This is a genomic window from Leptolyngbya sp. PL-A3 (assembly GCF_039962325.1).
Classification (GTDB): Bacteria; Cyanobacteriota; Cyanobacteriia; order Elainellales; family Elainellaceae; genus Vacuolonema.
Window position 1 is genome coordinate 57,672 of the sequence record NZ_JAMPLB010000018.1, and the last position, 57,671, is coordinate 115,342.

Genomic DNA, 57,671 nt, shown 5'->3' on the forward strand with positions numbered 1-57,671 from the left:
GGGGATCTGGATTCTGGGCAACCTGTGTTTCCCGAGAAGAGGGCTGCTCAAAGGTGATATCGTCATCAGACTCGGCAAGCGCAGGTCCATTGCCCACATCAAACACGATACTGTTATCTGTCTGATTCACTTGACTAACAGGGGTTCCGGTCTCTCCAGTGATGCTCACCCGCACACTATTCGAATCCAACTGGCTGACCATTACCGCCGAGATGCCAGGTGCCGGGTTATTTTGCAGGAAACCATTGCCATCTGACAGGTTCAGCTGGGTGTTGACCAGATCGGCTACCAGCGTGTTGCCTCGGTTCACGGTAAAGACTTGGGGCCGTTCACCGCTGCTGGTTTCCAACACCAGTTCCATACCGCCGTCATTTGTCGAGTTGACCCGTACATCGGTCACTTCTGTTGCAGCGGCATAGGCGGGGAGTGATGCGGTTAGGGCGATCGCGCCTCCCCCCAAAAGTCCAAGCAGTCCAAGATGTTTCACAGTTCACTCCTCCTTAGCAAAACAGGCGAAAAAAGCAATGGCGGACTCATGCATTCAATAACGACGACACCCTGACCCAGGTGATTGAGGCAATATGCCTCAAACTGGGACTACGGCGCGGCTGGGGCCGGAGACGGTGCCGGAGCAGCCGGAGTAGCTCCAGCGGCTGGAGCAGCCGGAGTAGCTCCTGCCGCTGGAGTGGCTCCTGCGGCCGGGGCCCCAGTTGCCGTTTCTTCCGGAGGCAGTAGCGCGATTAACCTGAAAGATGTCTGCAAGCGAGGATCACCTAGAGGCTGAATCTGGCCTCGCTCATTCACGAGAAGTAAGCCATTATTAGCTGGCTGCATTTTCAAATCCCGCACCACTAACAGGGGGCGCAGTCGTTCAATATTGCGAATGATCGATTGGGTTTGGCCAAAGGTACCATTAATTTGAACGTCGTAAACCTGCTGACGTAAGCGTCCATTAACAGCAGAGCCAAAGGAACCGTTGTTAACGACATCGCCACCACCCGCTGCCGCTGCACCTGGTGTGCCGGTATCCGCTGGGGCAACCCGCGAGAACCGTTCCAGAACTGCTGCACCACCTGTTTGAACCTCACCAACTTCAATGGCTGGACTCGCCACCTCAGCCCCTTGAACTCGGGCATTTAGGTCAATCAGCAACGTTTCCAGACTTTCCTCATCAGCAAACAAGGTCAGCACGTCGGCTCGCAGCTTCTCAGCTTCCGCCAAATCCTGTCGTGCCTGCTGGATTTGCTTTTGAATTTCAGCCTGATCAACAAGTTGTTGACGTTTGGTCTGAATCTCCTGCCGAATGGCCTGGTTGGCCTCCCAGGCGGGTTTCACCACATTAAGCAGCAACCAGGTAGCCGCCGCTGCCCCTACCAGGGCTAATAAAATTCCGTTGACGGTAGGAGTCAGCCGAACACCAAAAACGACAGGGTAACTCGGCTGATCGGCATCAAAATCATCAACGGGAATAAAGTCTCCACCAGCGGTCATGGCTGAATCACCCCCAAATCACGAAGTGCATCAATTCTTGCGGGTAGACCAACCGCCAACGCGCTTCGCATGTTTTGCAACAACTCAGACGCAGGACGGTTAGTTAGTTCTGCTTCTATCTGAAAATTCACCACATCTGGCAGTTCCACTTCAACCGTAGGCTGTACCCCTTCCGGAAATTGAACTTGAGCCGGATAGGGCTGCAACGTCGAACTCACCAGGCGAACAGTACCACTGGTTAGAAAAGGTGACTGCTTGAGCAGCAGTACAAAATCATTGACATCATCAAAGGAACGAGCAATGCCCTGAATTTGTAACCGGGCCGGGGGCAGCTCAGGCACAGGTGCTGGGGCCGCCGGAGACGGAGAAGCTTCAGGGTTATTAGGATCCGCCGCTGGAGCTGGAGCCGGAGGCGGAGCCGCTGTCGGTTCTGGTTGTGTTTGGATGATATTAGAGACCTGTACACCACCTGGAGTTCGGGTCCGAACATCTTGAAGTAGTGCAGACCATGGCTGAATCTGATCAAAAACAGTGGCAAGGGCTTGGTTTTCAGCATCAATTTGCTGCACTTGCCCCTGAATGGTTTGCACCTCTTGTAGAGCTGCCTGCACATTGACTAGCTCAGCGTTCAGGGCATCCAGCTCTGCTTGCAAGCTACTACGCTGTGCTTGCAAGAAAAACCATAAGCCCCCAGCCAAAGCTGGCAACAGCAGCCCAACTAACGCTCCTAAATAAAGAGGCCGGGGGCTATCTGAAACCTCCCGCACACGCGGACCCGCTACATCAGCAGCCCGCTCCTCCCGGTCATTTAAGAAGTTGATATCTAAGCTGTACATTACATCCCGCCTCCCGACATATCACCACGCCTCCCGCAAGCTCAATCCCAAAACCACTCCAAGACCTGTACGTTGGGCCAGAGGGACTTCCTGATCCACTTCTAGAGAAAGGGCCGCAATGGGATCAACCTGACTGGCGGGCAAACTCAAACGCTGTGAGAAAAATTCATCCAATTGCCCAATCGACCCACCTGGCCCGGCCAGCAACAATTGAGCCACTTCCATGTTGTCGCCCTGGTTCAAATAGAAGTCGATCGATCGCCGCAACTCATCGGCCAACTCTCCCAACACCCGCAGCATAGCGGCAGTACCAGGGTTAGAGGCAACTCCTGGGGAACTCCCCACACTATCCATCGGCGTCACCGGTACTGTCATCCCTTGCAACAATTCCGTGTTACGGGAGGGGGGGAGGTTCATTGCACGGCTAAGGGCGGTTTGAATTTGATACGTGCCGATGGGTACCGTTCGAGAAAACTGAGGTACCCCATCGACCACGATGGAAATTTCAGTATTCTCAAATTCGATATCGACGATCGCCGCTGCTTCTTGAGGGGTGAACTGGCGCAACTGATCACGGATAGTACGGATTAGCGAAAAGCTACTGATTTCCAGAATATTGACCGTGAGGCCAGCCTGCTCGAAGGTTTCGATATAGGAATCGGTCACTTCTTTGCGGGTTGCTACCAGCAAAACCTGAACTTTCTCAATACCGTCCTCATCCACGAAAAAGCCTAGCTTCTGATAATCAACATCGGCTTCCTCACGGGGGAAGGGAAGATATAGGCCAGCTTCCTGGTTCAAAACCATCTCGCGCAATTCGCGGTCGTCTAGCTCAGCAGGAACGGGAATGATGCGCGTTACGGTATCGCGCCCACCCGGAATCGCCGTGGAAACATTTTTTATTTTGAGCTTACTTTCATCCAATACAGAACGGATGATTTCTGCCATTGTTGGCGAGTCCAAAATCTGGCCTTCCTGATAAATACCCTCCGGCACCTCAGCGGAAGCGAGGGTTGTCAGTTGAAAGCCTTGACCTTTCTTTTTGAGGCGAGCGACATTAACTCGATCTGGGGTCAGTTCGATACCAATGCCCTTAGTTTTTTTCGAGAAGAGACCTTTGAAGTTGCTAACCACAGTTTTGCCGTCGGGTATTCAGAATAGCGGGATGCAAGACAGCGCAGTATAAGGGAAGTGAATATATAGATTCAACGATTGATGCTAGCGCATGGTACCCAATTTAGTTCACTTTTTTTCAGGTTGCGCAGCAATACAAAGCTTACTAGGGAGAGAAATGGGTGGGATGGACTTTGAACCTCTTAGAGAAATTTTAGAGCTCAGGATTCTAGAGGTATAATCTTAGCTTCGATAACCCCGAATGAGACACATTTTGTGAATTCTTATCCTCAGTGCTCTAACCCTTTGGGGTAGGGGATTCAGTAGGGAATTCACTTTTTGATTCGTGGATAAAGATTCTCTATCCGGATGGAGTGCAGCAAAGATTGAAAATCTACTGCCTTCTCCGTGAACATACGGACTCAAGAGTACTGTTGTTTTATTTCGGGATTGGTGGGGTTGTTTGATGGGGTAGAGTGCTCGTATCCCGCCCCATCAAACATAGGCCAACTTAAGCCTCCGAGCACTCATAAGCACAAGGGCGGCTCGGTCAAGGATGTCCTTTTTAGGTTAATCTGGACGATTGATCAAGGTCTGCGGATTCAGCGAGTCCTGATTGCCGCAAAGACTATGGCATCCTGTGGAGGGATCATGAGCCGAATGCGTGCCTGGAAGCGATTTGGGATTTTGGCATTGCTGGGGCTGGCGTTGAGTTGGCTAATCAGTTGCAGCCCTGGCAATAATTCAGGGGCGTCCAATGCATCGGGGGAGGCGGAGGTCGAGTTTTGGACGATGCAGCTCCAACCCCAGTTCACTGACTACTTTAATGAGCGGATTGCAGCCTTTGAACAGGCGAATCCGGGCATTACGGTGAAGTGGGTGGATGTCCCCTGGGGAGATATGCAAAGCAAAATTTTGACGGCGGTTTCGGCGAACACGGCTCCTGATGTCGTCAACCTGAACCCTGACTTTGCTGCTCAGTTGGCAGGACGTAACGCCTGGTTGCCCTTAAACGACAAGATTCCCTCTGAAGTTCAGCAACAATATTTGTCTAAAATTTGGCAGGCCAATTCTCTCGATGGAGAAACTTTTGGGATTCCCTGGTACCTGACTACAAGCCTGGCAATTTACAACACGGACTTGTTGAAACAGGCCGGGTTTGAACAGCCTCCGACCACTTATGCAGAACTGGCAGAAGTAGCCCGAGCGGTACGGGAAAAAACAGGAAAGTACGCCTTCTTCTCCACTTTTGTTCCAACGGATTCTGCTGATGTGCTGCAATCATTTACCCAGATGGGAGCGCAGCTTCTGGACGCAGACGGTAAAGCAGCGTTCGATACGTCGGAAGGTCGGGCTGTATTTGAATACTGGACAACTTTATATCAAGACGGATTGCTTCCCAAAGAAGTCTTGACCCAGGGTCACCGTCGAGCCTTAGAGCTTTACCAGACTGGGGATACCGCTATTTTGAATTCGGGACCCCAATTTTTGAAGACCATTGAAGCTAATGCTCCGGCGATCGCCCAGGTCTCCCAAACCGCTCCCCAAATCACTGGCTCCACGGGCAAAAAGAGCGTTGCCGTGATGAATCTGGTGATTCCCCGCAACACGGATGCCCCGGATGCCGCTGTGAAGTTTGCCTTGTTCATCACCAACGATGAGAACCAGTTGGCTTTTGCGAAGGCAGCCAATGTTCTGCCGTCTACCACGAAGGCTTTAGAAGATCCCTACTTTACAGATGTGGCCGAGTCGGCCCCTAATCTGGATAAAGCCCGCGCTGTGAGCGCTCAGCAGATGCAGGATGCTGAGGTGTTGTTACCCGCCAACAAAGATATTAAGGAACTGCAAAAGATTGTGTATGACAATTTGCAAGCAGCGATGTTGGGCGATAAAACAGTCGATCAAGCGGTAACGGATGCCGCAACAGAATGGAATGATCGGTAAAGGAATTCGCTAAGATCTTCTATTACCAATCCAATGTGGAGATGCGCTTAACGTTCCACGCCTGCTTAGGCAAGATGTAGAACATGAGACGCATCTTCATATTGAAAAGATATAAAAGGCGTGGGAGCAAAGCTTCCACGCTTTTCTTTGGAAGGTTATGATCAGGGGCAAATTCTACATAAGGACGATCGCACCATGCCCCATCGATTTCCCTGGTGGCGTCTTTCTTTGCTCAGTATTGGTGGAAGTCTTCTGTTTGGCGTAGGCCTGCCTGTGGTGCTGGAGGAGGTTTTGGGCGATCGCACCGGATCAACAGTCCAACAAAACTGCCAAGCCGCCTCATCCACTGATTTCCTTGTCGCGGGTGGTGGCGGTGCGCCCAGCTATAACGAAATTGCTCTGGAAAAGAACGTTCTCTACTTTCAGCGAACGCTGCAGGCAATGGGTTTCAATCCAAGTGCGGCAGAGGTTTACTTCGCCAACGGAACGAACGGGCAGGCCACCATCCGCTACATGGATGAGCAGGGGCAGATACAGTTTAAAGTGCCCGACATCCCTAATTTGACCGGCGCTTCCACCTTTAACAATCTACGCAGTTGGGTGGCAGAGAGAGCCGAAGCAGGAAGCACACGTCCCATTTTTTTCTACTTCACTGGGCATGGTCTGCGTAACGAACAGGACCTTAACAACAACGCCATTGCCCTCTGGGGTAATCAGCAGGTTTCTGTTCAACAGTTAGCTCAGGTGTTCGACACCCTCCCACCAGAAACACCCGTCGTTGCGATGATGGCCCAGTGTTATTCGGGTTCCTTCGCCAACTTAATGTACGAAGGTGGCAAACCCTTTAACCGGGTAGCCTCTCAAAACCGCTGTGGCTTCTTCGCCACAATTCGTACCCTCCCCTCAGTCGGTTGTACCCCTGAGGTAAACGAGGCAGACTATGAAGATTACAGCTCCAGCTTCTTCGCAGGCTTGAGCGGCATCAGTCGTACTGGAGAACGGGTGTCCTCTGCTGATTACAACCGCGATGGACATGTCGTGTATGCAGAGGCCCATGCCTTCGCTAAGGTAGACGAAGAGACAACGGATTTACCCATATCCACATCAGAGGTGTGGTTGCAGGAACAGGCAGCGATCGCCACTCAGGACGCAATCCTCAATCAACCCATGCAAGCCACTCTGGAAACAGCCCGTCCTGAACAGCGTTACGTGGTGGAAGCCCTGGCCCAATCCTTTGGTTTTGATCTCAATCGCTCGTTTATAGAAAATCAAACTGATCTTCAGAGCCGAGTGGCAATGGGAGAAGTTCCACTCACGTACTTGGAGCGGATACGAATGGAGTTGATCAATATTGGAATGGAGGCCCAGGTTCGAACGTCAGGGGATGAGGAGGCGATCGCCATCCTGGACCGATTATTGAATTGCGAGAATGGCTACTGGCAATAACGTTTTGAATTGTGGAAAACTGAGCCGATTAATAGATTGACCCCCAACCCAAAGTCTTGATTTTGTCGCTGTAAAGAAGCAGCAAAATCAGGGCTTTGGGTTCGCTTTTTTGACACAGTGCCAGACTTGAATATATAGCTGTAGCCATTTTCGTTAGGGTAAAAAGAGTAGGATGGTGCGTTTTACTCTAAACCAGATATCTCAAGTTTTTTGCTGTTTGTTGAGGGCATTGTAAGCAACAAGTGCAATGATAATCAGCGCAAAAGAGAACAGGGTCGTGAGAGTCCCGAGCGCATACAAAGCGGGGGAAGTCACGTTAGTCGTCATCCCGAAAATCTCTAGCGGCAGGGTACTATTTTGCCCAGAGATTAGAGATGTACGGGTGAACTCGTCATAGGACAGCGTAAACGCCAGGATGCCAATACCCAAAAGACTTGGGGCAATCAGCGGGAAAATTACATCCCAGAATGTGACTACATCTCCAGCTCCCAGGTCACGGGCAGCTTCCTCATAGGAAGGATTGAAGCGGTTGAAAATGCCCAGCACGATAAGAAAAGCAAAGGGAACCGTCCAGGTAAGATGCGCCCCTAGCCCCGAGGAAAACCAGTTGGTTTCCAACTTTAAAATTTGGAAAACAATACCAATACCCAGAGAAATAAGGATGCTTGGCACAATCAGACTGGCAATGGTGAGATAAAACAGCACACCAGAGCCTTTGAAGCGGCTGCGGAATGCCAAACCTGCCATAACACTGACAATCAAGGACAGCAGGGTAACCACTAAACCGAGGGCAAGCGATCGCCAGAACGCCTCCACAAAGTTTCCCACCCGTTGTTCCTGAAACACTTGCAACAACCAGTAGGTGGGGCTAAACCCGCGCATCGGGAAGGTCAAACCGCCCTCTGGCCCCTGAAAGCTGAGGATGAAAATGGAGATCATCGGGCCGTAGAGAAACAGCACAAAGAGCCCAAAGAAGGCGGCTAAAAGATAGAAGGTGAGCGATCGCTTTCTCATATCAGCACCGTTGCGATTACAGTTCTTTTCGAATATTGACAACGCGCAGAATTGCTAGCACCAGTGTCAAAGTAACCAGCAACAAAATGACAGCATTCGCCGCAGCCAGGGGATACTGAATACTGCCAATTTGAGTTTGAATCAGCTTTCCAACCGAGGCTGACTGACCACCTCCCATCAGACGAACGGTGACGAATTCACCCATAATGATGGTGACCAGAAAGATCGACCCGATCGCAATACCGGGAGCCGACAGCGGCAGAATCACCTCTTTGAAAATTTGGAAACCTGATGCCCCCATATCTTCAGCGGCAGTAATCAGGTTTCGATCAATTCGCATCAAGCTATTGAAGATGGGCGCAATCATGAAAAAGTTATAGAGATGCACCATCCCCAAGACAATGGCGAAATCAGAAAATAGCAACCATTCAAGGGGTTGATTGATCAAACCAATATGAATCAAAAAGCTATTGATTAACCCCTCTTTACCTAATAGGGGAATCCAGGAAATCATCCGAATAATGTTGGACGTCCAGAATGGAACTGTACATATCAAGAAAAGGATGATTTGTAGCCGCTTATCTTCCACATAAAATGCCAGGAAGTAAGCAACTAGATAACCAATGACCAAGCAAAAAGACCAAACCAGGAATACATACTTAAATGTATTCAGATAGGTTCTGAGCGTGACATCAGATGTAAAAATGGCGCGGTAATTATCCAGCGTAAACCCTGGCACCATAGCAAACCCGTTGAATTGCCAAAAGCTGACAACCACAATTCCCAGGATTGGAAATACCAGGAATAGCAGGAAAACAAGGGTTTGAGGAATCGCCAGGCCGTAAATTTGAAGTGTTTTAACGGTTCTATCCATGGGCCTTCAGGGAAGATGGCAGGAGATTAATTCTTAAATAAAGGCATGAGAAAAAGTTAGTGGTTCGTGCACAACAGGCACGAACCACTAACTCCTCAAATTAGGATGCGATGAATTCGTTCCACTTCTGCACGAGATAGGTGTTCTCTTGCATAGTGGAGTTCCAGCAGACGATGTTGCCAAAGCGCTCCTTAAAGGAACCACCATCCCGGATAGCACCCTGCTTCTCCAGAGTCTTGCCGAAGGGATCGACCATGTCCTCAGAAGCGGCCTTCCCTTCGTACCAGAAATCCCACTCGGCCTGAGACATGTACTTCTTAGCGGTTTCAGGAGCGGCACTATAGTAACCCTGGCGACCGAGGAATGCACCTACCCAGCCTTCCAACATCCAGTTGATATACTCGTATGCCGCATCCAGCGCAACACCTGAGAGGTTCTTGGAAAGGCCAATGCCACCACCCCAACCACGATAGCCCTCTTTTAGCGGAGCATATACGCATTGAATGTTCTTTGATTTCACCGCTGTTACCGCGGGCGACCACATGGACTGCAACACCACTTCGCCAGAAGACATCAGGTTTACTGACTCATCAAAGGTCTTCCAGAAAGCGCGGAACTGTCCATTGCGCTTCTGTTCTTTGAGAATGTCCGTAATCTTGTCAATTTCCTCGCGGGTCATGTTGCCCTTGTCGCCAAAAGTCATCAGGCCTGAGGCTTCAGCCACCATAGCAGCGTCCATAATGCCAATCTGAGGAATATCCAGGATGGCAGTTTTGCCCTTGAATTCAGAATTGAACAGCTCAGCCCAGGACTCAATCTTGCGACCCACTAGATCAGGACGATAGCCCAGGGTATCCGCGTTGTACTGGAATGGGATCAGCGTTGCAAAGTTCGTGGGGGTGGGGGAAAACTCCGAGGAGGTTGCATCCTTCACGTACATCACCTTAAAAGGAGCTGTACCCTGGGATTTTTCCACAGGCATCCCATCAAACTTACCGCTGGTGAAGAAGGGAACAATTTTATCGAAATTGGTAATCTTGCTCACGTCGATAGGCTGGAGATTACCCGAGGGTACGACCAGCGGCAAGCTGAAATATTCCCCGTCAAAGATGTCGTATTGGCCCGGTTGAGTGATAGCGATCTGGTTGTTTTCCTCGGTACTCAGCGCCCGCATATCCAGCTTAAAGCCGAGGTCTTTCTGGGCTTTGTCGCGGATTTCGTTGATCTGCGATACCCCAGTTCCGATAAAGCGGAGGGTTACGTCTTTGATCTGATTGGTATTGACCTCGGGGCCGGGAGCCGGGTTGTTGGGAGTACCACTGGGAGCTTCACTACGGGCACAGCGAGTCGCTGCGATCGCCGCTCCAGCCGCTAAACCCGTGCGAATCACCTGACGACGAGAAATTTTGGCCATAGTTATCCTGAAGTTTTAGAAAAATGTAAAGTTTGAACGAGGTTAAGAGTTTCAACCTTCCGAAAAATTGGCGATCGCAACTCGGTTCAAGACCGCATGGATGGCCAAGAGATAGTCACCGACAAAGCCACATTCGCCCGGACTAATGGGCCAGGAAGATACAATCTTCTGGGCTCCAGGCTAATGTGACCAACTGCCCTTCTCGGGCTGGATTCGCCATCCAGTCATGGCTGCGAACCTTATAGGTGATTTCTTCTGCTGTTGCTTCAGTGAGCAACGTGACGCGAGTGATATATCCGGTGAACTCCACCGAAATCACGCGCGCGGGGAATTGGTTAAGGGCATCGGGATCTTCGGGAGGGTAGGGAAGGAGGGTGAGGCGATCGCTCCGCACACAGCAGGCAGCCGTCATCCCCTCAGAAGCTCCTTCTCCCTGACACAGGAATGTCCCCAATTGGTCCACTTCCAGTTTCACCGGCCCACTGGGACCAGCGACACCCGCCACTTTGCCGACGAAGATATTGTTATCACCTACAAACCGAGCGACAAAGCGAGACGATGGCTTGGCAAAAATTTCACCTGGAGTCCCTATCTGATCAATTCGTCCGTGATCCATCACAACAATTTGATCTGAGAGGGCAAAGGCTTCATCCTGGCCATGGGTGACCTGAATAAAGGTCATGCCAAATTGTTTCTGAAGCCGACGCAGTTCGCTACGAGTTTTAACCCGAAGGTTTTCGTCTAAAGCGCTCAGGGGTTCATCCAGCATCAACACAGCCGGGCGGGTGACCAACGCACGGGCAAGGGCAACGCGCTGTTGCTGACCACCGCTCAGCATGGCAGGTTTGCGATCGACAAAGCGATTGAGGCCGACAATTTCGACCACTTCACTAACGCGGCGATCGCGCTCCGCCTTAGGAATACCCTTCATCCGCAAGCCAAACTCAATATTCTGCCAAACAGTTTTATGGGGAAACAGGGCATAGTTTTGAAACATCATCGCCGTATTCCGGCGGGTAGGTGGCAGATCATTAATCCGCGTGCTACCAATATAGATGTCTCCGCTGGTAATCGTTTCGTGGCCTGCAATCATCCGTAGCGTCGTGGTTTTACCACATCCGCTTGGCCCCAACAAGCAACAGTAAGAACCAGCCGGAATATCCAGGTCAATATCCTGAACTGCAACAAAGTTGTTGCCATAGGTCTTGCTAACATTTCGCAATGACACCCCGGCAGAATGGGATGCCAATTCTTGCTGCAAACTGTGATCGGACGGTGATTCTGCTGGCACTAGAAGGGGCAAAGTATCGGAGGATTGAGCCATAGCTTTGTCCTGGAGAATAAATCCTAATTAGGCAAAAAAACTTATGAGCTGGCCAGAGTTGCGTTAACCATTGGTTTTGCTTTCGGTTTGCATAAGGCACTTTGCTTAGTGACTACTACAAACGATTACCAGAGAAGAGACTGTATCCCAAATAACTTTTTTGTCGAGAAGAGGGAGAGGGATCAAAGGAACAGGAAAGTGGAGGGACAAGAGGAAAGTGGGAGAAGGTTGGTATTATCCCTATTCGCTTACCAATTACCCATTCCCTTTTTGCCTCAGTACATCTCATCCAACCTTAAGAAGGTTTGTAACAGGACGTTTGCGCCTTGAATACATTGCTCAGGTGGCGTGTATTCTCGACCTGAGTGGCTCAGGCCTTGCTGACTGGGAACAAAAATCATGCCCATGTCAGTGATACGGCCCATTTCCATAGCATCGTGGCCGGCTCGGCTGGGCATGGAAATACTGCTCAGGTGCAAGTCTTCGCAAACGGCTGCGATCGTAGCTTGAATGCGATCGGTGGCAGGAGATGGGGGGACAAACAGAATAAGTTCGGTGGAGATGGTGGTGTCGGTGGCTGTGGCGATCGCCCGCAATTCCGCCTCCAATCGTGCTTGCATGGCATCCATACAGCCCTGGGAGAGGTCGCGAATATCCACCGTCAATTCCACTTGACCCGGCACAATGTTGGCAGCATTGGGGGCGACGGTCAGATAACCAACCGTTGCGACCGGATCACCCGGCATTACCAGAGCAATGTCACGCACGGCCAATACCACCTGAGCGGCAGCAACCAGGGCATCCTGGCGCATATCCATCGGGGTGGTGCCCGCATGATTAGCTTGACCCAAAATGGTAATTTTGCTGCGGCGCATGCCAACAATGCCCTGCACGACACCGATCTCTTTCCCAGCACGCTCTAGCACGGCCCCTTGCTCAACGTGAAGTTCAACAAAGGCGGCGATGCGATCGCGCCCACGCTTTGCCGTTTTAATTGCCTCCCAATTCCCGCCAATTGCCTCCAGGCAGTCAGTGATGTTCAGCCCATCTCGTAACTTGAGATCGGCTGGAGATTCGGGCACCAGCCCCGCCATACTACGGGCACCGACCATACTACTCTCCTCATCGGTGAAGACAATCACCTCAAGAGGGTGCTTCAGCCGCACCTGATTATCCTGCAAGGTCTTGACCACTTCGATGCCAGCCAGTACACCCAGCACGCCATCATAAGCTCCGCCCGACGGCACGGTGTCAATATGAGAACCCGTGGCCAGAGCCGGAACCCCATCCAATAACCCCGCATAGGTTCCAATCAAGTTACCAGCCGCGTCGGTACGAACGGTCAGACCCGCTTCCATCATCCATTGCTGCACGAGATAGCGAGCCTGCAAGTCCTCCTGGGTGAAGGCCAGACGACAAATATCCCCATTGGGTTGTCGCCCTACTTTCGCCAGGCGATTGATCCAGCCCATCAGGCGATCGCCATTCACCCCCAACCGCGAAAGCACAGCCATACAGCACCCCTTATGAGAGTAGAAATTACAATGTGGCTTTCCAAAGCAGTTCAGCAGCAGAAAACCTCACCGAATTGTATACTGTATACAATTTCCCCAAAAGAAATAGGGTAACAAGTAATACCATTCGGGAAATTCTTTGGCCTCTGCACTCAGGAAGGCCGGAAATTACTCTACAGTCTAATTCATTTGATTTTGTCAGGAAGGACTACACCATGACCGAGACTCGCCGTGTTTTTATCTGTGGTTCAGCGCTGCGGGGGCAACCCGACCACCAGAATTTAGGGGAAGCCAAATTCATTGCAGAGGCCAAAACACAACCACTTTATCGGCTGCATTCTGTACAAAATGGTTGGCATCCCGGAATTTATGAAGTTGAAGAAGGCGGCATTTCTATTCCCGGTGAAGTGTATGAAATGACGATTGAACAGTTTGATTACCTGGCTACCAACGAGCCCCCCCACATGTATCCGGTAGAAGTACCTCTGCAAGACGGTGGAGTTGCCACAGCCTTTCTCTACCCTCGTGAGAAAGTGGAAGAATATGGGTGGGAAGATATTTCTAATTACGGTGGTTGGGTTGCTTACAAGCAGTCCGTCACTGCAACCGCTTAATTCAACTTTGGGTTCATTTCTCGTGCATTTAGTGCATGAAAAATCACTCGTTTCAAACGAGTTCTTAAGATATACAGCTGTAGCCATTTTCGTTAGGACAAAAAGAGTGAGGCGGCGCAATGCGCCGCCTCACTCTTTTTGTCCTATGTCTCAGCAGGAATGATAATTGAGAATCTAAATCATTCCTGGCGCATTTTCATTTGAGAGGCAATAAAGGGATGCCGAGGAGCCAGCAAGAAACCTACGACACTGGCAAAAAGAATCGGAGCAAAGGTGCTAAATCCAGTTAACTTAGCAAGTAATAATGTGGTGCTAATGGGTGTTCGAGTTACGGTTGCGTTGAGGGCCGCCATAATGCAAATCATCGCCAAAGATTCGTCTAACCCAGCATTCAGCATAATCATAGCCTTGCCGAGGCAAGCACCAATAAAGAAGAGTGGAATAATAATTCCTCCACGCCATCCTCCCGCTACAGTAATACTGATAGCAAGCATCTTGGCAACAATTAACCCAAACAAAAACGGTAATTGAAAGTTACCATCGATCACCTGTTCTAATTGATGCTCTCCAAAGAAGCGAGTCAGGGGAAATAAATTGGCCAAAATTCCAAGCCCCAAGCCTGCCAGGGTTGTTCGCACATAAATTGCTTTTAAGGATTCAAACTGTCGAGTACAGAAACGAAAAATTAGAATAAATAGCCAGCCAGCGATCGCCCCCACAATACCGAATGCGATCGCTGCCACAAAGTCATTCACGCTATTAATGCTGTATTGGGGAAAGTGCCAGGTTGGCCCAAGCCCCAGTTGAGTAATTGCCACAAAAACGACATAGCTTGCACAGCTTGCGATAATAGCTGGCAAGATAGCTTCGTAATATTCAACAACATGCTGATGGTGAAGAATTTCTAGTGCAAAAAAAGCTCCTCCTAAAGGAGCTCCAAAGAGCACCGTAAACCCTGATGCCATTCCGGCAATACTCAAGGTTCGTAGGGCATCTCCACTAACACGATAGCGATCGGCTAACCAGGTTCCCATCGAACCTGTTACCTGCACCATCGGTGCTTCAGGTCCGGCACTTCCGCCACTTGCAATACTAATCAAAGACGACAAAATCATAGAGGGATTTTCCCTCATAGATAAGCGCCCTTCGTTGAGGTGAATATTGTCAATAATTAAGCCAATTTCCCCAGGATTTCCTAATTTATGAATGACCAGGCCAATCAGTAATCCAGCCAGAGGCATTACAAATAGTAGAGAAATTCCACTAACTTGTTCAAAACCTTGAATAAGATGAGACAAAACAATCCAATAAATTGAGGCAAATAGACCGCAAACAATTCCTAGTGAAGTCCAAAGCAAGACAGTGCGAGTGAACGTAAATGGATTTTGGTTCTGGCTCATTGTTTGTGACTACTCGATAATTCCGTAGGCTTTGAAATGACAAATTACAGGAGATCTCTGCTAAATACTAAGTGCTTGGCAGGTCCAAGAAAGGGTTATCCCTCTATGCATTACATAGAACAAATTAATGCTTCAAAGATTCCTTTACTAAATTCCCAAACAGTATATCTGGAGCAGAGTGATTTACAGCCCTAACCCTTCATAGATTTGTATAACTTGATACGGTTCCTTGCCTATATAACCTTAGGAGGAGGATTAATCAATTCTGCCCCGAAGCACAGGCCCAACGTTAGAACCGCCTGGTATGGTGGGATAGCGACTTGGGCGAGCACATCCAACTGGGTGTGCGATCGCAGAGAGTACAGGGATGAACAACTTCCCGCTGTAATTTTCCTCAGGAAATCTTTTCATGGTTGTTTCTTCCCCTCGCCTTCCCTTGTGGGCAACGGCAGTAACTCGTCCGGCGGGTGAATTTCCATTGACACCCCTGACCCTATTAGAAGGTTCTATCCCAGAAGATTTGCATGGCACCCTCTACCGCAATGGCCCGGCCCGATTGGAACGGGGCAGCCAACGGATGGGTCACTGGTTTGATGGCGACGGAGCGATTCTAGCGGTTCACATTGGCGAAGGACAGGCAACGGCGACTTATCGCTACGTCCAAACGGCAGGGTATCAAGCTGAGGCCAAAGCCGATCGCCTCATTTTTGGCAACTACGGAACGATCCCATCCGGTCCCATCTGGACCAGCTTTGGCAAACCACCCAAAAATGTGGCGAACACTTCCGTCATGGTCGTGGAAGGTGAAACTGAAGCTGGCAACAGCGATCGCCTCCTGGCTCTCTGGGAAGCTGGGGAACCCCATGCCCTGACATTGGATACCCTGATAACCCAGGGAATCAGTCCCTTGGAAGGGCTGAAATCCAAACCCTACTCCGCCCATCCCAAGCGTGATCCCCAGACGGGCGAAATCTACAATTTTGGAGTGAGCTTCGGGAAAGAGGCAACGCTGAATCTGTATCGAAGCGATCGCCACGGTCGCCTCTTGTGCCAAAATACCTTCCTGCTTCAGGGCATTCCTTTAATTCATGATTTTGTGCTGGCAGGCCCCTACCTGGTGTTTGCCATCCCTCCCGTCCGTATCCAAATCCTGCCCCTGCTTCTCAATCTCAAAAGTGCCAGCGATGCTATGTACTGGAAACCAGAACAGGGTACCGAAATTCTCATCTTTGACCGAGAAACCCTACAACTCATCAGTCGGGCTGAGGCAGAACCCTGGTATCAGTGGCACTTTGGCAATGGGCTGATTGATGCTGATGGCTCAATTGGCTTAACCATGGTGAGGTACTCCGATTTCAAGACCAATGCGTATCTGCAGGAAGTAGCTCAGGGCCAGGTCCAGACGCGCGCACAAGGAAGCTTCTGGCAAATACGCATCAATCCCCAGTCAGGCCAGGTTATTGGGGCGGAACCTCTGGTTGAAGCGGACTGCGAGTTTCCTACCATACCTCTACATTACGTTGGGGAAGCGACCCCCTACACTTACCTGTGCGTTCATCGCCCCGGCGATATGGAACGGGGAGAATTGTTTGGAACTATCGCCCGCTACCACCATCCCAGTGAAACCCTTACCATTGCCGATGCTGGCTTAGGGCGTTACCCATCTGAGCCCCTGTTTGCCCCAGGCTCTGACGATCCGGAGTGCGGTTGGGTTTTAACGGTTGTTTACGATGGCAACCTGGATCGCAGTGAGGTTTGGGTCTATGAGAGCGATCGCCTTCAAGAGGGCCCCTGCTGCCGCCTCGCTCTCCCTGGCGTCATTCCCCACAGTTTTCATGGCACCTGGAAAAGCCGATAATTAGATCAGGTGGATTGTACAGTCACTGGTTGCTGTTCCCCTCTCGTTCCTATGCCCGCTGGCAAAGCTTATCTAATTGGTGCTGGTCCTGGCCGGATTGATTACCTCACGCTACGGGGATATCACCTGCTTCAGCAGGCTGATGTCGTGCTCTACGACGCCCTGGTTGATCCGGCAATGCTGGATGTTGTCCCCAAGACCTGCACTTCTATCAGCGTCGGTAAGCGGGGTGGTCAACCCAGCTTGACTCAATCCGAGATTGATGATCTCCTCGTACAGCATTGCCAGCAAGGTCATCAGGTTGTACGCCTGAAAAGCGGCGATCCCTTCGTATTTGGTCGTAGCACATCCGAAATTCAGGCACTTACCCGTGCAGGCATTGCCGTTGAAGTCGTCCCAGGATTGTCATCCGCACTAGCAGGCCCACTACTGGCCGGAATCCCCTTGACCGATCCTGTGATGAGCCGATGCTTTGCCGTGCTCAGCGCTCACGAACCGGAAGCCTTGGATTGGAGTAGCTTGGTTGGGATTGAAACCCTGGTCATGCTTATGGGGGCACGGCATGTGGCAAATATTGTGGAGCGGCTGATCGCAGCAGGGCGATCGCCACACACTCCCATCGCCATCATTCGCTGGGCCGGACATCCAGATCAACAAGTTTGGGCCGGAACTCTACAAACCATTGTTCAGCAGGTAGCCCGCCAATCTCTCTCTCCAGCGGTTTTGGTCATCGGAGAAGTGGTGGGTCTACGTCCATACCTTCAGGGAAATCCCCCCACCCCGTATAATCATCCTGAAACATCTCCTCCTCTGACCGTGTCTGAAACGTCAACCCTCCCCCTTCCCCTAACGGGGCACACGGTGCTGATCACTCGCTCAGCGGGACAGTCCAGCCAGTTTGCCAAGTTGCTACAAGCTCAGGGAGCAACCGTACTAGAAATGCCTGCTATCGAGGTGGGTCCGCCTTCTAGCTGGAATGCTTTGGACGGGGCGATCGCTCAGCTCTCCCAATTCCAATGGCTAATTCTGACATCCACGAACGGTGTTGATTACTTCTTCCAACGGTTAACCGCTCAGGGAAAGGATGCTCGTGCCCTGGCGGAAGTCAAAATTGCCGTTGTTGGGAAGAAAACTGCTCAACAGCTTAAAGGTTATGGCCTTCAGGCTGATTTCATACCACCCGATTTTGTGGCCGATGCCCTGGTAGAACACTTTCCTGAACCTCTCAAGGAGCTTCAGATCCTCTTTCCTCGCGTTGAAACTGGGGGCCGGGATGTGTTGGTGCAGGAATTCACTCAAGCAGGTGCTCGAGTTACAGAAGTAGCCGCTTATCAATCAGGGTGTACGCAGACATTAACAGTGGATATTCAGCAAGCTCTTGAAGCACAGCACATCCAGGCGATTACGTTCGCCAGTTCTAAAACGGTGCAATGCTTCCATCAGTTATTAAAACAGCATGGGCTTGATGTCGATCCATTATTAGCCTCCGTGTGCATTGCCTCCATTGGCCCCCAAACCTCAGATGCCTGCCGCCGATGGCTGGGGCGGGTGGACATAGAAGCCACAGAATACACTCTAGAAGGACTCACAACGACACTGGCGCAATGGGCATCCTCATCAGATCCGATTACGGAATAGGCATCCCCGACAGCATGGCAACGCAGGGTCAGGCCAACCGTCCATCCCAACGAGTTATCGGGCTCACGGGCGGTATCGGCATGGGCAAAACAACAATTTCAAATTACCTGGCCACAGCCTACCAACTGCCCATTTTGGATGCAGACATTTATGCACGAGACGCCGTTGCCCCAGGCTCAGCTTTAGTACAGGAAATTGGAGAGCGCTACGGTTCCAACGTATTGCTGCCAAACGGGGATCTGAACCGGGTGCGACTTGGTGAAATTGTTTTCAGCTGTCAGACAGAACTGCATTGGCTAGAGAAACGAATTCATCCCTATGTGCGCGATCGCATCCAATCCGAACTCAGTGGCCTTGATCCCATTACCTATCCCACCGTCGTTCTGGTTATTCCACTTCTATTCGAGGCCCGCATGACAGATCTGGTAACAGAGATTTGGGTGGTGCAGTGTGAGCGATCGCGCCAAATCAACCGTCTCCAAGAACGCGACACCAGCGGCCTCCTGACCTTAGAACAAATTCACGATCGCATCAACAGCCAAATGCCCATTGAAGAAAAACTCCGACGGGCAGATATTATTATCGACAACAACTCAACTCTAGAAGCTTTGTTCCACAACATTGACCAGGCCATTCACATCGAAATTTCAAGTCATAAGAACCCCTAGAAGGTTGTATTGTCTTTAAGCTGGCACGCAGAAAGAACCACTTCATACCCCTTCCTGCACATACACAGTAATCGTTTGCAATCTGTCCAAATAAAAAGCGCGACCTAATGGGTCGCGCTTTTTTGATTTGAAACTATCGCAGATTGAACAACTTACACCGTCAACGTACGGCGCTTAGTTACCAGGCGGTAAACATTAATAATGTCACCTTCCTTCCAATCTCTGAAGTCATCGGAGCCGATACCGCACTCATATCCAGCTGCCACTTCCTTCACATCATCCCGCATCCGCTTAAGCGAATCGAGATTACCTTCGTGAACAATGGAGCCATTACGAGACACGCGCATCCGGGTGTTCCGAATGATCTTGCCAGACTGTACGTAACATCCAGCCACCGTACCCTTGCCAACGGGGAATACCGCTCGCACTTCTACCTGACCCAGAGGCTCTTCCACCAGTTCGGGATCTAGCAGACCTTCCATGGCCCCCTGCACATCCTCTAACAACTTGTAGATGATGTTGTAATCCCGCACATCCACCCCTGCATCATCGGCTGCCTTACGGGCACCGCTTGCAAAGGTTGTGTTGAACCCGATGATGACTGCGTTACTAGCCGCCGCCAGATCCACGTCAGTTTCAGTGATTTCGCCCGGTGCTGCCAGTAGTACACGAATCTGCACTTCCTTCTGAGGCAGCTGCTGCAAGGAAGCCAGAATCGCTTCCACCGAACCTTGCACATCGCCCTTCAGCACCAAGTTGAGTTCCTTCAGTTCCCCTTCCTGCGCTTGAGCAGATAGGGTGCTGAGGCTCACACGGCGAGAGGCCATAGCCTGTTGCAGACGAGACTGACGTTGCTGATCTGTGCGCTGATCGGCGAGTGACCGGGCTTCTTTCTCATCCCGATACACATCGAACTCGTCACCAGCGGCAGGTACATCGCTCAGACCCAACACTTCCACCGCAAAGGATGGGAGAGCTTCCTTCACGCGCTTGCCCCGGTCATCGACCATGGCTCGCACACGGCCCAAGACAGAACCTGCAACCAGCACGTCACCGACCCGCAGCGTACCGTTTTGTACGAGCAGTGTTGCAACAGGACCTTTCGCCTTATCAAGGTTGGCTTCAATCACCGTACCCTTGGCTGGGCGATCGGGGTTAGCTTGGAGGTCTTCTACCTCAGTTACCAGTAGTAACATCTCCAGGAGGGTGTCCAGGTTATCGCCTGTGAGTGCACTGACCGGCACCATAATGGTGTCGCCGCCCCACTCTTCAGGCACAAGGCCGTACTCCATCAGCTCTTGCTTCACCCGATCGGGGTTGGCCTGTTCCTTATCAACCTTGTTGATAGCAACGACGATAGGAACTTCTGCTGCCTTGGCGTGACTGATAGCCTCAATTGTTTGAGGACGTACCCCGTCATCAGCCGCTACAACCAGCACCGCTACGTCGGTCACTCGGGCACCCCGAGCACGCATGGCGGTAAAGGCTTCGTGACCCGGCGTATCCAGGAAGACAACCTGCTCTTCCCGGCCATTGTGCTCCACATCAACGTGGTAGGCGCCAATGTGCTGGGTAATACCGCCAGCCTCGCCTTGAGCCACTTTGGTCTTCCGGATGGAATCCAGCAGGGTGGTTTTCCCGTGGTCTACGTGGCCCATGATGGTTACCACTGGGGGACGACGATGGAGGTTTTCCATGTCGGCTGCATCCAGCATTTCGGTAACTTTCTTCGCCTCTGCCTCACCCACAGCTGCGTCCACAAGAACGCTAAATTCTTCAGCAACTGCAGTGGCTGTAGGCACGTCCAGCATCTGATTAACGGTGGTCATGATGCCTTTCATGAACAGGGCTTTGATGATTTCGGTTTCCGGAACCACCAATTGTTCTGCCAGTTCTGCCACCGTTACACCACCTGTAAGCGTGATGACTTCCGGACGTTCTTGAACATCTTGCTCACGGCGATCGCGACGATGACTCCGCCCATCCGAAGAGGAGGATTTCTTCTTCGGAGCAGCAATCGCAGCAGGCTTAGCCGCAGGTTTACTGCTCTTAGGCTTGGGTGGGCGGGCCAAGGACATCCGTACCATTGCGGCATTAGCGTCCTCTTCACTCTGGCCGTCCAGAGTATCATCCAACTCAATGTCTTCGTCAATTTCAACTTGCGATCGCCGCTTCCCTTTGGCAGCAGGTTTCGCAACCCGAGCGGCTTCCCGCTCTTCTTCATCCTCATCCCGACGACGGCCGCCACGCTTGATGGATTTTGAAGGCGTGGGACGATCAGGGCGTTTCAGCTCTAAATCTGCAACATCAGCAACTGGGACCGTACCTGCTGTAGCAGATCCATCAGCGGCAACCCGATCAGCGGGACGCACAGGCTTATTCCGCAGTTCGATGACGGGCTTATCACGACGAACTGGAGGAGTGGCCTCAGGCCGACCACCATTATTGCCATTCTCATCGGATTGCCCCCGCTTCACAACCACCATAGGTCGCTTCGGCGGCGCAGACGTATCATCATCCATAGCAGGTTGCTGTCGCAACTGGCTAGGCTTCTTCAACACAGGCCGACCAACCCCTGATGTAGCGACAGGAGGTGCTGCAGGTGTAGGGGCAGGGGAAGGTTCCGGAGCCCGAACAGAAGGCTTAACAGGCGGCCCAATTAGCGAAGGAGCCTTAGGCTCAGGAACAGGGGCCGATGGCACTGGGGCCACGGGTTCTTGAAGTGCCGCAACCTCCTCTTGAGGAGGAGCCTCTAAAACTGGCGCCTCTTCTGGCTCGATAGCCACTTCTTCTTCGTTAGGCCGTGCGGGACGCTTCGTCAACACAGGCCGCGGAACGGGTTGCGTAGGAGTTGCCGCAACAGGTGCAGGTGCAAATGCAGGCTCGGGGCTCACACTTGCAACCGGCTCAGGAGATGATGGCGGCACCGGAACAGCCGGGCGCTTAGGCGGCTCGGCGGATGGAGGTTGACGACGGATCTCTAGAATTTGTTGTTTCTTCTTAATTGGTGGTTGAGGCTTATCCTTACGTGGCAAAGGCGTAGAAGAAGGGGTGCTAGAGCGGGTCGCAACGGAGTGCTGAACCCCCTTCTCGGCAGCCGAACGGATACGAGCAGCCTCCGCTTCGGAGATAGTGCTGCTATGGCTTTTAACTGGAATGTTCAATTGTTCGCAGACGTCCAAAATTTCTCGGTTATCTAGATTCAATTCTTTGGAAAGTTCGTAAATTCTCACTTTGCCGTTGTTCATCCACTCTCCCCTCGTTGCACCGACCCATTGTTACATAGCCCCTACTCCCTGGAATAGGATTACATCTTCATCATTCCACACCTGGGTGACGCCCTTGAGTCATCTATCGAATGTTTTTCGATTCGTTTCTAATCCAATGACGTGGTGGTGTGATTCGTTTTACATCCTAACGAAGAAACGCTTAGTCGGGAAACAAAAGGTTGAAATATCTACCCTGTAGCGATCGCTTAACTATCAATCGACAGGTTTTGTCCGACCAAGGCTTCGAATTCATGAAGCGCAGGTTAGCGGTTTAAGTCGTTCATCAGTGTCACAGCGCCTCCCTGCGAAAGCTTGGTCTGGTCGTGCTCTGCCTCAGAGAGGCGTTGCCAAAGCATTTGATAGGTTTCTGGCGATACTGGAACTTTTAGCGATCGCCCTAAAGCGTTCTTCTTTTGCGCGACTCGCAGACAGGCCTCATTTGGGCAGAGATAGGCTGAACGCCCAGTCCCTTCGCCTAGCTGCACAGAGCGTGATGGAAAAACACGCACCACACGCCAGAGGTAGCGTTTATGAGCTACTTGGCGACAGCCAACACACCGTCTATAATCCCGTTCCATAGTACCTACCTACACCAGCTTAACGTGAAAGCCGGAGGTTGTGGAGGATTTCCGTATTTTTTTCGGTTTTTGTAATTTTCCCAACTTCCAATTTCTCCCACTTCAGATAGGAAAATTTTAGCCTTTAGATTTTAGAAGCCTAGTACGCTGAGGCGGAAATCCATCACCTATGTTTTTGTGTGGGGTGCTTCGCACCCCACACAAAAACATAGGTTGCAAACTTAAGCCGCAGCCTACTAGTGTAAAGGTACGGGGCTAAATTACAGCTCAGGCTCTTCCAGCATTATTGATCAACAAACAGGATGGCCTGAATTACTAGAGCCTGCTTTGATCGTTGTTTTCGTGCGCGAAGCGCACGAAAACAACGCCTTCAGCAAGCTTAAAACGCGCCCTAACCGTGATTAAGCGTTGGCGTCGGGTCGTTGTAGAGCACTGGCACTAGCAACCCCGAACCCGTCGGCATTCACTTCATTCTCATCGGTGTAGGCGATCGCCTCTTCTGCCTCTTCGGGAGCTACATCGTCCTCATCTTCGTAGTCCTCGTCTTCATAGGCATCTTCTAACGCACGGGCAGCTTGCTCGGCCTTCCGTTGCTCAGCCAGCTCAGCCATTTTGCGGCTTTCGGCTTCAAAGTCGTATTTCGCAGAATCCTTGATGTCGATCTTCCAGCCCGTCAAACGAGCTGCCAGACGCACGTTTTGGCCTTCCTTACCGATCGCTAAACTAAGCTGGTCATCTGGAACCAGGACGTGAGCCTGCATTTCTTCAGGATTCACTAGAATAACTTGCTCTACCCGCGCAGGACTGAGGGCATTAGCAATGTAGGTCGCAGGGTCGGGAGACCAACGAATTACGTCAATTTTCTCACCCCGCAGTTCGTTAACCACAGCCTGAATACGAGAACCCCGAGCTCCAATACACGCTCCTACGGGATCCACATCCCGTTCAAAGGTATCTACAGCAATTTTGGTACGAGGCCCAACGGAGCGTGACGGAGGATTGGCTTCCCGCGCGACGGCCACAATCCGTACGATTTCCTCCTCGATTTCCGGCACCTCATTGGCGAATAAATCAACCACCAAACCGGCATCCGTACGCGACACAAGCAACTGCGGTCCCCGGTGGGCACCTTCAGAAACTCGCTTCAGAAAAACTTTGAAGGTGGCATTCGCGCGATAATTATCGTTGGGAAGTTGATCTCGCTTGAGCAATTCAGCTTCCACTTCCGGTTGGCCAAAACCACTGCTGACGGCCATGATGACAGACTGGCGCTCAAATCGCAGCACCCGAGCTGACAGAACGCTATTTTCTAGCTCCTGAAACTCTTCCTGCACCAGTTTACGCTGCTGATCCCGCAGCTTCTGAGCGAGCACCTGCTTCGTCTGGATAGCAGCCATCCGACCAAAGTCGCTCTGGTCTGGCGTGACATCGAGCACAACCGTATCACCCAATTGAGCTTCGGGAGCTACTTCCTGTACTTCATTCAGAGCAATTTCGTGGTCAGGGTTAGAAACTGTTTCAACAATGGCTTTGGTTGCCAGAATACGGAAGCCCTCTTCTTCGATATCGAGCTCGACCTCAAAGTTATCGAAATATTCTTCATCAAAAATCTGGCTATCGGGGCGGTTGGTGCGGCGATACCGCTCATAGCCTTTCAGGAGGGCTTCCCGTAACGCCGCATGAACGGCTGTTTTCGGCAGATTGCGCTCGCGACTGATACTGTCGATCATGTCTTGAAGGCCGGCTAGCGTAAACATTGACATAGATAGGGAAAACCTCCGAAATGATGTGGGGGCGACTAGGTGCGATGGTGCCAGACAGGTGAGCGATATAGAAGTTAGGACTCCGGATGATTATCCAGGTGAACGGATTGAATGAGTGAGCGGGGAATGGCGATCGCCCGACCCTTACGAGTGAGGTGAATGGCTTCGTCATCCCGTCGCACGAGCTGACCGCTCCAGGTCATTTGACCTTTATAGGGTTCTGTTACGGTCACCGTTACCGGAAACCCCTTGAAAGAAATAAATTCTCGCTCAGTGGTCAACAATTCGGGGACTCCCGGGCTGGATACCTCCAGGACATAGGCGTCAGGAATGAGAGCGGCCTCATCTAAGGCTGTTTCTAAGGCCTGGCTCATGCGCTCACAGTCTTCAAGACCTGTATCCTGCTGAAGATTGCGAATGTCGACCCGCAACACGGGTGGATTTTGATTGGTATGGAACACAGCCCCTACAACTTCCAGCCCCAGGGGTTCTGCGACAGGGGCAGCCAATTCGAGGACTTGTGGGATAAGGGGATGGGTCATAGTAGCGAAGGCGGGAGCAAATTCCCGAAAAATTGAAACAAAAAAAAGCGGGTTTGGCCCACTTCTGACAGAAATATGTCCGAGGGTGCAGAGGCTGCACCTCCACTAAATTTCATTTTAACGCATGGTTTTCAGATCGGGCATATAGGTTCATCGCTCCCCTTCATCACGGCACCCTATAGTTAAAAAACGTATAGGATGCATCACGCTCTCCATCTGCAGAGCAAGAAACACCAGAGGGGAAAACACCCACTAGCATGAGGTAGCCTCCTTTCGGGGGCCATTATGATGAGGGACAAGGTTAAGGAGCTTATGGTTTTCTTGGAGGCATAGACACGGCGTTGGTAGCTGAGACGATTTTGCTAATTACAACGGATCCGGCGGTACAAGATGGCATAAGCCAAGCCCTATCGACGGTAGATCGCCCAGTAGTCGCTGTAGCAAATGGTAAAGCGGCGATCGCTCAGGCTGCTCACTGCTTACCGGTTCTCATCCTGATGGACTGGAACACGGTAGGGATGGACAGTTTTACCTTGTGCACTGAGCTACGGGGTTATCCTCCTTTAGAAACCATTCCAATTCTGCTAATTACGGAAACCCAAACAAATTTTGATAAAGACAAGGGATTCCAATTTGGTATTACCGACTATTTATATAAGCCTTTCAGCTTTCGCGAAGTTCAAGTACGGGTCGACACCTGGCTTCGACTTAGCAAATTAGAGCAGCAGTCCTACTTACAACAGCAGCAGCTCCAGCGAACCGAACAATCTCTGCGGCTGTTGCTCCATGCGGTATCCCATGACCTGCGGAACCCCGTATTGGGTATGCAGATGGTGTTTCAAAATCTGCTTCAGGGAAATAGTATTACCTGCACTCAAAATGATGAACAGATTCCTGTTCCCCGCTCCTTTGTAGAACGGATGGTGCAGGGGAGCGATCGCCACCTCAGTCTGATCGATGCGCTTCTCGATACCCACACTGAAGTAACTCGCCCTCTGTCCTTGCACTACGAACCCGTTGCCCTGGGGCAGTTTATTCCCACCATCCTCTGTGAAATGAAGCCATGGCTTCACAGAAACCAGGCGACCTTAAACTATGTCATCCCGACTGATTTGCCGACAATCCAACTTGATCCCATCCAGATTTGCCGAGTGTTGAAGAACCTGGTGGAAAATGCTCTGAAGCACAATCCACCCGGTGTTGAGATGCAAGTTGAAGCTCAATTGGTGGGCGATCGCATTCAATGCAGTGTGCAGGATAACGGGGCTGGCATCTCGGCAGAGCAATGCGAGTATCTGTTCAAGCTATTCGAGCGGGGGCCGAATACCCGCCATACCAATGGCCTGGGAATTGGACTTCATCTTTGCCAACAAATTATTCGAGCTCACGGGGGCGATATCCACGTCGCAAATTGCCCTGAAGGGGGTGCCCGGTTCTGGTTCACGCTGCCTCTCAATCCGGCACGAACCTGGACAGAGGAAGCTAGCGTACAAGCATAAGTTTTATCCTTTCAGCTCAAGAGGGAGTGAGAGCAAAGCTCTCACTCCCTCTTGAGCTGAGGTAGCGATGACTAACGGCGAAGGCAGCGATCGCACGTCCCACAGCGAAAACCTTCCGCTTCCGTTGTAAATCCAAATGCTCGTAGCAAATACTGCCAACGGCACCCACGCCCATAAAGGTACGCCTCTATAGGTTGAGCCGTTTGGGGCACAGCAGAATTCGCTTTGGATTGAATTACATAGTGAAAGGGGTCGGTCCACCGTAGCTGACCTGAGCTGTGGAGGAGGGAAAGAGCGATCGCCCCATCCTTAAACTGTCGGGATACCGTCGCGACCTCCCCCAATTTGGGAAGCTGGCCTGCAAGATTTTGAGCCGTGCGAAGGAGCGATCGCTCCCGCTCTCGGAAAAACTGCTGCCGTTGCTTATCATCGGGATCAAGCCACCCTGTTCGTTCACTGACCAACGTCAGGGCCTTTGACGGCTTGCCATCCCGTCCGGCTCGCCCCACCTCCTGCACATATTCTGAAAGCAGCATTGGCGCATGGTAGTGAATGACCCAACGGACATTTGGTTTATTGATGCCCATGCCGAAAGCAGAGGTACAAATTACGAAGAGCATTTCGTCGTTTATCCAAGCGTTTTCGACCTGACGCCGCTCCTGTGGGCTAAGCCCAGCATGATAGCCTGTCGTGCGAAACCCTTTCTCGCCTAGCCAGGCAGCTAATTCTTCACTATCGCGGCGGGTGCGTACATAGACCAAACCCGCAGTGTCTTTATGCTCACGAATGTAGTTCAGTAAAGTTTGGCGACGACCGCGAGGTGTCCAAACTGTCTGAACGCTAAGAGCCAGGTTTTCTCGATAAGGGTTATTGAGAAATTGCACCGGGTTCTGGAGTTGCAGGCAATCACGGATAATACGTTGAGCTGCTGGGTCAGCAGTGGCTGTGAAGGCGGCGATTGCGATCTGACTCCCTGGTGGTTTGTGTTTGAGCAAGGCAGGCCGTACAGCTCCTAACCTCCGATAGGCAGGGCGAAAGGTATCTCCCCACTGAACGAGACAGTGCGCTTCATCTAAGATGAGGCCGTTAATCTTAAGTTTTGGGTCGCAAAGACGCTCCCAGACTGTACTACTGAGTAGAGTCTCAGGTGAAAGGTAAAGCAACCGCAACCGCTGGAGATTTTGTAGTGTTCGGCGGCGCTGGTGAGCAGAAACTTCGTTGTGCAGAGAGGCAGCGGGTAAGTCGCGCGATCGCAACTCCTGCACCTGATTCTCCATTAAAGCTACGAGAGGCGACACAACTAATGTTAACCCTTGCTGCATCAACGCTGGAAGTTGAAAGCAAATAGACTTTCCTCCCCCTGTCGGCAGGATAATGAGGGAATCTTTTCCTTCTAATAGACACCGTACAATTTCCCCTTGAGGCGGCCGAAAGTCGGAATAGCCCCAAATTCGTTGAAATTCTGCGCGAACAACATCCCAACCGTGCTGTGTTGTTGAATGCATAGATGAGCCTCCTGATTAATTTCAGGATTCCCGACAGAAAAGAGGGCTCATCATCACTTTAAGTAATGCGCTAAATTCCCGGTGAGCCAAACATAAAACATCCTCCTGAAAATGTTTTTCAGGAGGATGTTCAGTTTGGATCAGTCGATTACTACTGATAGTTCACAATGCGCCCAAATCCCTGGGGAGAGAGACTAGCACCGCCTACTAGAACTCCATCAATCTCGTTCTGAGCCATAATTTCGTCGATATTCTCAGGCTTAACAGAGCCGCCGTATTGAATTGGAACATCAGGATTCTTCAATTCTTTACGGATAATTCCAATCACTCGATCTGCTTCGGATGTTTCGCAGGTGTCCCCTGTTCCGATCGCCCAGATGGGCTCATAAGCAATCACAAGATTGCTCAAATCAATATCTACGAGATCGCTCTCGATCTGCTTCAGAATCACAGCTTCGGTTTGCCCAGCATCACGCTGTTGCTTCGTTTCACCCACACAGAGAATGGGAGTTAAACCAGCTTGCTGCGCTGCTTTTAAGCGTAAATTAACCGTCTCGTCGGTTTCCCCAAAATACTGCCGCCGCTCGCTGTGCCCAATCACGACATAGCGAACGCTCAGTTCGACCAACATCGGAGCGGAGATTTCACCTGTGTAGGCTCCTTCTGCTGCCCAGTGAACATTTTGTGCGCCCAGTCGAACACGGCTACCGTGCAGGTTATGGGACATCACTGCCAAATCAGTGAATGGGACACACAGAATGACTTCCCGATCCTCGGGCGTATCCTCAATGTGGGGCAAAAATTCCTGAAGGAATTGTTTAGCCTCCGCCTGAGTCTTATACATTTTCCAGTTGCCAGCGATAACCTTCCTGCGCACGGTAATTCAGTTGGGGTTGATAACGTTTTTAGCCAAACTACAGTTTACTGGGTAACTGCATCACTCGGGCAAGTTTTCTCCTGATGAATCAGACAGGAGTCACTGACGGATTTAGCCTGTCATTAGCCGAGAATGTTGGTGCGATCGCCGCCGAGCTTCCTAGAATACAAGCAGTAATGGCCGCAAAACCTGATGGCACGCATCTCCACCCTGACTTACGACCGGGGCACCCTGATTCTGCACCCGCCCCCACGGGGCAAAGACTGGCTCGATTTTGCCGCCTGGGATGACCGGGTTGAGCGATTTCGCATTCCTGGCATCCATTACCGGGCACTGGTAGAAGCACTACAACAACAGGACGTTGAGTTCAAAGATGAGGCAAAAGGCTTTGAACCGCTAAAGATGGCAGCGTCTTTAGAAAGACAACCCTACGCGCATCAGCAGGAGGCCTTGGCTGCCTGGGTTCAGGCAAAACGACAGGGCGTCGTGGTGCTGCCCACCGCTTCGGGGAAAACGTATCTGGCGCAAATGGCCATGCAGGTCACCCCTCGCAGCACGCTGATTACAGTTCCCACCCTGGATTTGATGCATCAATGGTACACCCATCTACTGGCCGCTTTCCCGGATGAAGAGGTTGGCCTACTCGGTGGGGGCTCCAAGGATCGAACCCCCATTCTCGTGGCGACTTATGACAGCGCTGCCATCCATGCCGAAGCTTTAGGCAATCGTTATGGGCTGCTGATCTGCGACGAGTGCCATCATTTACCCAGCGATTTTAATCGGGCGATCGCCGAATCCTCCATCGCTCCCTACCGTCTCGGTCTCACAGCCACCCCCGATCGCACCGACGGTCGCCACCAGGATCTGAATGAACTGCTTGGACCTGTGGTATATCAGCGCACCGCGGAGGAACTGGCAGGTCATGCGCTGGCTCCTTATGATATTGTTCCGATCCGGGTCAAGCTCTCGCCAGAGGAGCGCGATCGCTACGAAACCTTAATCGCTACTCGCAACGAATTTCTAGAAAAATCAAATATCTGGCTTGGATCGCTTGAGGGATGGCAACGGTTTGTGCAGGCCAGTGCTCGATCTCAGGCCGGGCGACGGGCGATGCTGGCTCACCGGGAAGCACGGGCGATCGCTCTCGGCACCGAGGGTAAACTACGGATATTAGCTGACTTACTAGCCCAGCACTACCCCGATCGCACTCTCATCTTTACCAACGACAACGCAACGGTTTATCGAATTTCCCAAAGCTTTCTCATTCCGGCGATTACTCACCAAACCCCTGTCAAAGAGCGCCACGACATTCTGCAAAAGTTTCGCGACGGTACCTACCATACCCTGGTCGTATCCCATGTATTGAATGAAGGAGTAGACGTACCCGACGCTCGTGTAGCGGTTCTCCTATCGGGTAGTGGTTCCACCCGGGAATACATTCAGCGTTTAGGGCGAATTTTGCGAAAGGGAACAGGCGAGAAGCAAGCCATTCTATATGAAGTCGTAGCTGAGGAAACGACAGAAGAAGGCGTCTCCCGCCGGCGTCGCACCGGTAGCAAACCGCCTCGTAAGGAGAATCAGTTAGAGCTGGTGCCCCCCTCCCCCTACGAGAAATATCTGAAGCCAACCCGCCGCACAGCAGCCGAGCCTCCGGGCCAATACCCTTCAACTTCTCAGGACGACCCACCTTTTTAAATAAAATAAATCCTGGAGGATTGGCTTCTGGAAGGCAATCACTCAAATTTCTATAGAGGCTTAGAGGTCAAAACCAGCCGTAATTTGGCATGAATTAGATTGATCTGGGCCAGTCCCAAATCTACATCCCCCTCTAGCACCACGCCAGTGCTCAGCAAACGGTCGAGTAATTCGAGAATAGTCGGGCTGGCGGAGGTCTCACCGGGGTAGTAGCCTCCGGTTTTAGGCAACAATGTACCGAATTCCCCAAGGTCTACATTGAGATCGGCCGGATCAATTTCAAAAATTTCGCAGAGGCGTATAACCTGCTCTTCGAGCTTACGCACGCTGTCAGCGGCTCGTTCCAGATCAGTTTCGCTTAGCTCATCCCCTTCCATACGGCGAATCACCTGTGCTTCCATCAACTGACGCACAAGTTCGATTACCGTCAGCAATAGGGGAGCCAAGCCAGCATCTTTGCCCTTTTTAGGAGAATCTAACGCGCCGCCGGGGGCAATTTGGATGGGAGCATCAGAGGCTTCGGAGGGAGACATCGCCACACACTTGACAGGTCTGCTTTAACGTTGCCATGGGCAACCAAGTTTGGAAAGGCTAAATCGGATTGACTGGCCCAACTAGAACATCTGGCCATTGCCGAAGCCTTTCACGCACCAACACACAATTATCAAAGAGCGTGGCCCAGGTATCGAAGGTCATCCGACGCACCTCTGCCACGCTCCAGTATAGAAGTCTGATAAAACTACTCAATCAGGCTGAGCGATCGCGCCGTTTACCCAAATCCTTCAGAAACTCTCTCTGGTGTTTCAGGAATGCAGAATGCCATTCCTGAAAGCGTCGATCGCCATCACGCACACGCATTTGACGGTATTGTTCAGAGTCAATATAGCGTTTCTTCGTGGATTGAGTCATGGTTCGCCTCGATAAGATTAATCTTAGGCACCCCGGAGCGCTTTCAACTCGCGTTCAAGACTTTCGATGCGGGTCTGGAGCTGCTGATTAGCGTCCAGGAGTTCTTGCGATCGGCTACTTAAGTAGGGATCGTTCTCCCACCAATTGATCCCAATCTCCTTGGCTTTGTCTACCGAAGAAATTAGCAATCGGATCCGAATATTGAGCAACTCGGTCGAACCGACCGAAACGGTGATGTCACCTGCAATCACAATTCCCTTGTCCAGCACCCGTTCAAGAACATCAGCCAGGCCAGATCCCTGGGTAGACGTAAGCATCGGGCGGCTGGAAGCAGTAGGACGTACTGGAACCGTAGCCGTCATGATGATTAGCCCTCCTCAGAAATGGATTGCGCTGTATCAGTTTCGCCTTGAATCGGCAGGAGCCCTTTTTGGGATAGGGATTGAATAGCGTCGATGACCTGTACGCGACTCAGCCTCAATGTTGCCTGAATTGCTGAAGTCCGAGCCCGAGGATGGTCTTGCAAATAGCGGTAGACCTCCTGTTCGTGAGGCACGTCAGAAACCTCGACAGAGGGTTCCTCAGTTCCCGCAACAGGCTCATCCCCTTGCAAGGCACGCACAGTCTCGGCCAGAGAATCTTCAACAACCCCATTGGGCGTGATACTCGAATCCAAATCCAGGATTTCGAGATCCGGTACGTTGAGGGCGATCGCCACATCTGATTCCCGCACTTCTGCACAGATCAGCTCATTGAAAACGTCCCAGAGCAGACGAGTGGAATCCTGTTGGGACAGCTCACTGCGAGACAGCAACACATCCTGACAGATATCTCGGAACTCGACGTTCTCAGGCGTCACAACAATTTCGTGCTCATGGCAGATACGCGCGATCATCAAGCAGGCCCGCAACCCGGAAGCTTTGTCAGCTCCAACGCGATCGCGGAAGGCTTTAACCAACTGCACGATGATACTGGCGCTCTCTCGATCAATGCCGGATTTCTGGACAGCGATTTCCTGTTGGGTCAGCTCATCCGGCTCCGGCATGTTGATGGTAATCAAACGATCCAGCAACGCATCCTGGGTTCCATGTACGCCACAGTACTCCTCTGGGTTCGAGGTGAAGATGGCGCGGAAGTGAGGACTGACTCGAATGTACTCGGGACGGTTGTTGCTGGGGGGTAACACCAGCAGCTTTTCTTCCAGGGCCGCCAGTAGGACGTTGTTAACCTCAGGGCGAGAACGGTTAAATTCGTCGTAAACCAGGGTAAAGCCTTCTCGGCAAGCCAGAGTTAGACGCGAATCCACCCAATTCTGGCGCAATTCATCTTCAACCTTGACCACACTGTGGATGAAATTATCCACCACCTTTTTACGGGTGTAACCAGTCTGGTTACCGATTAAATCAGAGGTTTTGAACTCGTCGTCGCCAAACAGGAGCATGATGGGCCGCCCCAGCATATCAGCCAGGTGCAAACCCAGAGTCGTTTTGCCAGTACCTGCCGGTCCCCGCAAGTGAACGGAATAGCCGGATTGCAGGTAACGGAGGGAACGGGCTGCTACACGCTCAATGGCAGGCGTGCTGACAAAGTTTCGGGGGCGGGCTTGTAGGACAGTAGTCACAGGTTCACTTCCTCAGGAATCAGATAGATGCGATCGCGCTGGGTCACATTGCCTTTCTTAATGAGCGAGCGGAGAGCATCAACAGCCTGGAAGCGGTTAATGCTGAGAGCTGTCTCAATCTCAGTTAGGCGTGCGCCATTGATGGCCTGGATGTACTTGAAAATATCCATTTCTAACTGAGCAGGATCACGAAGTGCAGGCTGTGTTTCTTCTACAGACTCAGTTTTGACCGCTGGCAAAGGAATTGCTTCGCTCAACGCCTCAAGGCTATCGATAGAAGAAGATGCTTCAGCAAGGATGACGGGAGCCGGCGCGAATTCTTCCACCTTCGGCGGCTCAACCTTGGGTGGCTCAGGCTTTGGGGGCGCTACAACGTTCGGTAGCTCAGAAGCGGGTGTAGCAGCAGCGGGAGTTGGTGGGATACTACGAGGCGCCTTGGGCAGCTCAACTTTCGGTTGGGCAGTCGCGACAGGGCGAACCGGGCGGAATCCACGAACTGGTGCAGCGGCAACCTTACGTTGAGGAGCCACAGCAGGAGGTTGCGGTTCTACAGATGCTTCGCCGTTGCCCCACACGAGATTGTGGAGAGACTGCCGATAGCTCTGTAAGTAGTTGCGGAACTCAGCAAACTCGGTCATCAGGGCTTCCATTTCAACAGCACGGTTATCCCGGCTCTGTTGGAGCATAGCCCACAGCTGGTTAGCCCGATCTACCCGCGCCAACTCTAACTCCGACAGGTACGCATGGACGTCATCCCGCAGACCGTCTACGTAAGCAGCCAGTTCTGCTAGGAGCCGTTGCTGCTCTTGAATTCGTTGTTCTTTGAAGCCCACCAGCATATCCTGGGTGTCGGCCTGCAGAACTTGTACTTCTAATTGAATTTCTTGCATGCGCTGTTGCAGCGCTAAGCGCAAATCGGCAACTGAGGCGGACAGTGATGCATGGAATGCCTCTAGAGCTTGAAACAGCTCCTGGGACATGAGCGATCGCTCTGCCGACGTGACTGAAAGAAATTGAGCTACCTGCTCATGCAGATTAGCTTTATAAGCCTGCAATGCATCAGCGACTACTTTTGCATTTGCCAGCCGTTTCTGATAGGCATCAGCCAGAAAACTTTGTGTCTCCTCTTGAACTGCCTGTTGGAAGGCACTCAATTCACTCCGAAGCTGAGCAGACATGGCCTGCCGCTCTTGCTGAAACCCATCCAGCACTTCGCGCACATCTCTCTGACGTCGCTCCAGTTCCAACTGCCGCTGGCGTCTTTGCTCTTTCCATTGATCCTTGAGAGCAGCCACAGAAACCTCCTCCGACGAGGCTAACTTAACCCGGCTTCCTAAGAAGCCATTTTGTGAAGACAGGCCGGACGCTAGTGTTTCCGAAAGCCTGCAAACCTACCGAGCACGAACGAATTAACGAAAACGGGGAGATGAAAGTGTGAGGATTGGGGAGCCAATCAAGGCTCCCCAATCGGAGACTTTTATGCGGAGGGAACAGCAGCCTGAGCAGTCAGACCAACAGCTTCTGCATACTTCAGATAGGTTTCAACGGAAGCAATAACGATGCGAGCTTCAATAGCCAGCAGTTCGATACCAACCAGAGATACGCGAACCCACGCATCAACAACAACGCCTTTATCCAAAATCCGATCAACTACTTCGGCCAAGCTGGAGGAAGAGTTTACTTTTTCAACAGCCATGGTTAAACCACCTAAAACTTTGTACGTGTGAGCAATGAAATAAACTGACTCCCCTACCCAACAGAAGTTAACATTGCCAAGACAATTGCTTGGATTAGACATTTTTGAACATTCAAAGATTTCCGAATAATCATCAGAGCATCTAAGAACGGAGCCTTAAAGGCACAATATGCCGCAATTACAATGTCAACGGGCGATTTCCTTAAGAAGGAAATAGCTAGGGGTTTTCTAGCAGATGCCCTGTGGAGGGAGACAATTGTATCTTTCCCAAAACACAGGTCAGACTAACAATGAACCTTAGAAAAAAGTCGAAGTCCAATGAAGCACTTTCAATTATTTCCAATGTTCTTATACTCCTTTCTAGGACATACAAATACATCAGGAAGAATATGGAATCTTATTTAAGAGAAAAGCATAAAAAGCGCTGTAATAAAGGATTTCTAACGACTTACTATAAAACCAAAACGCACATTAGTACGTCTTCTAAATCATTAATAGTTATCCGGAAAAAGACTTCATTTTTCCCAACTTAATAGAAACGAAATAGAGACTATAAGCGGAAACACGGATTATTTTTCAGTTTAAAACTACTACTTCTCTTAAATCCGAAATAATACGGAATCACTTTGCTGATTTGTTGCCTATTGTGTCAACTTCCAAACTCATCTACAAAATATATTTGAATGGTATTGCTGATCTCGATGGCACATATTGGCTGATCAAGCAAATCTATGGCTACAGCCGTTTAAGCTAGTACTTAATCCGAACTCAGGCTAACTAACACAACACAGGCTATAAGACAAAAAGAGAGGGCGCTTGGCACCCTCTCTTTTTGTCCTGGTTCAAATAGCTACGAGTATAAGGAGAATTGATTTGTTACAACATATGTACAGAAGCTGTACAGAAGCAACTCAGTCACGGCCATAGTAGGCTGGTTTTGCTCGAGAAGGCATATTTCCTGTACAAGTAGTCCTTAAAATACTTGGAGGCTCTGCATAGCTTGAATGAGACCCGTCACAGCCTCTGCATCCCAATAACCTTCACCCCGACGCCCCTGAAGCAGAATGAAGCGTAAGCTAAAGGAGTGTGGAAAGCCTTCAGCTTCCATCCAGATGCGATCGCTCTCCACTTCACAGGTGATGCGCTCCTCATCCATCAGCTCTGAGGCGATTTGAGCTAGAGTATCGGCCAACTGAGTAGCAAGACGACAAAAGTCATCAAGTTCCTCCTCAGTCAGCTCTAAAGCCCATGCCTCTGTACCCACTAAGCCACGGTAGAGAGGAGCTTCAGGATCCCAACCAATTTGCCAACCTTGACCGCTTTTAAGTTGTCGTGCCATAGCATTATCTTCCATTGCTAAATATAGCGCTGTGTGGGCTTATTCAGTACGGTGTTGTGGGGCGCTGAGCGCCCCACAACACCGTTTCTGTACTTAACGAGCTTGCACACCGCTATATAGGAATGAGATTGAATGTGAAACTGCTGTTTCGCATCCAATCTCATTCCTTCACATATAAAAGCCAGGGAGCGATCGCCCCCTGGCTCTATTCATCTGCAATACAGACCTTAGCCAACCTTGCGGTAAGGTACAGCGTTTAGGTAATCAACATTCTGAGCTGACAGGCTTTGGGGAGCACTACCGCGCGCATCCAAGCTACGAGCCATATCGAGGAAACTTGCTGGATCGCCAGCACGAGCAACTTTGTCTTGGGGCTTGAAGCTCCGAACAGTGGTCTGCCAGACGATTTGCGGGAAGCCAAACTTACCACGGTAGTATTCGTCGTAGCGAGGAGACCTGATATTAAAAGGCAGCTCACCAGCAGTGCGACCGGGCAGAACTCGACGACGCTGATAGGGAACGATGGAATCACCAAAGTTCTCCAGGTACTCGTCGCTGTTCAACAGATCGTTGAAGAAGCCAGCAATACCTTTGGTCGCGATTACGATGGACCAAGCAATTTTTTCGCGTTCGCTGTAAACATCCCGGCCCAGAACGCGCTGAACAGTTTGTTCAACAAAACGATAGTTGCTATTCAAGTCATAGAAGCTGCGCTTATAGCGATCAGACAACAATAGACCACGAATAAAATCACGTACTGTGATTTGCCCATTCCGCAGCTGGGATTCAAGAGTTACTTCCCGGTCTGCTTTAAACGCATGGAAAAAGATTTGACGGTAAGCCGCTTCAATCAAGTTATCCATATCACTTGGCGAGAGCAGGTTATCCGTCGAGAAGAGACGGGGTTGCTCATCGCTTCCAACCTCGTAACCAGCAACTCGCTGGTTTTGGCTGGAGGGGTTGTACTGTAACAGAGGAATTGCCACGCCTACTTAAACTCCCTGTGTCTTACAAATCCTTACAAAATTTACTCAACATCATACGGTTAATAGGAATAGTAGATAGCCTTCCTCCAATAAAACTTTACGGAATTTAACAGCTCACCTGGAATTTACAGTTTTTTACAAAAAAGGAGCTCGATTATTTGGAGCTCCTCTAGCACAAATTGAAAGTTAAACGAAGGTTACTTTATATAAGTTCTTGGGTCAGTTTCCTACGGGTTTCTTCAGAAGAAGCAGTTAGAAAAATGGAAATTACTAGGAGGTTTGAACTATATCTAGAGCCTAAAAAATTGAGGAAATTCAGAAAGCATTCAAAATGCAGCCTTCAGTGGGAAATATTTAACGAGCACTACTTCATACACCGAACAACAAATAAGAGCACACTCACTACTGTGTGATGGCGTGTCCTTAGCTTCGGTAAAGCAGCTGATATAACGATTCAAAAAACTTGGAAGAAGGAAACACATTCTTTTAGGGATTTGAGTAGGAGCGATCGCCATTCCTGAGAATACGCGATCGCTCTTCCACAGAACCCCAAACGAATCAAACTAGAGGATGCCCGCGAGGTTGACTTTATTGATTTAGCCCATCAAAAATCAACCTCTGCAAGACTGTTTCCTCTTAAATCATCGGAACTTGAGAGCAGCGAGCATAGGGCACTACATCTTCACCGAAGAAGCGGCCATACTCAGGGCTGTTCATTAGAGCCGATACAACAGCAACCAATCCCTTCTCAGCGAGAAGCGCTGCATATTCAGTCAGCTCTGCGGTATTCGCAGGAGTGCGGCCCAGCAGGTGACGAACCAGCAACTCGGCTGCTTTGGCAGGAGGATAGGGCTGCAGGAAGCGATCGCCATATACAGGCGACACCACCAAACGCTTCACAAACTCCTTAACGGTGATTTCACCGCGTTGGAGCAGGGCCTCCAGCTCAGGGCGACGTAACTCAGTAGGAATCGTTTCATCAGAAACATCCATGATTTGACGATAGATGGCTTCAATCGCCTCTTTAACCTCAACTGCACCAGTGCTAGGCATTACTCGAAAGATACGGGCTGCTTTGCGATCGGTGTCTTGAACCAGAGCTTCTCCACCCGTGGAGCGGCTCAGGTCAACGTAGTCGGTTTTGGACTGGGCGGCGATCGCCTGACCCAGCAACGGCAGCTTGGAAACATCCGTACGGGTATCTGCAGGCTTGAAGCTGGGAACCACCAATTCGCGGTCCTGCTTCGTGAGCTTGTTGTAGAGCCGTTGGCTGTTGGGGAAGTTCGCAGCAGGAAGGGTCAGATAACGGTTGTAGGGAACCGTATCTTCGCCAAAGGTTGCCGCATACTCAGGGCTCGCCAGCATCGCGTTGATGAAGCCCTTCAGACCCTGGGTTGCCAGAATCTGGTTGTACTTACGGATTTCAACTTGATCTAGAGGAGCACGACCCAGGAAGTGCTTGGTACCCAACTCAATTACTTTGGTGTTGGGATAGGGGGTATAAAACTCCCGAATGTAAAGGCTAGAAGTACCCAGCCCTTCCAGGAACTCCTTGAGGGTAATTTCCCCGTTCTTCAGCTTGCTTTCCAGTGCAGAGAACTCGTTGCTAGCGAGGTAAGGAGGAATATCCCGCTCAAACACCTGACGGTAGGCAGCACCAATAACGGTTCCAACCTGGGAAACATCCGTACGAGTCGTAAGTTTGAAGACTTTGGTTTGTTCCCGCTTCTTGCTGACACCCTGAGTTGCACGGAATTGGATATCCGGTTCAGTACGGGTTTCAGATACGGCACCCAGTTGAACGAAGCGAGGCTCTTCCTCAACCGTGACCTTCGTCAAGCCTTTGTCGCTGATGCTGCCAGCCCGGTTGGTACGCAGGGCCAAACCACCCGGAGTCACATAACGCTCGTAAGGAACGGTGTCCTCACCGAAGGTTTCGTTGTATTCCTCGGTATCTAGAATTGCATCCACCAGAGCGTAGAATCCTTTCTTCGAGCACAGGTCGAAGTAAGCATTCATTTCCTTCCGGCCGTAGGTAGGACGGCCCAACAGGCGGCGGTGAATGTACTCGATCGCCTTCACCACGTACAGCGAAGTCCAAGCTTGCTTGCGGAATACATCAGATTTCGCCAACTGACGGATGAATTCTCGTACAGTGATTTCCCCGTTTTCCAGCTTGATTTCAGCAATCTTCTGGCGCTGACCGTCATAGACATCACGCCCGAATACTTGCAGGTAAGCTGCACGAATGACAGCTTGGGTAGAGCTTTCAGAGAACTTAACGCTGACGCCCTTACTGTTACCACCACCCTTCGCAAAGCTCTTGGTATAGCTGGGAATTTGATCCAGCTTGAACACCTTAGGCCCAAGGCTACCAGGAGCAACACCGCGTGCACCAGGATTGCTCAATTGGTTATTGATACCAGGGCCACGATTGATCAGAATCCGGCGGGTATCCTTACCAAATGGTGCTGGGCTGGCGCTGGGATTGCGGGTTTCTTTCGGGAAGATAGCTCCGAACTGAATCTCCAGTGGATCGTTGCCAGAACCATACACATGCTGATCAGGCAGAGGCTGCTCGTAGCTAGCAAAGGTGGTCAGGAACTGAGGAACTTTACGGAAGGGCGCACTGTACTTGAACAGATCTTGCTGAGGACCCCAGTTGCGGCACTCCTGAGCTTCTTGGCCCAAACCACGGAGATAAGGAACAGTTTCCTCACCGAAGTAATCCGCGTATTCTTCCGAATCCACCAGGGCATCTACCAGAGCAGACAAACCACCGTTGGACACGATAGAGAAGTACTTCTGAACTTCTTCACGAGAGCTGGGGCCACGGCCAAGGATATGACGGAATGCCAGTTCCAGAGCACGGCTGTTGATGTAGGGCTCGTAGAAGTTCTTGCGGTACAGAGGCGACTTCGCTAGACGGCGGACGAACTCCTTCATGGAGATTTCGCCGTTCTTCACCTTGGATTCCAGATCGGAAATTCCCAAAGAGTAAGCACGGGTAATATCACGCTCAAATACCTGACGGTAGGCTGCTTTGATAACGTCGTTCTTTTCCAGAGCAGACAGACCAGGCTTCATCGCGTACTTAGGCCGACGCTCTGCTGCGTTGAAGTAAATCTGAGGCAGAGTTAAGCCTTGCTGATCGCCAGAAGGGCGCTGACGCAGCTTGTTGGAAGGAGTGGGAGCCGCAAATTCGTTGATGAGTACACCAAAGTACTGTTCAACAATGAACGCAGCTTCCTCGTCTTGACGGAAATAACCAAGGGCTGCAAGACGCATTTCTTGCAGCGCTACAACGGTTGCGTCAGAAGAGCAGGCATTCTCAATGATTTCCCGCAGACCACGAACGTTAACAGAAATAATGTTGGGGTCGCCTGCCACAATCGCATAGGTCAGATACCGCAGGAACCAGCTCAAGTCACGCAGTGACTTAGCCATGTTACCGGGGCCGTAGCGGGCTACGTTAATCGGACGGAAACCAGGAGGAGTAGGACCACTGCTGGGGGTAAGAAATAGGGTGCGTAGCCCTTCTAGAATGCCGCCACCACCGCCAGAAACATAGGTAACGGTACCCAGTTTCATCCCTTCTTGAGTATCGATGGCAACGCCACCCATACCAACGGGCACAGGGGTTTCTTCACGAGGCTTTTCGAGGAAAGCCATGGGAGAACCACCGACAAAAATACGGTTGGCCGCACGGGACACGATCAGTTCAGAGTTCCGGGTAAGGGCATCTGCGATCGCCAACCGTTTGAGACCAGAACTGAAAAAGCTTGACAGTTCACTGAGTTCCCCCATTCCCAGGAAGCGGTCCTGCTGCTCGGCCTGGGAAATCGTGGAAACGGGTAAGGTTTGGTAAAGATTGGGGCGTGCAACAGAGCTTCCACCACTTGCCTTAACACTCATTGGATTTCTAAAGCTCCCTTCAATGTGATCTCTTTATAGTTTGTCGATGGGGTTCCGAGACACCTGAGAGCGCTCCCCGTCGTTCGCACAAAATAAAGCCATTCGCACGAAGACCCAGAAGCCTTCAAGATTACCGGGATAGTGATGACCCCGTGGATCAGGGTCAAATCCAACTCTTAGATTAGAGCGTTTCGTCTACGCAGCACCGCTTTATTAAGAAGTGTTTACGAGGCGTTACCAGGATTGCTGTGCCAATCATACGGGATAGGGGGAATCTACATTAGAGACAGTATAAGTTTTGTAACTTTCCCCGTTACATCTACAGAATCCAATTTGCCGGGATTCTGTGCGATCGCACCCCTCTCACCTCATCAATTGACCACTCCCGTATTCTCCGACCCCATCAAAAAGGCGTCTATCAGGCGCTACACTCATCATGCTGGATCTCAATCGATTATGACCGACCCCACTCAGATTAGTGCGGCTGTGGCCCGCCTTTACGACACCTATCCATTTCCACCAGAACCGTTACTGGACGAGCCGCCTCCCGGTTATAACTGGCGTTGGAATTGGTTGGCCGCTTACAACTTTTGCCTGGGCCGTAAACCGTCTCGGCAGGATGTGCGAATTCTGGATGCGGGCTGTGGTACCGGGGTCGGTACTGAATATCTGGTGCACCTGAATCCTCAAGCTGAAGTAACAGGGCTTGATTTGAGTTCGGGTGCGTTGGCGGTTGCCAAGGAACGATGCCAACGATCGGGAGCCGATCGCGCGACCTTTCACCACCTCAGTCTTTATAATGCGGCTGAGCTTCCCGGTGAATTTGACTTAATTAATTGTGTGGGTGTTCTTCATCACCTGCCGGATCCAATTCGGGGAATTCAGGCTCTTGCACCAAAGTTAGCTCCTGGCGGGCTGATGCATATCTTTGTATATGGTGCCTTGGGCCGATGGGAAATTCAGCTAATGCAAGAGGCGATCGCCCTCCTCCAGGGCGACCAGCGCGGTGACTATCGCGACGGCGTACAGGTGGGGCGTAATCTCTTTGCCAGCCTGCCCGAAAACAATCGCCTGGTGAAACGGGAACAGGAACGCTGGTCGTTAGAAAATCAGCGAGATGAAAATTTTGCAGACATGTACGTCCATCCCCAGGAGATTGACTACACCGTTCACAGTCTGCATGAGTTAATTCGTGCCTCTGGCTTAGAATTCCTCGGCTTCTCAAATCCACGAGTTTGGGATTTAGAAAGATTGATTGGGAAAGCACCCGACTTGATGGAACGAGCCGCTAATCTTTCGGAGTGGGAACGGTACCGACTGATCGAACTTCTCGATCCAGAATCCATCACACACTACGAATTTTTCCTGGGTCGTCCTCCCATTGAGAAATCCGATTGGTCTTCCGATACAGCTCTTCTAGCCGCCATCCCTGAACGCAATCCTTGTATGGATGGTTGGGATAGTCGCACTCTATTTAATTTTGATTATCAGATTGTGACGTTGACCGATGATCAGTGGGCTTTCCTGAAAGCTGCCGATGGAAATACCCAGCAAACCGTTGGGCAAATCCTAGAATCGGTACCGGGAGGATTGGAGATGGTGCGATCGCTCCTCCAACAACAACTCCTGATGCTGACTCCAGGTAGCTGATACCATCAAATAGGCCATTACGGCATCAAACTAATCCGCCTGTAGGATTCAAAAAAACTCACCCGACAGGGACGAACACAGCATTAAGTATTGTTACCTGTCGGTGATATGATCGGGAGTGGCAAGCGCAATCACACCGAAAGCCATGGGCGATCGCACTGTGATACCAGCGCCATGCTGCTTCCGTTTCACTGGACCTTTGCCACTATTCCTGTGAACTCGTCAGACACCCCTCCTAACACACCTCCCATTGAGGAACAGCCCGCCCCGTCGGGCATCAATCCTGAACCCGATCCTTCCATGCAGGAGTTTTACAAACTCCAGGAAGATTTGCTGAAAATCACACTGCTTTTAAGCGGCATTGTGTTCGTTTCAGTATGGATTTTCTACTCCCTCAACATCGCTCTGAATTATTTAATAGGAGCGTGCACAGGTGTGGTTTACTTGAGAATGTTGGCGAAAAACGTGGCACAACTGGGTCGGGAAAAGAGTCAATTGGGTGCTACTCGGCTGGCTCTGTTGATTGGGTTGATCGTAGTTGCATCGCGATTAGATCAACTTCAAATCATGCCAATTTTTCTTGGTTTCCTGACTTATAAAGTGGCCGTCATCTATTACATGATGCAAACCGCCATATTACCCGGATCTCGATAAGTTCCAGGAATACTATCACCACTTAACGATTCTGGAAAGACTCATCCAATGGGAACCCTCAATTTCCTGAATATTCTTCATACATTGCCCCTCGCCGAACTGGAAGTTGGCAAACAGTTTTACTGGGAATTGGGCAATTTGAAGTTACACGGCCAGATCTTCTTGACCTCTTGGTTCGTGATTGGTGTGCTGGTTATTGCCGCCCTCCTAGGCAGCCGAAATCCCCAGCGCATCCCCACAGGCTTCCAGAATTTCATGGAGTATGTTCTGGAGTTTGTTCGCGATCTGGCACGCGGTCAGATTGGAGAAAAAGACTATCGGCCCTGGGTTCCATTCGTTGGTACCTTGTTCCTGTTCATCTTTGTCTCAAACTGGTCCGGTGCTCTGGTACCCTGGCGTTTGATTCACATCCCGGCTGGTGAGCTCTCGGCTCCCACCAGTGACATCAACACCACGGTTGCTCTGGCGCTGCTTACCTCTCTGGCATACTTTTACGCGGGCTTCCGCAAGAAGGGCTTGGGTTACTTCGGCAACTACGTTCAGCCGGTACCCTTTATGCTTCCCTTCAAGATTATTGAAGATTTCACCAAACCCCTCTCCCTAAGCTTCCGTCTTTTCGGAAACATTCTGGCTGATGAATTGGTTGTGGGCGTATTGGTATTGCTGGTGCCTCTGTTTGTGCCGCTGCCTGTGATGGCGTTGGGTCTCTTCACCAGTGCAATTCAGGCTCTGATTTTTGCGACACTGGCCGCTGCCTACATTGGCGAGGCTATGGAGGATCACCACGAAGGGCATGAGGAACACTAGTTTCTCAGACGGGGCATTGCGTCCCCATTATTGTGACCTACCGTTGTCGGTAGCCTTTGCTACTCACAATTAGGTCGCCAGCGTGCAAGCGCTTTTCTAGATGGTTCACGTTTCGTCATTCTGTAACACAAGGGAAGGAATCTCACTATGGATCCATTAATCGCTGCTGCTTCTGTTGTGGCTGCTGCTCTGGCTGTGGGCCTTGCCGCAATCGGCCCTGGTATTGGTCAAGGTAACGCAGCGGGGCAAGCCGTGGAAGGGATCGCTCGTCAGCCTGAAGCAGAGGGCAAAATCCGCGGTACTCTGCTGCTGAGCTTGGCGTTCATGGAAGCGCTCACCATCTACGGTCTGGTTGTTGCTCTGGTACTGCTGTTTGCAAACCCCTTTGCCTAAGCATAGGGTTCAGTAGGGGTACGGCCCACGTGCCCCTACCCTCATTCACTTAGCGGAGCGCTCTGACCGAGCTGAAGGGGTTGGGTTAATTTTATGATGCACTCACTGATTCTGCTAGCAACGGAGGCCGTCGGCGAAGCGGAAGGGGGTCTTTTTGACCTAGATGCGACGTTGCCTCTGATGGCAGTTCAATTCTTGATTCTTGTTGCGGTACTCAACGCTCTGTTCTACAAGCCTGTAGGCAAGGTGTTAGATGAACGCGACGCTTATATTCGTGGCACCCAGGCAGAAGCTCAGGAACGCCTGATGAAGGCTCAGGCTCTCGCCAAACAATTTGAGCAGGAACTGGCAGATACCCGTCGGCAATCTCAAGCAGTCATAGCAAAGGCTCAAGCTGATGCTCAGAAAATTGCAGCCGAAAAAATTGCCGTAGCCCAGCAGGAAGCCCAAGCTCAGCGTGAACAGGCTCAACATGAGCTAGATCAGCAAAAAGCCGAAGCATTGCAGGCTCTTGAGCAACAAGTGGATGCCCTCAGTCAGCAAATCTTGCACAAGCTCCTGGGAGGTGTTTCCATTGGTTAATTTTGGTGGTATCGAATTGTTTGGTACGGCCCTTCCCCACCAGGTATTCTTGCTTGCTTCTGAAGCGGAAGGTGGATTTGGCCTCAACTTCAACCTGCTGGAGACCAACATTATCAACCTGGCCATCATTATTGGTGTGCTGTTGTACTTTGGTCGTGGTGTCATTGGTAAGACTTTAGGCGATCGCCGCTCTGCCATCGAGACAGCCATTAAAGAAGCGGAAGACCGTAAGAAATCCGCTGCAGCTTCTCTAGCCCAGGAACAGCAAAAGCTGGCCCAGGCGCAATCAGAAGCTGCTCGCATTCTGGCAGACGCTGAGAAAAGCGCAGAGAAAGCTCGTGCCGCTATTCTTTCTGAGATGGAAGAAGAGCTGGTTCGGATGCGTCAGTCGGCTAGCCAGGACATTAACACTCAGCAAGAGCGGATTGCGCGCGAACTGAGAGAGCGAATTGCGGCTCTGGCTATTGCAAAGGCGGAAGAGCGTTTGCAAACAGGTTTGAACCAGGATGCTCAACATCAACTACTGGATCAGAGCATTGCATCTTTGGGAGGTCGGGCATGAGATTAGCTGCTGAAATCGTAGAGCCTTACGCTCAGGCATTAATGTCAATCGCCCAGTCCCAAGATCTAGTGGATCGCTTCAACGAAGATACAACGGTGCTGCTGGAAACCCTGGCGGAATCCGAAGAGTTGAACCAGTTTTTGGTCAACCCATTCATGAAGCCGGAAACCAAGAAGGCTGTGTTGCGGCAGTTGGCAAGCGATCGCCTGCATCCTGTGATGCAAAGCTTCCTCCAACTGCTGGTAGATCGTGGACGGAGTCAGTTCCTGCCGCCTATCTGCAAGCAGTACCAGACTCTGGTGCGTCAGATGCGTCAAATCGTTCTGGCTGAAGTGATTTCTTCGGTTGAACTGAATGATGAGCAAACGGAAGCCGTTCGCCAGAAAGTCATTTCCCTTACGGGAGCTAGCCAGGTCGAGTTGGAAAAGCATATCGACTCTGACATTCTGGGCGGTGTGATTATTCGGGTCGGTTCTCAAGTATTTGATGCAAGCCTGCGGGGACAACTTCGTCGCCTCGGGTTGAACCTCTCCACCAATGTCTAGAATCTGAATGTGCCGCAAAAGCAATGGTTTAGCTCGCTTTTGCACAGTTCAGCGAATGTTCATTCTGTTTATTTGTAGCCAGCGAGAATAACCCATGGTAGCAATTAGACCCGACGAGATTAGCAGCATTATTCGCCAGCAGATTGAGCAGTACGACCAGGAAATTAAAGTTTCCAACGTAGGAACTGTTCTTCAGGTTGGTGACGGTATTGCTCGCGTGTATGGCCTCGACAACGTAATGGCCTCCGAGCTGCTGGAATTTGAAGATGGAACCGTTGGGATCGCTCAGAACCTCGAAGAAGATAACGTTGGGGTAGTGCTGTTCGGTCAAGGTTTAGGCATTCAAGAAGGTAGCGCTGTACGCTCCACCGGTAAGATCGCCTCCGTACCTGTAGGCGATGCAATGGTTGGCCGCGTGGTTGACGCTCTGGCCCGTCCCATTGATGGCAAAGGCGAAATCGCCACCACCGATACCCGTCTGCTCGAATCTCCCGCTCCTGGCATCATTGCCCGGAAATCGGTATACGAGCCCATGGCAACCGGGATTACCGCTATCGACGCGATGATTCCCGTCGGTCGGGGTCAGCGCGAGCTGATCATCGGTGACCGTCAGACTGGCAAAACCAGCATCGCTGTAGACACCATCCTGAACCAGAAAGGTAAGGACGTAATTTGCGTTTACGTAGCGGTCGGTCAAAAGGCTTCCACCGTTGCTCAGGTTGTACAAACTCTGGCTGACCGTGGCGCTCTGGACTACACCATTATTGTGAGCGCGACCGCTAACGACTCTGCGGCTCTGCAATACCTGGCTCCTTACACGGGTGCTTCTTTGGCTGAGTACTTCATGTACAAGGGCAAAGCAACCCTGGTGGTATACGATGACCTGTCCAAGCACGCACAGGCATACCGTCAGATGTCCTTGCTGCTGCGCCGTCCGCCCGGCCGTGAAGCGTATCCTGGCGACGTATTCTACCTCCACTCCCGTTTGCTGGAGCGCGCTGCGAAGCTAAGCCCCGCACTGGGTGAAGGTAGTATGACCGCTCTGCCCATCATCGAGACCCTGGCGGGTGACGTATCTGCATACATTCCTACCAACGTAATTTCGATTACCGACGGTCAGATCTTCCTGTCCTCTGACTTGTTCAACTCAGGCGTTCGTCCGGCGATTAACGCGGGTATTTCCGTATCCCGTGTAGGTTCCGCCGCTCAGACCAAAGCCATGAAGAAAGTGGCTGGTAAGCTGAAGCTGGAATTGGCTCAGTATGACGAACTGAAGGCATTCTCTCAGTTTGCTTCTGACCTGGATAAAGCGACTCAGAACCAGCTGGCCCGGGGTGCGCGTTTGCAAGAACTACTGAAGCAGCCTTCCTCCTCGCCTCTCTCTCTGGCTGATCAGGTTGCTCTGATCTATGCCGGCACCAACGGTTACCTGGATGAGGTTCCCCTGGAAAAAGTGACTGAGTTCGCTAAGGGTCTGCGTGAGTATTTGGCGAACAGCAAGCCTCGCTATAACGAAATCGTTGGTAGCGAAAAAGCGCTGACCGATGAAGCCGTTGAGGCTCTGAAATCCGGTATTACCGAGTTCAAGCAAGCCTTCCTGGCTGGCTAAGCGATGTTTGAATGGTTGGATTTTTCCTGCAGATAGTGGGAAAAATCCAACGTTCATTCCGCTTCAAACATCCTTATCCATGACCTGAAGCGAACCGAGGTCTATTCGACATGCCAAATCTAAAATTTATTCGCGATCGCATTCAATCTGTCAAAAACACCCGCAAGATCACCGAAGCGATGCGGCTGGTGGCAGCGGCTAAAGTGCGCCGTGCCCAAGAACAGGTTCTGGCTACCCGCCCCTTTGCGGACCGGCTGGCTCAGGTTCTCTATGGCTTGCAAACTCGTCTGCGGTTTGAAGATGCGGATCTGCCTCTGCTGAGACAGCGCGAAGTGAATACTGTAGGTCTGCTGATCATCTCAGGCGATCGCGGTCTCTGCGGCGGTTACAACGCCAACATCATCAAGCGGGCTGAGACTCGTGCGAAGGAGTTAAAGGCTGAAGGCCGTAACTATAAGTTCATCATTGTGGGACGCAAAGCGGCTCAGTACTTCCAGCGCCGCGAGGAGCCCGTTGAGGCGGTATTCTCTGGACTAGAGCAAGTACCGACCGCTTCGGAAGCTTCCATGATTGCGGACGAACTGCTGTCCCTATTCCTCTCAGAGGAAGTGGATCGGGTCGAGCTGATTTACACCAAGTTCGTTTCGCTAGTGAGCTCTCGTCCTGTTGTACAAACCCTGTTGCCTCTCGACCCTCAAGGGTTAGAAGTATCAGACGATGAAATCTTCCGCTTGACGACTCGGGGTGGAGCATTTGAAGTTGAGCGGCAGAAAGTTACCGCTCCTACGCTTCAGCCACCGCCACAGGATATGTTGTTTGAGCAAGATCCCGTTCAGATTCTTGATGCTCTATTGCCGCTGTATTTGAATAACCAACTGCTACGGGCATTACAAGAGTCTGCTGCTAGCGAACTGGCGGCTCGGATGACTGCCATGAGCAACGCGAGTGATAACGCATCACAGCTCATCAGTACCCTGACAATTTCTTACAACAAAGCGCGTCAGGCTGCTATTACCCAGGAAATTCTGGAGGTGGTTGGGGGCGCAGAAGCGCTTACCTAATAACGGTTGGGTTTCTCGTAGCTACATCTCAATCAGAATGAACGGACGGGAACAATCCCGTCCTTTTTTCGTCATTATTTAACCCAAACTCCGATTGATTACAGCGCTTTTCAAGCGCTTAAATTTTGGTTGTTTTTGTGAGAGCCACACTCCACACGGCTCTCACAAAAACAGCTATGGCTGATTCAAGCACAAAGTGATGTAAAGAGGTTTCTGCATAAGAATTTACCCAGAATGTTGGTGCTTTGCCCGCGAAGCGGGCAAAGCACCAACATTCTGGGGGGAATTTCATTACTGGAAATCTCCTAAGTACAGGAGATAGTGTGGTGCTGCGTCCCACATCTCCTGTACTTAATCAACCCATATAGGGACATAAATGATACCCTCCGTACAAGCTTTATTAGAGTTTAGAGCTGATGAGATTTTGGTAAAGAATTTAGGGTTTTTCGCTAGCCATACTGTTACACAAAACAGTGGGAGTAGAGAATGTAATATATAAAATTCATTGCAATCCCTGGGGACTGTCAATATGCCTTAGGGCACAATGAAGTTGGCACAATGGCTGAACTCAGATTCTTTAGAGCGATAAATCAGGGTGCCTAGGCTAGTTGGCTTCATCTTGTAGCGATAGGACCTCACTCCCGATGGTGAAAGCTTTTTTTTGGGACGAGATGGAGAATCTGGAAGACGAATCCTGGCATTCGCCGTCAGAAGGTATCTTGGGTAAACTGCCCCTCCAGGCTAAAATTTGGGCTGAGAGCCTTCCCTGGCATCAGCGTCGCTATGTCCTTTCGTTGTGCTACCTTATGTGTGCCGCTTCACCCGAAATGCAGGCGGAGTTCTTGGATGACTATACTGCTGATGGTCTAGTTTCCCGACAGCTTGATGATAAGGATACAGAGCAACGGGTTCGGGACTACTTGGCAATGTTTCGCATTCAGACGGATCTGAGTGCAGCGGTACTGCGGCAGTATATTCGACAGTTTTATATTCATTCGGCTCAAGATGCTCGGCGGCAACCCGATTTATATTTGGAATCGGCGCTACGACTCGTTTTCAGTACAGAAGAACGAAATAATGTATTCAATTACATCCTGGGATTTGAACTGCTCAAAATGATGTTCCGTATGAGCTGGCGGCAACATGAGCGGTTATACCGTCTACAACGAAACCAGGATGAATTTATCTCGCTTTACATTAAGCCAATTCAACATACGCATCGAGTCAATAGCATCATCGTTCCGAAGGATGCAGGTGTCTTCTTTGCAAAGCGAGACTACTTTGTTCAAAAGCCCGAAATTTCTGAAAAGAAATTAGTGGAATTGGTCATGGTGACGTTCACAACAGACATTGTGTCTCACTTTGGTTTTTCCATCATTCGTCATCCAAATTCACTTATTTTTGATTATGACTACATCATGAATCCTGAACAGGAGTTGATTTTTGATGCACCATTTAGTGAATAGCAAATAGAATCCGTTATTGTCCATATCTCACACTATTGCTAGCGCCACGTTAGTGGAGAGAGGGAGAGTATTGATCCCACTTCCTCTAATGTCTGAGCTAACCTAATCTCAGTTCGGGATAAGCTGAAGTGCTCATTTTGGCGTACACTTTGCGCACGCCAAAATGAGCGTTTTCGAGTGCTGCGCGTTGCGCGGCACTCGAAAACGCCGTTAACCCGAACTCAGGTTAACGTAACAAAGACTATATAGCGCTGTGCCAGTGCGTTAAGTACAGTGGTGTGGGGCACTTCGTGCCCCACACCACTGTACTTAACGCACTGGCACAGCGCTATAAAAAGGAGGGCATAAAGACAAAGCTTTCACGCCCTCCTTGTTCTCTTTAAAGTGGGTGTAAGTTGACGAGAAGACTATTTTTTCAGGTGATTCACGTACAGAAAACCTCTAAGGCCAACCCTAGTGTTCAAAGACATTGTTGTATTGTTGTAAGTCAAGAGAAACGATTGTTGGGAGGCAAGCAAAACAATCATAGGCTAGCTCCAAACGTTCTTCTCGCTCCAGCATGGTAATGAGTTTTTGGCGTGCGCTGATGAGGTAGCGCACATCGTTAGCTGCGTAGCGGAGTTGCTCGTCGGATAAACTAGCAACGTTTCCCCAATCTGAGCTTTGGGCACTTTTGTCAAGTTCAACTCGTTCTAACTCCATAACCAGATCTTTCAGGCCATGTTTGGGAGTGTATGTACGTGCTAGTTTGCTGGCAACTTTTGTACAGAAAATTGGTGTTGTGTAAATAGCAAGGTGATAGCGCAAGGTCGCCAAATCAAACCGGGCGAAATGAAAGACCTTGGTAACATTTGGAGCTTCCAACAACTGTTTAAGATTTGGAGCTTCCAGCTGACCGCGAGCGATGCGGACCACTGCCACATTTCCAAAAGGGTCGCAAAGTTGTATCAAACAAAGTCGATCGCGCTGAGGCAATAAGCCCATCGTTTCTGTATCGACGGCGATCGCCTCTGCCTCTAAAAAGACACTCAGCACATCATCGGGAATGTCGCGATCGCATACCTGAAAATCTGCAATAGCCATAGGTCTTCTATTTAGGGACGACGAATAAAAATTTGCGTTAGATAGTACGTACCATCGGGTGCTTGAACGACTCCAACTCCCGTCAAATTGAAATTGCCTTCAATATTGTGCAGATGACCGGGGCTATTGAGCCAACCTATAACCGCTTGAGCAGCGGGATCAGCATAACCCCGATTACTGGCAACATTTTCACCAGCACTGCGATAGCGAATAGATTGCGCGATCGCCTCCACCCGCTGTTCAAAGCCATTATGGTTGATCGCTCCTTGCTGGGACATTTCAACACTGTGTTGCTTGGATTGTTGGGCAATCACAGAGCTATAGGCCAGAGGAGGCATCCCTTTGGACTGACGATAGGCATTGATCTGTTCAAAAACCTTTTGCTCCAGAGCGTTACTCGGTAGCTCGGGTGAAGCAGGTGTTGTTGCAGAAGGATTGGAGCCAATAGGTGGGATAGGTAACTGATTGCAGGCTTGCGGCAATTTATCCCCCAACAGGAGGGCGATCGCCGCAAAGCCGTGCAGAATCCACCGAGGAATCATCACAAGTTCAGGTACTTAGCCGCAGACTGTACATCTTTGTCACCCCGGCCCGAGCAGTTGATGACAATACGAGGATTGCCAGAAAGTTGGGGACAGAGAGTCGAAAGATAGGCGATCGCATGGGCTGTCTCCAGGGCGGGAATAATTCCTTCCAGGCGAGAAAGCTGTTGGAAACCTTCCAGCGCTTCAGCATCCGTCACGCTGTAGTACTCAGCCCGACCTAAATCTTTCAAATAGCTATGCTCGGGACCGACACCCGGATAATCGAGGCCCGCACTGATGGAATGAGGTTCAATGACCTGGCCATCTTCATCCTGCAACAAATAGCTCATTGCCCCATGCAGCACACCCACACGACCCCGAGTTAACGTAGCTGCGTGCTTCTCTGACTCAACGCCTTCACCACCGGCTTCCACGCCAATCAACCGTACAGAGCTGTCATTGACAAACTCGTGGAACAACCCCATAGCATTGGAACCGCCTCCCACACAAGCCACCAAAATATTGGGTAATCCACCCCACTTCTCCTGGCACTGAGCCCGGGTTTCCAGACCAATTACCCGATGGAAGTCCCGCACGATCATAGGGTATGGGTGCGGACCCGCAACAGAACCCAGAATATAGTGGGTGGTTTCTACATTAGTGACCCAGTCCCGAATCGCTTCTGAAGTCGCATCTTTCAGAGTACCTGTGCCCGATTCGACAGGACGCACTTCTGCACCCATCAGCCGCATCCGGAATACGTTAAGGGCTTGTCGCTCCATGTCCTGCACGCCCATGTAGATAACGCAGGGAAGCCCAAATCGAGCACAAACCGTGGCGGTGGCAACGCCATGTTGCCCTGCGCCTGTTTCAGCAATAATGCGCTGCTTACCCATGCGCTTGGCTAACAAGACTTGCCCCAAGGCATTGTTGATTTTGTGAGCCCCTGTGTGGTTCAGATCTTCGCGCTTCAGATAAATCTGAGGGCCGCTACCATCGGGGCGGGCATAGTGTTGAGTCAACCGCTCCGCAAAATAGAGGGGCGTCGCCCGACCTACATACTCCTTCAGCAGTTGGCTCAGCTCTGTTTGAAAGGCTGGGTCTTCCCAATAGTGATAGAAAGCCTGCTCCAGTTCTGTCAGGGCTGGCATCAGGGTTTCAGGCACATATTTTCCACCGAACTGACCAAAACGCCCCTGGCTATCAGGGCGTTGTGTGCTGTTGGATTGAGAGTTGGGAAGCGGAGTGAGAGTCACGGTTGCCAAGCTGTAATGTGGATCGACCTTCATTATAGGGGGATTGAGTGGCTTACCCCAATGAAGGCGATCGTGTTTCACTTCTGTAGTTAGCTGCTGTGGCAGGAAACTACAAATCTCGTGCAATCCTGAAACAAGCACGGAACCTAAGCACCCATTTCGGCGTACGCTCTGCACACACCAAAATGGGATTTTTGAGGGGTGCTTTGCGCGCCCCTCAAAAATCCCTTAACCCGAACTCGGGTTACTTATTTCTTAAAATAGTTTCCGGGGCTGTGGTCTTCTACCTATCCCCGTTCTTCATTTTGTAAGGTGAACTATCGGCATGGCAGCAAAGCGTAAATCGAGTGAAGGGGAGCCAGCCCCCCGTGTTGTTTGGCAAGAGTTTGGAGAACCAAACGCCGCCATGCAGCGAGCTGTTCCGGATTTGCCGCCGAATCAGCAATCCTTGCGAGTACAAACGACTCGCAAAGGAAAGGGAGGAAAAACTGTGACTGTTATCAGTGGATTTCAGTCCAGCCCTGAGACTCTGGCTAAATTACTGAAGCAATTGAAAGCCCAATGTGGCACGGGCGGCACCGTCAAAGACGACACGTTAGAGATTCAAGGGGATCACCGCCAGAAATTAGTGCAACTGCTAACGCAGCTGGGGTATCCCACTAAACAGAGCGGTGGTTGATGATGTTGCTTGAATTTTGGGATGTAAGGAGCCTACGCTAGCTCCTTACATCCCAAAACTCTGAATAAGCTTGTAAAGTCTCACAACGGTGGCTGGCTTGGGGGTGGCAGACGCAAGTTAAAGCCTGAGCGGTTCATACGATCAAGGCCATTCTGCACCTCTTGGCGGAGTTTTTCAGTGAGGTGGTCAGTGGTAGCACTGCGATCGCGTCGGTACTCCTCAAACCAATTCTTCAGATTTATGGGGTCACCAATGTGGGCTTCGACAATGCGATCGCCCTTCGAGGGTGGCTGATCAATGCCAAAGATGGAACGCTCCAAACGTATCAGCGTGTCAAGAAACCGCTCGGGTGTTGGATCAGTCGCGACATAGCCATAGTAGATGGCATCGAAATTAAGCAAACGAGCCGTAGCCGTTTGAATCGCCTCATAGGTCCAGGTGTCATCCAGCATAAAGCTTGCTGTTTGAGCATCCAGGGTGCGTTGCACGCGATATACCCGTTCCCGTAAAGGTTCATTTGGGACTGGATTGATATCTAATACCTGCTCGCAGCATTGCAGAACGTGATCCTTAATTAGCTGAATGCGTTCGTTCCAGGGCAGCCCTCGCTCGATAACCAGGCCATATTCCTGCTCCAGCCCCATCATGCAATAGTCGGCCACCTGAATCAGCCGCTGGTAAAAATCGCTGGTATTGGGAGTGATATCAAACGTGCGCTCCAGCCGTTGTAGGGTGCGATCGATTACCGAGGTCATATTGCTGGTGTAGCGGTATTTCAGACTGACCGGAAGAACCATCAGGTCTGGTACAGGATTGCCCTGGCGCACCTGGCGTGCCATCGATTGCAAAGCAATCTGTACGGCTCCAGCTCGAAATGGCATAACGGTGTCATTTTGGAAGGAGTAACCGCCTTCGGGAAAGATGACCAGGCGACAGTGAGGCTGGCTCAGCAATTCCAAGGTTTGGGCCACACTGGATCGATCGCCCAACCCCCGCCGCACCGAGTAAGCTCCAATCCGTTGCAGCCACCAGCCCTCACCCCCCCGAAACCGCTCAATCGCGGCTAAGAAATGAAACTGATCATGCACCTGACCGGATAGCAGAAACATGGCCATCCAATCTACATGGGTCGGGTGATTCGGCAACAATAGAAGGGGATAATTTGCGACCGCACGAAAACGTTCTCGCGATCCCTCCGTTAGTTGGAGTTTGATCCGATAGCGCCATCGCCCCAGGAGGGGAGCAATGATCTGGAGTAGCGTTACCAGAGCAGGATTGAGCCGGGGCGGATAAAAGTCGGGGGTGGGCATGGGGCAGATGCAGTCGAGGAGGGAAAACCCCTCTTGGTATAAATTTTAGATATGAATTAGATTTGACAGCTACAGGCCAGTTTGCCTTCAATCCTCTTCAGCTTACAGGTAGGTTTCTAGGCAAGTCTGGTAGTGATTTAACACAGGTTTCTGAGAAATCGGGTTGAGGGCGATCGCTCCCAGCCATTCTGATCGGGAGCTTCAAAGCTGGGAGTTCGTGCCCTACGGGCATAAATCCTCAGCTTTGCAGCCCGAAAACCGATCGCCCTGAGCGAACAGGAGCCGAACCCCCGATATCACAGTTCTTCAAACAAAAGTCCATCACGATACGAAAGTCCTGCCGTTGTTACAATAGATGTTGCAGAATGCAACAATGCAACACAGCAACACACACGGGTCCCAGGGAACGTCAATCCACTATGCAGCCAACTGATCCCAAGAAGTTCACTGAAAAAGCATGGGATGCCATCGTTAAATCCCAGGACGTTGCCCGCAATTATCGGCAACAGAACCTGGAAGTTGAGCACGTCGCGATCGCCCTTCTGGACCAGGAAGAAGGCATGGTGAACACCATTCTGGAGAAAGCCGGAATGGACCCGGCTCGATTGCGGCAGCAGTTGGATGCCTTTGCCCTGCGACAACCGAAAGTTTCTGCTGCTGATCTCAACCAGCTCTTCCTGGGTCGTGGATTGGATCTATTTTTAGACAAAGCAGAGGCAGCTCGCAAAATCTTTCAAGATGAGTTTATTTCCGTTGAGCACCTACTCATTGCTCTAGCAGAAGAAGACCGGGTAGGCCATCGCCTTTTTCGTACAGCCAATGTAGAAGTCAAGCAGCTAGAAGTCGCGATAAAAACCGTACGGGGCAGCCAAAAAGTGACCAGTCAAAATCCTGAATCTCAGTATGCCGCCCTTGAGCGGTTCGGGCGGGATTTGACGGAGCTAGCCCGGGAGAACAAGCTAGACCCCGTTATTGGGCGGGATGAAGAAATTCGTCGAGTCGTACAGGTGTTATCCCGCCGGAGCAAGAACAACCCGGTGTTGATTGGCGAACCAGGGGTGGGCAAGACGGCGATCGCCGAAGGTTTAGCCCAGCGCATCGTCAAAGAGGACGTGCCGGAATCCCTCAAGGGCCGCACGCTGATCTCCCTGGACATGGGTGCTCTCATTGCTGGAGCCAAATATCGTGGTGAGTTTGAAGAACGGCTACGGGCTGTCTTGAAAGAAGTCACCAACTCCGAAGGACAGATCGTCCTTTTCATTGACGAACTGCATACGGTCGTCGGCGCAGGTTCTTCCCAGGGCACCACAGATGCGGGAAACCTGTTGAAACCCATGCTGGCTCGGGGCGAACTGCGCTGTATTGGTGCAACGACCTTGGATGAATACCGGAAGCACATCGAGAAGGATGCGGCCCTGGAACGGCGCTTCCAACAGGTTTACATTGGTCAGCCGACTGTTGATGACACGATCTCCATTCTGCGAGGCCTGAAGGACCGCTATCAGGTGCATCATAACGTCACCATTACGGATGCAGCACTGATTGCTGCGGCGACACTGAGCGATCGCTACATCACCGATCGCTTCCTCCCCGACAAAGCGATCGACCTGGTGGATGAGGCAGCGGCCAAGCTAAAAATGGAGGCCACTTCCAAGCCAGTACAGTTGGAAACGATTGAGCGGCGAATTCGACAATTGGAGATTGAGAAGCGATCGCTTGAAAGTGAAGGCGCTCGTCTTGGCTTCAGTAACCCTGCCTTCCGTGCTTCAAAGGACAAGCTAACCCAACTGGAGAACGATATTGCCACCCTTACGCCTAGCAAACAAAGCTTGACGGAGCAGTGGGAAGCCGAGAAAAATATTCAGCACGAAATTAAAGCTCTGCGGGAAGAGGAAGAAAAACTACGCCGCCAAATTGAAAAGGCAGAGCGGGAATACGACCTCAACACCGTTGCTCAACTGAAGTATGGGCAGATGGAGACAGTCCATCAAAATCTAGAAGCCAAGGAAGCAGCCCTCCTGGAAATTCAGAATCGTAGTGGTTCGGCTCTGCTGAAACAACAGGTGACGGAGGAGGACATTGCAGAGATTGTCGCTAAGTGGACGGGCATTCCGGTGAATCGTCTGCTCGAATCCGAACGGCAAAAGC

At 51.0% G+C, this 57,671-nt stretch carries 50 protein-coding genes (2 of these 50 cut by a window edge); 20 read left to right on the top strand and 30 right to left on the bottom strand.

Annotation, left to right across the window (positions count from 1 at the left end):
- The 4 genes from NDI52_RS15430 to pilM form a co-directional block, all read right to left on the bottom strand.
- Positions 1-487: the beginning of an AMIN domain-containing protein gene (locus NDI52_RS15430; RefSeq protein WP_190774587.1), read on the bottom strand. The gene continues 1,664 nt to the left of window position 1, outside the view; 487 of the gene's 2,151 nt are visible here — the first part of the coding sequence; it begins with the start codon at positions 485-487; its stop codon lies beyond the left edge, outside the window.
- 110 nt (positions 488-597) lie between these two features.
- Entirely contained in the window at positions 598-1,491 is an 894-nt protein-coding gene (locus tag NDI52_RS15435; RefSeq protein WP_190774586.1) for a pilus assembly protein PilO, read from the bottom strand.
- Positions 1,488-2,327, bottom strand: a complete 840-nt coding sequence (locus tag NDI52_RS15440) for a PilN domain-containing protein (protein WP_190774585.1) — start codon at positions 2,325-2,327, stop codon at positions 1,488-1,490. The genes NDI52_RS15435 and NDI52_RS15440 overlap by 4 nt, the downstream gene beginning before the upstream one ends.
- Positions 2,328-2,348: 21 nt before the next feature.
- Positions 2,349-3,461 (bottom strand): type IV pilus assembly protein PilM, encoded by a 1,113-nt coding sequence (gene pilM, locus NDI52_RS15445; protein WP_190774584.1) that lies wholly within the window; start codon positions 3,459-3,461, stop codon positions 2,349-2,351.
- Positions 3,462-4,091: 630 nt separating this feature from the next.
- Between pilM and NDI52_RS15450 the strand changes: the two genes are divergently transcribed.
- Both NDI52_RS15450 and NDI52_RS15455 read left to right on the top strand, forming a co-directional pair.
- On the top strand, positions 4,092-5,384 hold the full coding sequence (locus NDI52_RS15450) for a sugar ABC transporter substrate-binding protein (RefSeq protein WP_190774583.1): 1,293 nt from the start codon (positions 4,092-4,094) through the stop codon (positions 5,382-5,384).
- A gap of 195 nt (positions 5,385-5,579) precedes the next feature.
- Entirely contained in the window at positions 5,580-6,830 is a 1,251-nt protein-coding gene (locus NDI52_RS15455; RefSeq protein ID WP_190774582.1) for a Caspase domain-containing protein, read from the top strand.
- Between the two features lie 201 nt (positions 6,831-7,031).
- Here NDI52_RS15455 and NDI52_RS15460 read toward each other — a convergent pair whose 3' ends face one another.
- The 5 genes from NDI52_RS15460 to NDI52_RS15480 all read right to left on the bottom strand — a co-directional run bounded on the left by NDI52_RS15460 (position 7,032) and on the right by NDI52_RS15480 (position 12,970).
- Positions 7,032-7,844 (bottom strand): ABC transporter permease, encoded by an 813-nt coding sequence (locus NDI52_RS15460; RefSeq protein ID WP_190774581.1) that lies wholly within the window; start codon positions 7,842-7,844, stop codon positions 7,032-7,034.
- Positions 7,845-7,860: 16 nt separating this feature from the next.
- Positions 7,861-8,718, bottom strand: a complete 858-nt coding sequence (locus NDI52_RS15465; RefSeq protein WP_190774580.1) for an ABC transporter permease — start codon at positions 8,716-8,718, stop codon at positions 7,861-7,863.
- 100 nt (positions 8,719-8,818) lie between these two features.
- Positions 8,819-10,132, bottom strand: a complete 1,314-nt coding sequence (locus NDI52_RS15470) for an extracellular solute-binding protein (protein ID WP_190774579.1) — start codon at positions 10,130-10,132, stop codon at positions 8,819-8,821.
- Positions 10,133-10,274: 142 nt separating this feature from the next.
- Entirely contained in the window at positions 10,275-11,456 is a 1,182-nt protein-coding gene (locus tag NDI52_RS15475; RefSeq protein ID WP_190774578.1) for an ABC transporter ATP-binding protein, read from the bottom strand.
- Positions 11,457-11,731: 275 nt separating this feature from the next.
- Positions 11,732-12,970 (bottom strand): Zn-dependent hydrolase, encoded by a 1,239-nt coding sequence (locus NDI52_RS15480; RefSeq protein WP_190774577.1) that lies wholly within the window; start codon positions 12,968-12,970, stop codon positions 11,732-11,734.
- Between the two features lie 215 nt (positions 12,971-13,185).
- Here NDI52_RS15480 and NDI52_RS15485 point away from each other — a divergent pair, with 215 nt between their 5' ends.
- On the top strand, positions 13,186-13,584 hold the full coding sequence (locus NDI52_RS15485; RefSeq protein ID WP_190774576.1) for a gamma-glutamylcyclotransferase: 399 nt from the start codon (positions 13,186-13,188) through the stop codon (positions 13,582-13,584).
- Between the two features lie 179 nt (positions 13,585-13,763).
- Here the strand turns inward: NDI52_RS15485 and NDI52_RS15490 are convergent, their stop codons facing one another.
- Positions 13,764-14,984: a chloride channel protein gene (locus NDI52_RS15490; protein ID WP_190774575.1), complete on the bottom strand. Its 1,221-nt coding sequence runs from the start codon at positions 14,982-14,984 to the stop codon at positions 13,764-13,766.
- A 409-nt stretch (positions 14,985-15,393) separates the two neighbouring features.
- Between NDI52_RS15490 and NDI52_RS15495 the strand changes: the two genes are divergently transcribed.
- The 3 genes from NDI52_RS15495 to coaE are packed head-to-tail and all read left to right on the top strand — an operon-like array spanning position 15,394 to position 19,148.
- Positions 15,394-16,842, top strand: coding sequence for a carotenoid oxygenase family protein (locus tag NDI52_RS15495; RefSeq protein WP_190774574.1), 1,449 nt, complete (start codon positions 15,394-15,396; stop codon positions 16,840-16,842).
- A gap of 51 nt (positions 16,843-16,893) precedes the next feature.
- Positions 16,894-18,480 carry a uroporphyrinogen-III C-methyltransferase gene (gene cobA / locus NDI52_RS15500; protein WP_190774573.1) on the top strand — a complete coding sequence of 529 codons (1,587 nt, stop codon included), beginning with the start codon at positions 16,894-16,896 and terminating at the stop codon, positions 18,478-18,480.
- 14 nt (positions 18,481-18,494) lie between these two features.
- Positions 18,495-19,148: a dephospho-CoA kinase gene (gene coaE, locus NDI52_RS15505; protein ID WP_190774572.1), complete on the top strand. Its 654-nt coding sequence runs from the start codon at positions 18,495-18,497 to the stop codon at positions 19,146-19,148.
- 152 nt (positions 19,149-19,300) lie between these two features.
- On the opposite strand, the gene infB is transcribed toward coaE, so the two are convergent.
- The 4 genes from infB to rimP form a co-directional block, all read right to left on the bottom strand.
- Entirely contained in the window at positions 19,301-22,396 is a 3,096-nt protein-coding gene (gene infB, locus NDI52_RS15510) for a translation initiation factor IF-2 (protein WP_190774571.1), read from the bottom strand.
- A gap of 284 nt (positions 22,397-22,680) precedes the next feature.
- On the bottom strand, positions 22,681-22,995 hold the full coding sequence (locus NDI52_RS15515) for a YlxR family protein (protein ID WP_190774570.1): 315 nt from the start codon (positions 22,993-22,995) through the stop codon (positions 22,681-22,683).
- A gap of 401 nt (positions 22,996-23,396) precedes the next feature.
- Entirely contained in the window at positions 23,397-24,758 is a 1,362-nt protein-coding gene (gene nusA, locus NDI52_RS15520) for a transcription termination factor NusA (RefSeq protein ID WP_190774569.1), read from the bottom strand.
- A 74-nt stretch (positions 24,759-24,832) separates the two neighbouring features.
- A complete protein-coding gene (gene rimP, locus NDI52_RS15525) occupies positions 24,833-25,300 on the bottom strand; it encodes a ribosome maturation factor RimP (protein ID WP_190774568.1) in 468 nt (155 codons plus the stop codon).
- Between the two features lie 359 nt (positions 25,301-25,659).
- Here rimP and NDI52_RS15530 point away from each other — a divergent pair, with 359 nt between their 5' ends.
- Positions 25,660-26,799 carry an ATP-binding protein gene (locus tag NDI52_RS15530; protein WP_348250388.1) on the top strand — a complete coding sequence of 380 codons (1,140 nt, stop codon included), beginning with the start codon at positions 25,660-25,662 and terminating at the stop codon, positions 26,797-26,799.
- Between the two features lie 71 nt (positions 26,800-26,870).
- Here the strand turns inward: NDI52_RS15530 and NDI52_RS15535 are convergent, their stop codons facing one another.
- Both NDI52_RS15535 and tpiA read right to left on the bottom strand, forming a co-directional pair.
- Positions 26,871-28,304: a RecQ family ATP-dependent DNA helicase gene (locus NDI52_RS15535; protein ID WP_190774566.1), complete on the bottom strand. Its 1,434-nt coding sequence runs from the start codon at positions 28,302-28,304 to the stop codon at positions 26,871-26,873.
- A gap of 151 nt (positions 28,305-28,455) precedes the next feature.
- A complete protein-coding gene (gene tpiA / locus NDI52_RS15540) occupies positions 28,456-29,181 on the bottom strand; it encodes a triose-phosphate isomerase (protein WP_190774565.1) in 726 nt (241 codons plus the stop codon).
- 192 nt (positions 29,182-29,373) lie between these two features.
- Between tpiA and NDI52_RS15545 the strand changes: the two genes are divergently transcribed.
- Positions 29,374-30,876, top strand: a complete 1,503-nt coding sequence (locus tag NDI52_RS15545) for a DEAD/DEAH box helicase family protein (RefSeq protein WP_190774564.1) — start codon at positions 29,374-29,376, stop codon at positions 30,874-30,876.
- Between the two features lie 50 nt (positions 30,877-30,926).
- Here NDI52_RS15545 and NDI52_RS15550 read toward each other — a convergent pair whose 3' ends face one another.
- The 9 genes from NDI52_RS15550 to NDI52_RS15590 form a co-directional block, all read right to left on the bottom strand.
- A complete protein-coding gene (locus NDI52_RS15550; RefSeq protein ID WP_190774563.1) occupies positions 30,927-31,409 on the bottom strand; it encodes a gas vesicle protein K in 483 nt (160 codons plus the stop codon).
- A 214-nt stretch (positions 31,410-31,623) separates the two neighbouring features.
- Positions 31,624-31,785 carry a hypothetical protein gene (locus NDI52_RS15555; protein WP_190774562.1) on the bottom strand — a complete coding sequence of 54 codons (162 nt, stop codon included), beginning with the start codon at positions 31,783-31,785 and terminating at the stop codon, positions 31,624-31,626.
- Between the two features lie 23 nt (positions 31,786-31,808).
- Entirely contained in the window at positions 31,809-32,147 is a 339-nt protein-coding gene (locus NDI52_RS15560) for a gas vesicle protein (protein WP_190774561.1), read from the bottom strand.
- 5 nt (positions 32,148-32,152) lie between these two features.
- A complete protein-coding gene (gvpN, locus tag NDI52_RS15565) occupies positions 32,153-33,406 on the bottom strand; it encodes a gas vesicle protein GvpN (RefSeq protein ID WP_190774560.1) in 1,254 nt (417 codons plus the stop codon).
- Positions 33,403-34,701, bottom strand: a complete 1,299-nt coding sequence (locus NDI52_RS15570) for a hypothetical protein (RefSeq protein ID WP_190774559.1) — start codon at positions 34,699-34,701, stop codon at positions 33,403-33,405. The genes gvpN and NDI52_RS15570 overlap by 4 nt, the downstream gene beginning before the upstream one ends.
- A gap of 182 nt (positions 34,702-34,883) precedes the next feature.
- The gene (gene gvpA, locus NDI52_RS15575) at positions 34,884-35,102 is read right to left on the bottom strand and encodes a gas vesicle structural protein GvpA (protein WP_190774558.1); all 219 of its coding nucleotides are present in this window, start codon (positions 35,100-35,102) and stop codon (positions 34,884-34,886) included.
- 973 nt (positions 35,103-36,075) lie between these two features.
- Positions 36,076-36,441 (bottom strand): DUF1818 family protein, encoded by a 366-nt coding sequence (locus tag NDI52_RS15580; RefSeq protein ID WP_190774557.1) that lies wholly within the window; start codon positions 36,439-36,441, stop codon positions 36,076-36,078.
- 227 nt (positions 36,442-36,668) lie between these two features.
- A complete protein-coding gene (locus NDI52_RS15585; protein WP_190774556.1) occupies positions 36,669-37,427 on the bottom strand; it encodes a phycobilisome rod-core linker polypeptide in 759 nt (252 codons plus the stop codon).
- 636 nt (positions 37,428-38,063) lie between these two features.
- Entirely contained in the window at positions 38,064-41,342 is a 3,279-nt protein-coding gene (locus tag NDI52_RS15590) for a phycobilisome rod-core linker polypeptide (RefSeq protein WP_190774555.1), read from the bottom strand.
- 456 nt (positions 41,343-41,798) lie between these two features.
- Here NDI52_RS15590 and NDI52_RS15595 point away from each other — a divergent pair, with 456 nt between their 5' ends.
- From NDI52_RS15595 to NDI52_RS15635, 9 genes are all read left to right on the top strand, one after another.
- Positions 41,799-42,992: a class I SAM-dependent methyltransferase gene (locus NDI52_RS15595; RefSeq protein ID WP_190774554.1), complete on the top strand. Its 1,194-nt coding sequence runs from the start codon at positions 41,799-41,801 to the stop codon at positions 42,990-42,992.
- A gap of 108 nt (positions 42,993-43,100) precedes the next feature.
- The gene (locus tag NDI52_RS15600) at positions 43,101-43,646 is read left to right on the top strand and encodes an ATP synthase subunit I (protein ID WP_242035884.1); all 546 of its coding nucleotides are present in this window, start codon (positions 43,101-43,103) and stop codon (positions 43,644-43,646) included.
- A gap of 48 nt (positions 43,647-43,694) precedes the next feature.
- Positions 43,695-44,453 carry a F0F1 ATP synthase subunit A gene (gene atpB / locus NDI52_RS15605; protein ID WP_190774553.1) on the top strand — a complete coding sequence of 253 codons (759 nt, stop codon included), beginning with the start codon at positions 43,695-43,697 and terminating at the stop codon, positions 44,451-44,453.
- 147 nt (positions 44,454-44,600) lie between these two features.
- A complete protein-coding gene (gene atpE / locus NDI52_RS15610) occupies positions 44,601-44,846 on the top strand; it encodes an ATP synthase F0 subunit C (protein WP_190774552.1) in 246 nt (81 codons plus the stop codon).
- A 93-nt stretch (positions 44,847-44,939) separates the two neighbouring features.
- On the top strand, positions 44,940-45,428 hold the full coding sequence (locus tag NDI52_RS15615) for a F0F1 ATP synthase subunit B' (RefSeq protein WP_190774551.1): 489 nt from the start codon (positions 44,940-44,942) through the stop codon (positions 45,426-45,428).
- Positions 45,421-45,990 (top strand): F0F1 ATP synthase subunit B, encoded by a 570-nt coding sequence (locus NDI52_RS15620; RefSeq protein ID WP_242035883.1) that lies wholly within the window; start codon positions 45,421-45,423, stop codon positions 45,988-45,990. Before NDI52_RS15615 ends, NDI52_RS15620 begins: the two co-directional genes overlap by 8 nt.
- On the top strand, positions 45,987-46,535 hold the full coding sequence (gene atpH / locus NDI52_RS15625; protein ID WP_190774549.1) for an ATP synthase F1 subunit delta: 549 nt from the start codon (positions 45,987-45,989) through the stop codon (positions 46,533-46,535). The genes NDI52_RS15620 and atpH overlap by 4 nt, the downstream gene beginning before the upstream one ends.
- A 94-nt stretch (positions 46,536-46,629) precedes the next feature.
- Positions 46,630-48,144: a F0F1 ATP synthase subunit alpha gene (gene atpA / locus NDI52_RS15630; RefSeq protein WP_190774548.1), complete on the top strand. Its 1,515-nt coding sequence runs from the start codon at positions 46,630-46,632 to the stop codon at positions 48,142-48,144.
- Positions 48,145-48,254: 110 nt separating this feature from the next.
- Positions 48,255-49,205 (top strand): F0F1 ATP synthase subunit gamma, encoded by a 951-nt coding sequence (locus NDI52_RS15635; protein ID WP_190774547.1) that lies wholly within the window; start codon positions 48,255-48,257, stop codon positions 49,203-49,205.
- 118 nt (positions 49,206-49,323) lie between these two features.
- Here the strand turns inward: NDI52_RS15635 and NDI52_RS15640 are convergent, their stop codons facing one another.
- The gene (locus NDI52_RS15640; RefSeq protein WP_190774546.1) at positions 49,324-49,497 is read right to left on the bottom strand and encodes a hypothetical protein; all 174 of its coding nucleotides are present in this window, start codon (positions 49,495-49,497) and stop codon (positions 49,324-49,326) included.
- Positions 49,498-49,876: 379 nt separating this feature from the next.
- Between NDI52_RS15640 and NDI52_RS15645 the strand changes: the two genes are divergently transcribed.
- A complete protein-coding gene (locus NDI52_RS15645; protein WP_190774627.1) occupies positions 49,877-50,671 on the top strand; it encodes a cobyrinic acid a,c-diamide synthase in 795 nt (264 codons plus the stop codon).
- 453 nt (positions 50,672-51,124) lie between these two features.
- On the opposite strand, the gene NDI52_RS15650 is transcribed toward NDI52_RS15645, so the two are convergent.
- Genes NDI52_RS15650 through trpB form a run of 3 tightly spaced genes read right to left on the bottom strand, consistent with a single transcriptional unit; the run spans position 51,125 to position 53,534 of the window.
- Positions 51,125-51,754 (bottom strand): ribonuclease D, encoded by a 630-nt coding sequence (locus NDI52_RS15650; RefSeq protein WP_190773959.1) that lies wholly within the window; start codon positions 51,752-51,754, stop codon positions 51,125-51,127.
- Between the two features lie 11 nt (positions 51,755-51,765).
- A complete protein-coding gene (locus NDI52_RS15655) occupies positions 51,766-52,296 on the bottom strand; it encodes a CAP domain-containing protein (protein WP_190773958.1) in 531 nt (176 codons plus the stop codon).
- Positions 52,296-53,534 carry a tryptophan synthase subunit beta gene (gene trpB, locus NDI52_RS15660; protein WP_190773961.1) on the bottom strand — a complete coding sequence of 413 codons (1,239 nt, stop codon included), beginning with the start codon at positions 53,532-53,534 and terminating at the stop codon, positions 52,296-52,298. The genes NDI52_RS15655 and trpB overlap by 1 nt, the downstream gene beginning before the upstream one ends.
- Before the next feature lie 325 nt (positions 53,535-53,859).
- Here trpB and NDI52_RS15665 point away from each other — a divergent pair, with 325 nt between their 5' ends.
- A complete protein-coding gene (locus tag NDI52_RS15665; protein ID WP_190773957.1) occupies positions 53,860-54,213 on the top strand; it encodes a translation initiation factor in 354 nt (117 codons plus the stop codon).
- 80 nt (positions 54,214-54,293) lie between these two features.
- Here the strand turns inward: NDI52_RS15665 and NDI52_RS15670 are convergent, their stop codons facing one another.
- Complete coding sequence (locus NDI52_RS15670; RefSeq protein ID WP_199307856.1) at positions 54,294-55,523, bottom strand: 1-acyl-sn-glycerol-3-phosphate acyltransferase; 1,230 nt, start codon at positions 55,521-55,523, stop codon at positions 54,294-54,296.
- 419 nt (positions 55,524-55,942) lie between these two features.
- Here NDI52_RS15670 and clpB point away from each other — a divergent pair, with 419 nt between their 5' ends.
- Positions 55,943-57,671, top strand: the 5' portion of a protein-coding gene (gene clpB, locus NDI52_RS15675) for an ATP-dependent chaperone ClpB (protein ID WP_190773956.1). The gene runs 962 nt beyond the window's last position; only the first 1,729 of its 2,691 coding nucleotides appear in the window; its start codon is at positions 55,943-55,945; its stop codon lies off the right edge, out of view.

Excerpts from the sequence above, each read along its gene's own strand:
- atpH (WP_190774549.1), top strand. The coding sequence starts at position 45,987 with ATGAGATTAGCTGCTGAAATCGTAGAGCCTTACGCTCAGGCATTAATG.
- NDI52_RS15490 (WP_190774575.1), bottom strand. The coding sequence starts at position 14,984 with ATGAGCCAGAACCAAAATCCATTTACGTTCACTCGCACTGTCTTGCTT.
- NDI52_RS15635 (WP_190774547.1), top strand. The coding sequence starts at position 48,255 with ATGCCAAATCTAAAATTTATTCGCGATCGCATTCAATCTGTCAAAAAC.
- NDI52_RS15665 (WP_190773957.1), top strand. The coding sequence starts at position 53,860 with ATGGCAGCAAAGCGTAAATCGAGTGAAGGGGAGCCAGCCCCCCGTGTT.
- NDI52_RS15595 (WP_190774554.1), top strand. The coding sequence starts at position 41,799 with ATGACCGACCCCACTCAGATTAGTGCGGCTGTGGCCCGCCTTTACGAC.
- NDI52_RS15455 (WP_190774582.1), top strand. The coding sequence starts at position 5,580 with ATGCCCCATCGATTTCCCTGGTGGCGTCTTTCTTTGCTCAGTATTGGT.
- NDI52_RS15555 (WP_190774562.1), bottom strand. The coding sequence starts at position 31,785 with ATGACTCAATCCACGAAGAAACGCTATATTGACTCTGAACAATACCGT.
- NDI52_RS15535 (WP_190774566.1), bottom strand. The coding sequence starts at position 28,304 with ATGCATTCAACAACACAGCACGGTTGGGATGTTGTTCGCGCAGAATTT.
- NDI52_RS15655 (WP_190773958.1), bottom strand. The coding sequence starts at position 52,296 with ATGATTCCTCGGTGGATTCTGCACGGCTTTGCGGCGATCGCCCTCCTG.
- NDI52_RS15495 (WP_190774574.1), top strand. The coding sequence starts at position 15,394 with ATGGTTGTTTCTTCCCCTCGCCTTCCCTTGTGGGCAACGGCAGTAACT.
- infB (WP_190774571.1), bottom strand. The coding sequence starts at position 22,396 with ATGAACAACGGCAAAGTGAGAATTTACGAACTTTCCAAAGAATTGAAT.
- NDI52_RS15515 (WP_190774570.1), bottom strand. The coding sequence starts at position 22,995 with ATGGAACGGGATTATAGACGGTGTGTTGGCTGTCGCCAAGTAGCTCAT.
- NDI52_RS15590 (WP_190774555.1), bottom strand. The coding sequence starts at position 41,342 with ATGAGTGTTAAGGCAAGTGGTGGAAGCTCTGTTGCACGCCCCAATCTT.
- atpE (WP_190774552.1), top strand. The coding sequence starts at position 44,601 with ATGGATCCATTAATCGCTGCTGCTTCTGTTGTGGCTGCTGCTCTGGCT.
- NDI52_RS15650 (WP_190773959.1), bottom strand. The coding sequence starts at position 51,754 with ATGGCTATTGCAGATTTTCAGGTATGCGATCGCGACATTCCCGATGAT.
- NDI52_RS15440 (WP_190774585.1), bottom strand. The coding sequence starts at position 2,327 with ATGTACAGCTTAGATATCAACTTCTTAAATGACCGGGAGGAGCGGGCT.
- NDI52_RS15480 (WP_190774577.1), bottom strand. The coding sequence starts at position 12,970 with ATGGCTGTGCTTTCGCGGTTGGGGGTGAATGGCGATCGCCTGATGGGC.
- NDI52_RS15670 (WP_199307856.1), bottom strand. The coding sequence starts at position 55,523 with ATGCCCACCCCCGACTTTTATCCGCCCCGGCTCAATCCTGCTCTGGTA.
- cobA (WP_190774573.1), top strand. The coding sequence starts at position 16,894 with ATGCCCGCTGGCAAAGCTTATCTAATTGGTGCTGGTCCTGGCCGGATT.
- NDI52_RS15460 (WP_190774581.1), bottom strand. The coding sequence starts at position 7,844 with ATGAGAAAGCGATCGCTCACCTTCTATCTTTTAGCCGCCTTCTTTGGG.
- NDI52_RS15475 (WP_190774578.1), bottom strand. The coding sequence starts at position 11,456 with ATGGCTCAATCCTCCGATACTTTGCCCCTTCTAGTGCCAGCAGAATCA.
- rimP (WP_190774568.1), bottom strand. The coding sequence starts at position 25,300 with ATGACCCATCCCCTTATCCCACAAGTCCTCGAATTGGCTGCCCCTGTC.
- NDI52_RS15640 (WP_190774546.1), bottom strand. The coding sequence starts at position 49,497 with ATGAAATTCCCCCCAGAATGTTGGTGCTTTGCCCGCTTCGCGGGCAAA.
- NDI52_RS15465 (WP_190774580.1), bottom strand. The coding sequence starts at position 8,718 with ATGGATAGAACCGTTAAAACACTTCAAATTTACGGCCTGGCGATTCCT.
- NDI52_RS15600 (WP_242035884.1), top strand. The coding sequence starts at position 43,101 with ATGATCGGGAGTGGCAAGCGCAATCACACCGAAAGCCATGGGCGATCG.
- NDI52_RS15615 (WP_190774551.1), top strand. The coding sequence starts at position 44,940 with ATGATGCACTCACTGATTCTGCTAGCAACGGAGGCCGTCGGCGAAGCG.
- atpA (WP_190774548.1), top strand. The coding sequence starts at position 46,630 with ATGGTAGCAATTAGACCCGACGAGATTAGCAGCATTATTCGCCAGCAG.
- NDI52_RS15450 (WP_190774583.1), top strand. The coding sequence starts at position 4,092 with ATGAGCCGAATGCGTGCCTGGAAGCGATTTGGGATTTTGGCATTGCTG.
- NDI52_RS15645 (WP_190774627.1), top strand. The coding sequence starts at position 49,877 with ATGGAGAATCTGGAAGACGAATCCTGGCATTCGCCGTCAGAAGGTATC.
- NDI52_RS15560 (WP_190774561.1), bottom strand. The coding sequence starts at position 32,147 with ATGACGGCTACGGTTCCAGTACGTCCTACTGCTTCCAGCCGCCCGATG.
- atpB (WP_190774553.1), top strand. The coding sequence starts at position 43,695 with ATGGGAACCCTCAATTTCCTGAATATTCTTCATACATTGCCCCTCGCC.
- nusA (WP_190774569.1), bottom strand. The coding sequence starts at position 24,758 with ATGTCAATGTTTACGCTAGCCGGCCTTCAAGACATGATCGACAGTATC.
- NDI52_RS15545 (WP_190774564.1), top strand. The coding sequence starts at position 29,374 with ATGGCACGCATCTCCACCCTGACTTACGACCGGGGCACCCTGATTCTG.
- NDI52_RS15550 (WP_190774563.1), bottom strand. The coding sequence starts at position 31,409 with ATGTCTCCCTCCGAAGCCTCTGATGCTCCCATCCAAATTGCCCCCGGC.
- NDI52_RS15435 (WP_190774586.1), bottom strand. The coding sequence starts at position 1,491 with ATGACCGCTGGTGGAGACTTTATTCCCGTTGATGATTTTGATGCCGAT.
- NDI52_RS15485 (WP_190774576.1), top strand. The coding sequence starts at position 13,186 with ATGACCGAGACTCGCCGTGTTTTTATCTGTGGTTCAGCGCTGCGGGGG.
- NDI52_RS15580 (WP_190774557.1), bottom strand. The coding sequence starts at position 36,441 with ATGGCACGACAACTTAAAAGCGGTCAAGGTTGGCAAATTGGTTGGGAT.
- coaE (WP_190774572.1), top strand. The coding sequence starts at position 18,495 with ATGGCAACGCAGGGTCAGGCCAACCGTCCATCCCAACGAGTTATCGGG.
- gvpA (WP_190774558.1), bottom strand. The coding sequence starts at position 35,102 with ATGGCTGTTGAAAAAGTAAACTCTTCCTCCAGCTTGGCCGAAGTAGTT.
- NDI52_RS15470 (WP_190774579.1), bottom strand. The coding sequence starts at position 10,132 with ATGGCCAAAATTTCTCGTCGTCAGGTGATTCGCACGGGTTTAGCGGCT.